The sequence below is a fragment of the Rhizobium esperanzae genome (assembly GCF_014197615.1).
In the GTDB taxonomy this organism is placed as follows: domain Bacteria; phylum Pseudomonadota; class Alphaproteobacteria; order Rhizobiales; family Rhizobiaceae; genus Rhizobium; species Rhizobium esperanzae_A.
Map to the genome: position 1 here is coordinate 1 of NZ_JACIFY010000006.1, position 54,042 is coordinate 54,042.

A 54,042-nucleotide genomic window follows, 5' to 3' on the forward strand; every position below is an offset into this window, starting at 1 on the left:
TCCACGCTGCCTCCCCACGATCGGTCGCCCTCTCGCAGTTGCGCTTCTCTTCGTTCGCCATGACCAGCTTACGGTGGGACTTCCACCCACAAGAGCGCGCCCATGCTGGGCGCACAATTAAAAAGCCCGGAAAGCCAAAGCTTTCCGGGCCAATTCGTAGGTCCGCCTCAAATTGTCAGAAGCAATCCTTGAAAAGCGCCTTGGTATTTTCGAGCGTCATCGCAACCGGATTGCCGCCAGCGCTCGGATCTTCGATCGCCATGGCCGACAATTCGTCGATGCGGTCGGGGGCGATTCCCATCGCCGTCAGCGTGTCCGGCACGCCGAGCTCGGAGCGAAGCTTCAGCACGTAGTCGTAGAAACCGTCGAAACCGCCCGAAATGCCGAGATAGGCGGCCGCCCGGCCGATCTTCTCCTCGATGACAGCGCGGTTGAAGCGCAGCACCGCCGGCATGACAACAGCATTGGTCATGCCGTGATGGGTATTGTAGACGGCGCCGATCGGGTGCGACAGCGCATGGATGGCGCCGAGCCCCTTCTGGAAGGCGACCGCGCCCATGGCGGCGGCCGACATCATGTTGGCGCGGGCTTCGAGATCGGTCCCTTCCCGATAGGCGCGCGGCAGGAATTCCTTGACGAGCCGCATTCCTTCGAGCGCGATGCCGGCCGACATCGGGTGATAGAAGGGCGAGGAATAGGCCTCCAGGCAATGGGCGAAGGCATCCATGCCGGTGCCGGCGGTGATGATCTTCGGCATGCCGACCGTCAGTTCCGGATCGGAGATGACGACACCCGGCAGGAACTTCGGATGGAAGATGATCTTCTTCACATGCGTGACGGAATTGGTGATGACGCTGGCGCGCCCGACTTCCGAACCGGTGCCTGCTGTCGTCGGCACGGCGACGATCGGCGCGATGCCTTCGAGGCTCGCGCGTGTCCACCAGTCGCCGATGTCCTCGAAGTCCCAGACCGGGCGCGTCTGGCCGGCCATGAAGGCCACGCATTTGCCAAGATCGAGGCCGGAGCCGCCACCGAAGGCGACGACACCGTCATGACCGCCATCCTTGAAAGCCTTGACGCCGGCCTCGAGGTTCTTCTCGTTCGGGTTCGGATCGACATCGGCGAAAATCGCCCGGCCAAGGCCGGCATCTTCGAGGATATCGAGCGCATTCTTGGTGATCGCCATCGAGGCGAGGCCGCGGTCGGTGACGAGCAGCGGCTTTTTGATGCCGAGGCTCTTGCAGGCGTCGGCTAGTTCCTTGATGCGGCCCCGGCCGAGCTTGACCGATGTCGGATAGCTCCAGTTTGCGGTGATGTTGCTGCTCATGCTGTGACTTTCTTCAGGTGGAAGGATTTCGGGCGAGTCAGATTCTGGAAACCGATGATCGAGAGCGAACCGCCGCGGCCGGTCTCCTTGACACCGGTCCAGCAGAGCGCCGGATCGAGATAGTCGGCGCGGTTCATGAAAACGGTGCCGGTTTCGATTTCGCGGCCAAGCTTTGCGGCCCGCTCGACATCCTTGGTCCAGAGCGAGGCCGTCAGCCCGTACTGGCTGTCGTTCATCAAGGCGAGTGCCTCCTCGTCGCTCTTCACCTTCATGATGCCGACCGCCGGGCCGAAGGTCTCCTCGCGCATGAAGGCCATGGAATGGTCGACATCGACGAGGACCTGCGGGGCGAGATAGGCGCCGCCGTCATCCTGGGGGAAAAGCTTGGGGTCGACAAGCGCCTTGGCGCCCTTCGCGACGGCATCGGCGATCTGCTCGCGCACCACCTTGGCAAAGCGCTTGTTCGCCATCGGTCCGAGCGAAGTCTCGGGATCGAGCGGATTGCCGAGCTTGTAGTTCGACACCCAGGCGACCGATTTCTCGACGAAGGCATCGTAGAGCGATTCATGCACATAGATGCGTTCGATGCCGCAGCAGCACTGGCCGGAATTGTAGGTCGCGCCGTCCATCAGCGTATCGACGGCCGCATCGAGATCGGCGTCTTCCATGACGTAGCCCGGATCCTTGCCGCCGAGTTCGAGGCCGAGGCCGGTAAAGGTGCCGGCGGCGGCCCGCTCCATCGAGCGCCCACCCTCGACCGATCCGGTGAAGTTGACGAAATTGAAGCTGCCGGCGGCAATCAGCGCCGAGGTCGTCTGGTGATCGAGGAAGACGTTCTGGAACACATCCTCGGGAACACCGGCTTCGATAAAGGCCTGCACCAGCCGTTCGCCGACGAGCAATGTCTGCGAGGCATGTTTCAGCACCACGGTATTGCCAGCCATCAGCGCCGGTGCGATCGTGTTGATCGCCGTCATATAGGGATAGTTCCAGGGTGCGACGACGAAGACGACGCCATGCGCTTCGCGTTCGATACGGCGCTCGAAACGCTCGCTCTCCTCGACGACAACAGGCGCCAGCGCATCCGCTGCGATCGAGGCGACATAGTTGGAACGTTCGTTGAAGCCCTTATATTCGCCGCCGTACTTGATCGGCCGGCCCATCTGCCAGGCAAGCTCCGGCACGACGACATCGGACATCTCGTTCAGCCGTGCAGCACCCTTCAGGACAAGCTGAACACGCTCTTCAAGCGGCCGTCTCGCCCAGGCCTTCTGCGCCTTGCGGGCGCGCGCCACCACGTCCTTGGCGGCATCGAGCGAAAGCGCTGCGCGCTCGGCGTAAACCGATCCGTCGATCGGTGAAATGCATTGGATCATTGCCATGATCGATTTCCTGTCCTCGTATCCATCAAAAATTTCGTCGAGGGCCTGGGCCCCTCATCCGCCTGCCGGCACCTTCTCCCCGCTTACGTGGCGAGGGGGGATGGCCGCAACCTCTTCGTTCCCAGCCGATCTCGCAGCGCAAGTCCCCTCTCCCCGCCAGAACGGGGAGAGGGTGAGGGCAGCAACCCACAAAACGCTATTAAGCTCTTTCGAATCCCCGCGCCACTTCCCAATCGGTAATGCGTCGGTCGTATTCTTCCTGCTCCCATTCGGCAGCACGGGTATAATGGTCGATCACATCATCGCCGAAGGCTTTGCGCAGCATCGCCGATTCCGTCATTTCGGTCGTTGCCGCACGCAGCGTGCGCGGGATTTCGCGCACACCCTTGCCGCCATAGGCGTCACCGACGAAGGGAGCTTCGAGCTCCATCTTGTTCTCGATCCCATCGATGCCGGCTGCCAGCAGCGCGGCAAAGGCGAGATAAGGATTGAGATCGGAGCCGCCGACGCGGCATTCGATGCGGATCCCCTTGGTCTCCTCGCCGCAGAGGCGATAGCCGGCAGTGCGGTTGTCCTTGCTCCAGATCGCCTTGGTCGGCGCAAAGGTGCCGGCCATGAAGCGTTTGTAGGAATTGATGTAGGGCGCCAGGAAATAGGTGATCTCGCTCGCATGGGCGAGAAGCCCGGCGATGTAATTGTGCATCAGCGGCGACATGCCGTATTTGCCGGTGTGATCGAAGAACAGCGGCTTTTCCTCGAGGCTCCAGAGCGACTGGTGGATATGAGAGGAACTGCCGGCGGCGTTGTAGTTCCACTTGGCGAGGAAGGTGATGGCCTTGCCCTTCGACCAGGCGATCTCCTTGCAGCCGTTCTTGATGATCGCATGCCGGTCGGCCATGGCGAGCGCGTCGGCATAACGCACGTTGATCTCCTCCTGGCCGGCGGAAGCCTCGCCTTTGGAGTTCTCGACCGGAATGCCGGCGCCCTGCAGCCCGGTGCGGATCGCCCGCATCACCTCTTCTTCCTTGGTGGTCTGGAAGATGTGGTAGTCCTCGTTATAGGCGCTGGCGAGCTTGAGGTTACGGTAGCCCGCGCTATGCGCAGCCTCGTAGCTCTGGTCGAACAGGAAGAATTCGAGTTCGGAGGCCATATAGGCCTTCATGCCCATGTCTTCGAGACGCTTCACCTGCTTCTTCAGGATCGCGCGCGGCGAATGGGCGACTTCCTCATGCGTATGATGGTCGAGCACGTCGCAGAGCACCAGCGCCGTGCCCTCGAGCCAGGGAATGCGGCGCAGCGTCGCAAGATCCGGCTTCATCGTATAGTCGCCGTATCCCTTCTCCCAGCTCGTCGCCTTGTAGCCTGAGACGGTCTCCATCTCCATGTCGGTGGCTTGCAGGTAGTTGCAGCTATGCGTTTCCTTCCAGGCGCTTTCGACGAAATATTCCGCCTGAAAGCGCTTGCCCATCAGCCGGCCCTGCATATCCACCTGGCAAGCCAGAACCGTGTCGATGCGCCCTTCGGCAACATCCTTCCTGAGATCGTCGATTGTGTAGCTGCTGCTCATGATTGATCCGCCTGACATTGGAATTGAGAAGATCGGGGCAACGAAATCGCATGCGCTCGGCCGGACGTCCGAGCCCCATGCCTTTTCGTTGAACCGGTGATGGGGCCGCAGGCTGCGGCCCCGTTTCCTTGCAATATGCCTAACTATTCGCCGGGACGGCGACGGTGCCGGTTTCGCCGACAGCAGCTTCCGCGGCGGCGATTTCGCCCCGTCGTTTGGCGATCATGTCGCCGATCGGTGGGCCCTGGAAGCGACGTTTTTCAACGGCGAACCAGATGACGATCGCCAGCACGATAAAGGCGACGGTTATGCCGAAGACCTTGTCGTTCGGCGGCTGGATCGCGATGTAGACGATGAGAACCATGCCGAGCGTCGCGAGAACGCCGATCACCTTGTAGAGGCCGCCGCCGAGATTCCACGGTCCGGGTGCCGGCCACTTCTTGGTACCGTAGGCGAAGATGCCGAGCACGATCGGGAAGAGGAAGGACAGGAAGAGGAAGATCAGCGTCGCGTTGACCACTGTGACATAGAGGCTTGCCTCGCCGACCGAGATAAACAGCGCGCCCCAGACGAACAGGCTTTCGAGAACCGCACCCGTCCAGATCGCCGCAACCGGTGTGCGGAATTTCGGGCTGACGCTCGCAAGCATCTTCGAGCCGACCGGAATGCCGCCGTCACGCGAGAAGGCGTAGATCATGCGCGAGCAGGACGTGACAGTCGCAAGACCGCACAGGAACTGCGAGATGAAGATCGCGATGTAAAGCAGCGTCACCAGCCAGGCCGGCATGATGGCGTTGATGGTCATGAAAAACACGCTCCAGCCCTGCTTTGCGCCGGCGGCCATATCGGGAATGGCGATGACGAAGGCCGAAAGCATGACCCAGCCGGCAAGCGACGACCAGATAACGGCGGACACCATCGAACGCGGCACCGACAGCGCTGCCTTCTTGGTTTCCTCGGAGGTGTGGGCGGAGGCGTCGTAGCCGGTGATTGTGTAGATCGGCAGAAGCAGGCCCAGGCCGAAAATATACCACATGCTGTCCGACTGCGGCCAAACCCCGCCGCCGGCATCGCCTGAATAATTGGTGAACGTCCATAGACGCGAGAAGTCGTGGGTCGGGGCGAAATAGAAGCAGGCGATCGTCAGCACGGCGGCCGTCACAAGGATCAGCGTCCCCGAAAAATCGGTGAGCTTTGCCGTCAGGCCGATACCGAAATGGTTGATGGCAGCCTGCACGATCGTGAAGAGCACGACCAGAACGACCTGCATGCCGGGCGAGACGACGCCGCTGGCGTCGGCGATGCCGAGCTGAGCGCCAAACGTGCCGCCGAGGAACAGGGCCGTGCCGATATTGATGGCGCCGAGAACGGTGATGAGGCCGAGCAGGTTCAGCCATGCGGTGAGCCAGCCGGTGAAGCGGGTGCCGAGAATGGAACTCCAGTGATAAAGACCACCGGCCGTCGGATAGGCCGACGAGATCTGCGCCATGCCAAGGGCAAAAAACAAGGAGATGATGCAGCCGACCGGCCAGCCGATGCCGATCGCGGCACCGCCGACGCCCGACGTCGCCTGTGCGAGCGAATTGATACCGCCCGAAAGGATGCAGATAATCGAAAACGAAATTGCAAAGTTTGAGAACGAACTCATACGCCGTTCGAGTTCCTGGGCGTAGCCCATCGAGTGCAGGACATGGACGTCCTGCGTCTTATCCTGATCGGTATAGTCAGACATGACTTCCCCCTGTTCACGACCGGCCGCGGGATTGCGGGCCGGTTCAGTGCCAATTGTCCGCGGCATTTTCGCCGTGCGGACGTTCGCAGTTAGACTGCTCCCTCGGGTCTTCTTTTTTGTCAGGCGTCCAGGCTTTGCTGGAGCAACCCTTTTAGATAGTCGGCCATGACCCCTTGGCCGACATCGTCTGTGATGAGGTCATTGCGGACCTCGATCATTACATTGCGCAAACCGTTCGAAAGCCCGTGCAGGATCAGCGTGTGGGTCACGCCGTCCTCGGGCCCGTAAGGCTGGTTGCGTTCCGTCCTGTAAAGCGGCGCTTCGGCCGCAGCCTCCAGCATGCGATCGGCAAGCCGGCTGTCCTCGTCGTGCAATATGCCGAGTTCGACGGCGCGTTCGCGGCCATGATAGACCGGCGTGAAGCTGTGTATGGTCACGATAACGCTGTCCTGCCCCCTCGCCCGGCGATCGCGGATCAGCCCGCGAATGGCGTCGTGGAAGGGCACGTAGAGCGCATCGGTGCGGGCAAGGCGCTCTTCGGCGGTCAGATCCTTGTTGCCGGGAATGGCGTAAATCTCGCTCGTCTCCGGCATGGCGCCGGGCGAACTGGGCGGCCGGTTGCAGTCGTAGATCAACCGTGAGAACCGCTGGTAGACGAGCGTCGCGTCGAGGCCATCCGATATGCCGCGCGCGACTGCGAGAGCCCCCGGATCCCAGGCGATATGGCTCGACAGCGCTTCGTCAGGCAAGCCAAGATCGCCGAAAGATGCGGGAAGCGTCTTCGAAGCGTGTTCGCAGACGATCAACACCGGGCTCCGGCCGTCGATGCGCTCGATCCCGACGCAATCGCCATCCGCTTCGCTGAGGATTTTCGGCCGGGCCAGCACCAAAGGCGCCACTCCTTATCCATTAATAAAATATTTATAGAAAAGAATTCTTCAGGTTTCGGTCGCTGTCAAGCGCCCTCTGAAAATTTCTTTTCATGACAGCAGTTGACATGGATTATGACAGCGTTGTTAACTTTGGTTGGGAAAGTGGCGCCAGACCATCCCGGGGAGCATTGAAGTGACAGTTGCGTCGAAGACGGTTTCGGACGTCATACACTCGCATTTCGGGGTCTTGACGCGCGCCGAGAAACAACTGGCCGAAAGCCTTCTCGACAACTATCCGGTTTCCGGTCTCGGCAGCATCACCACCATCGCCGAGAATGCCGGCGTCTCGACGCCGACCGTCGTGCGCATGGTGCAGAAGCTCGGTTTCAAGGGCTATCCGGACTTTCAGGCGCATCTGCATCTCGAGGTCGAGGCGACGATCTCGAACCCCATCGCCAAGCACGATCGCTGGGCGCAGAACGCCCCGGGCACCCACATCCTTAATCGTTTCGCCGATGCCATTATGGGCAATCTGCGCCAGACATTGACCGATCTCGACACCGCAACCTTCGACAGCGTCGCTTCGCTGCTGTCCGATCGCAAGCGCGGTCTCTATTTCGTCGGCGGCCGCATCACCGGTGCGCTTGCCGAATATTTCTTCACCCACATGCAGGTGATCCGGCCGGCAACGACGCTGCTGTCGTCGAACTCCAGCAGCTGGCCGCAATATGCTCTCAACATGAATGCCGGCGACATCCTGATCATCTTCGACATCCGCCGCTACGAGCAGGAAATGGTCAGCCTCGCCACTGCCGCCCGCAAGCGCGGCGCCGAGATCGTCGTCTTCACCGATCAATGGGGCTCGCCGGCCGCCAAACTCGCCCGGCATGCCTTCCGCGTTCGGATCGAGGCGCCATCGGCCTGGGATTCCTCCGTCGTCACCCTGTTCATCGTCGAAGCATTGATCGAGGCCGTTCAAAATTCGACGTGGGACGAGACGAAGGAGCGCATGAAGACACTGGAGGGCCTGTTCGAACAGAGCAAGCTTTTCCGTAAACCGGGCTAGGAGGACAAGACTAAAGGAGAGGAAAAAACAATGACGGATTTTTGCCGAAATACGTCACGCTGTCGCAAATGAAACATTTGACGCAAACGCCTGCTATTGATGCAAAACTACCGTCATCCAACTGTCACACAAGCTTCATGTAAGCTCATTAACAGCATCGCCAGACACTGAAAACCCGAAGGAGAACAACAGTGATCTCTAACCTTTCTCGACTGCTGTCGCTTTCTACTGCGATGATCGTGGCTTCGACCGCGATCGCCGCAGCTGAGCCGAGCGCTGAACTCATCGCCGCCGCCAAGAAGGAAGGCACCCTGACGACGATCGCTCTTCCGCACGACTGGTGCGGCTATGGCGACGTCATTGCCGGCTTCAAGGCCAAGTATGGCCTCGAAGTTAACGAACTGAACCCGGATGCCGGTTCGGGCGACGAAGTCGAAGCGATCAAGGCCAATAAGGGCAACACTGGCCCGCAGGCTCCCGACGTCATCGACGTCGGCCTCTCCTTCGGCCCTTCCGCCAAGAAGGACGGCCTGATCCAGCCTTACAAGGTCTCCACCTGGGATTCGATCCCGGACAGCGCCAAGGATGCCGAAGGCTACTGGTACGGCGACTATTACGGCGTTCTCTCGTTCCTCGTGAACAAGGACCTCGTCAAGGAATCGCCGGCCGATTGGGCTGATCTGAAGAAGAGCGACTACGCGAATACCGTCGCCCTGGCAGGCGATCCGCGTACCGCCAACCAGGCTGTCCAGGGCGTCTATGCCGCTGGTCTTTCCGCATCCGGCGGTGACGCCGCCAAGGCAGGCGAAGAAGGCCTGAAGTTCTTCGCCGAACTCAATAAGGCCGGCAACTTCGTGCCGGTTGTCGGCAAGGCTGCTCCCTTCGCACAGGGTTCCACGCCGATCATCGTCGCCTGGGACTACAACGCCCTCTCTTGGGGTGAAAGCCTGAAGGGCAATCCTCCGTTCGAAGTCGTCGTTCCGAAGACGGGTGTCGTTGCCGGTGTCTACGTCCAGGCGATTTCCGCCTTCGCTCCGCACCCGAACGCTGCCAAGCTGTGGATGGAATACCTCTATTCCGACGAAGGTCAGCTCGGCTGGCTGAAGGGCTATTGCCACCCGATCCGCTTCAACGATCTTGCCAAGAACAACAAGATCCCGAAGGACCTGCTCGACAAGCTGCCGCCGGCAGCAGCCTATGAAAAGGCTGTCTTCCCGACGCTCGAAGAACAGGCTGCCGGCAAGGAAGCCATCACCAAGAACTGGGATTCCGTCGTCGGCGCCGCCGTCAAGTAATCTCCGATCCGGCCTCCCCGCCCGAAAGGCGGGGAGGTTTTCTCACTCCGACGCCCCAGGATGAGCTTTTCCATGAGCACGGTTTCAACGCCAATGGTAAGCAGCGCCCCCTTGATCAACAGAGATCGCGTGATCGACTGGCTGGGCATTGCACCCTTCATTATTTTCTCTTTGCTGTTCCTGATCATCCCCACGCTTTATCTTGTGGCGGGCGCATTCCTGACGCCCGAGGGCGACCTCACGCTGAAGAATATCGGCGACCTCTTTACCCCATCCATTATGAGCGCTTACTGGATCAGTATTCGCGTCTCGGTCGCCTCCGCCCTCGGCGGTGCGCTGATCGGCTTCTTTCTCGCCTGGGCTGTCGTGCTCGGCGGCCTTCCCGCCTCGGTGCGCTCGACGCTTTTGACCTTTTCGGGCGTCGCCTCGAACTTTGCCGGCGTACCGCTTGCCTTCGCCTTTCTCGCAACGCTCGGCCGCACCGGTCTTGTGACGATGTTCCTGCGCGAGTGGTTCGGTTTCAATCTCTACGGCACCGGTTTCAACCTGCTGTCCTTCCTCGGCCTGACCATCACCTATATGTATTTCCAGATCCCGCTGATGGTGCTGATCCTGACGCCGGCTCTCGACGGCATGAAGAAGGAATGGCGCGAAGCCTCTGAGATTCTCGGCGCCACCAATCGCCAATACTGGACGATGGTAGCAATGCCGATCCTCTGGCCGAGCCTTCTCGGCACGACGCTGCTGCTGTTTGCCAATGCCTTCGGCGCCATTGCCACCGCCTTCGCGCTGACCGGCAGCTCGCTGAATATCGTACCGATCCTGCTCTATGCGCAGATCCGCGGCGACGTCCTGCACAATGCCAACCTCGGCTATGCCATCGCGCTCGGCATGATCGTCATCACAGGCGTCTCCAACATCCTGTATCTCATGCTGCGCATGCGCGCCGAACGGTGGCAGAAATGAAAGCTCAACGTCTTGGAGCCTGGATCGCCATCATTCTGGGCGCTTCCTATTTTGTCATTCCGCTGATCGGCACCATCGAATTTTCGTTGCGTATGCGCCGCGGCGAATACAGCTTCGATGCCTATCAATCGGTCTTCTCGGACGCCCAGTTCCGCGAGACCTTCGGCTATTCCATGCTGATGGCGTTGCTCACCATCGTCTTCGGCATGCTGCTCGTCGTGCCGACGGCCTATTGGGTGCGCCTGCGCCTGCCGCAGATGCGCCCCGTCGTCGAATTCATCACGCTGCTGCCGCTCGTCATTCCGGCGATCGTCATCGTCTTCGGTTACCTCAGAATGTATAATTCGTCGTCCTACCTGCCGCTGACGGGTTCGACGACCGGCACCAACATTCTGCTGGTGTTCTCCTATATCACCCTGTCCCTGCCCTATATGTACCGCGCCGTCGATACCGCCATGCGCGCCATCGACGTCCGCACGCTGACGGAGGCGGCCGAAAGCCTCGGCGCCCGCTGGACGACCATCATGTTCAAGTGCATTTTCCCCAACGTCATGAGCGGCGTGCTGTCAGGCGCCTTCATCACGCTTGCGATCGTCATGGGCGAATTCACTTTCGCCGCGCTGCTGAACCGTCCGGCCTTCGGCCCCTATCTGCAGCTTGTCGGCGCCAACAAGGCCTATGAGCCTTCGGCGCTCGCCGTCATCGCCTTCTCGATCACCTGGCTCAGCATGGGCCTGCTCAACCTCGTTTCCCGCTTCGGCAAAGCCCGCCCGGCAAAGGCTTAAGGTATCTGGCTCATGTCCTTTCTCACACTGAACAACATTCAGAAATCCTTCGGCCCGGTCCAGGTCGTCAAGAACTTCAACATGAACATCGAGAAGGGCGAGTTCGTCTCCTTCCTCGGGCCGTCGGGCTGCGGCAAGACGACTGTTCTGCGCATGATCGCCGGCTTTGAAACACCGACCGGCGGCACGTTGACCATCAACGGCAAGGACCAGAGCGCCCTGAAACCGAACCAGCGCAATATCGGCATGGTCTTCCAGGCTTATGCGCTGTTCCCGAACATGACGGTGCACGACAACGTCGCCTTCGGCCTCAAGGTCGCCGGCGCCGCCAAGCCTGAGATCAACGCCCGCGTCAAGGAAATGCTCGGCCTGATCAAGCTCGATCACCTGGCCGATCGCTTCCCCTACCAGATGTCGGGCGGGCAGCAGCAGCGTGTGGCGCTCGCCCGCGCGCTCGCCGTCAAGCCGCAGGTGCTGCTGCTCGACGAGCCGCTCTCCGCACTCGACGCCAAGATCCGCGTGTCTTTGCGCGAGGAAATCCGCCAGATCCAGCAGCAACTCGGCATCACCACCGTTTTCGTCACCCATGACCAGGAAGAGGCGCTGTCGATCTCCGACCGCATCGTCGTCATGAATGCCGGCAAGGCCGACCAGATCGGTTCGCCCTTCGAGATCTACAACACGCCGGCAACGCGCTTCGTCGCCTCCTTCGTCGGCACCCTGAACCTGATCGAGGCCAAGGTCGTCGATCCCGACACCAACCTCATCCAGATCGGCGATCAAAAGATCACGCTGAAGCAGTCGGTCGCAGCCCACAAGGCCGGCGAGACTATCTCGCTGGCGCTGCGCCCGGAAGCCGGCTCGCTCTCCGATACCGTCAGAAGCGATACCGCGCTGACCGGTCAGGTCGTCTCGGCGCACTTCCTCGGCTCGGTCATCCGCACCCGCATGAACGTCGGCGGCAACGTCATCTCCTTCGACATGTTCAACAGCCCCGGCGTCACCCCGCCCCAGGCCGGCGAAACCGTGACCCTGCGCTTCATGGCGGCCGACCTGCTCGTCATCCGCGACTGATATTTGCCGACCACTCACGCAAAAGGCGCCGTAAAACGGCGCCTTTTTGTTTTTGGGCGATGATGGAGGAGACAGCAGCATTGGGACGAAGGCATGGCCGCGAGTCTCTTCTCCCCGCCGGGGAGAAGAAAAGCTCCCCTCAGCGGATCGCCCGGTCATCCACATCGAAGCGATGCACGCGCGCCTGATCCGGCGTCGCATAAACCATCTCGTCGGGCTCATACTGGTGCTCGCCGAAGAGGCGCGCCGTCAGCAGACCGCACTGCTCGGATTCCAGATAGATGATCGTGTCGGCGCCGAGATGCTCGACATGCACGACTTTCGCGGCCCAGGTCCCCTGTTCGCGCGACAGCGTCATGTGTTCGGGACGCACGCCGATCGTCTTGGCGCTGTGGTCGCCGACCTTCTCGGCCGCGATGAAATTCATCTGCGGCGAGCCGATGAAGCCGGCGACGAAGACATTGGCCGGGCGATTGTAAAGCTCCATCGGCGAGCCGATCTGCTCGATCGCGCCGGCATTCAGCACGACGATCTTGTCGGCAAGCGTCATCGCCTCGACCTGGTCGTGGGTGACGTAGATCATCGTCGCCTTCAGGCTGCGGTGCAGCCGGGCGATTTCGAGCCGGGTCTGGACGCGCAACGCCGCATCGAGGTTCGACAGCGGCTCGTCGAACAGGAAGAGTTCCGGTTCGCGCACGATGGCGCGGCCGATCGCGACGCGCTGGCGCTGACCGCCTGATAGTTCGGCCGGCCGCCGTGCGAGATAAGGTTCCAGCGACAGCATGCCGGACGCCTTGCCGACGCGTTTGTCGATCTCGTCCTTGGCCGTACCGGCCTGTTTGAGGCCGAGGCCCATATTGTCCTTGACCGTCAGATGCGGATAGAGCGCATAGGACTGGAACACCATGGCGATGCCGCGCTTGGCCGGCGGCGTCAGCGTCTCGTCGCGGCCGTTGATGACGACGGCGCCCGAGGTGACGTCCTCGAGACCGGCAATGCTGCGCAAGAGCGTCGACTTCCCGCAGCCCGACGGCCCGACGAAGATGACGAATTCGCCATCCTTGACCTCGAGGTCGATGCCTTTCAGCACCTCATGCGTGCCATAGGTCTTGCGGATGGATTTGAGTTGAAGCGATCCCACTGTTTTTCCCTTACAATCTGACCGGCTGGCCGGTGCGCACGCTCTCGTCGGCGGCAAGGCAGATGCGCAGCGACGCCACCGCATCCGCCATATGGCGATCGAGGTTCAGATCCTCGCGGATCGCCCTCAGCATGAAGGCCTGTTCCAGGTCGCAAAGCGCCTGATGACCGGGCTCGCCCGTCATCTGCATGTCCTGGTCTGGCCGGATGAACTTGCCGTCCGGGCCGGTTTCGGCCGTATGCAGACGGATCACGGAGGTCTTGGTGTGCGTGTCGATGTCGTCGGACTTGGCGTTCGGATCCATGACGATCGACACCGCCCCCTTCGGCGACATCACATCCTTCACGAAGAAGGCCGTCTCCGAGATCATCGGCCCCCAGCCGGCTTCGTACCAGCCGACCGAACCGTCTTCGAACAGCACCTGCAGCTGTCCGTAATTATACATGTCGGCTGCGATCTCATCGGACAGGCGCAGCCCCATGCCGCGCACCTCGACGGCCCTGGCGTCCGTGATCTGGCACATGACGTCGACATAATGAACGCCGCAATCGACGATCGGCGAGGTCGTGCGCATCAGCGACTTGTGCGTCGCCCAGGTCGGACCGCTGGACTGCTGGTTGAGGTTCATGCGGAAGACGTAAGGCGGGCCGAGCTTGCGCGCCTCCTCGATCAGCTTCGTCCACGACGGATGATGCCGCAGGATATAGCCGATCACCAGCTTGCGCCCGGCCTTCTCAGCTGCCGCCACGACACGCTCGGCGTCGGCAACCGTGGTCGCCAGCGGCTTTTCGACGAACACATGGCAGCCAGCCTCGAAAGCGGCGACGGCATAATCGGCATGGCTGTCGGAATAGGTGTTGATCGAGCAGAGGTCCGGTTTCAGTTCGGCAAGCGCCGTGGCGAAGTCGGGGTGAATGGTATAGCCCTGCAGTTCGGGCTCCAGCGCCGGCGTCGAGCGGTTGACGAGACCGACGATCTCGAAACCGGGATCGTTGTGATAGGCGAGCGCATGGCTGCGGCCCATATTGCCGAGACCGGCGACGAGAACGCGGATCGGTTTTTCCTGGCTCATTTGACCGCTCCCGAGGTGATACCGCGGATCAGTTGGCGCGAGAAGATGACGTAGAGGATCAGGATCGGCAGGATCGCGAGCGAGAGTGCCGCCAGCACCGCGTTCCAGTTGGTGACGAACTGGCCGATGAAGATCTGTGAGCCGAGCGTTACGGTCTTGGTGCTTTCGGCCGGCGCCAGGATCAGCGGGAACCAGAGATCGTTCCAGATCGGGATCATCGTGAAGACGGCAACCGTTGCCATGGCCGGGCGCACCAGCGGCAGCACCAGGCGGAAGAAGATCGCATATTCCGAGAGCCCGTCGATGCGCCCCGCATTCTTCAGGTCGTCCGACACCGTGCGCATGAATTCCGACAGGATGAAGATCGCCAGCGGTATGCCCTGCGCGGTATAGACGAGGACGAGTGCCGTCAGCGTATTGACGAGGCCCGCCGCCACCATGCCCTGCAGGATCGCCACCGTGCCGAGGCGGATCGGGATCATGATGCCGATCGCCATATAGAGCCCGAGCAGCATATTGCCGCGGAAACGATATTCCGACAGTGCGAAGGCCGCCATGGCGCCGAAGAGCAGCACCAGCAGGATCGAGACGATCGTGACGATGAAGCTGTTCTGGAAATAGGTGGCGAAATCACCCTGCCCCAGCACCGTCTGGTAACCGACGAGGCTGAAGGTCGACGGCGTCGGGATCATCAGCGGCTCGCGGAAGATCGAGGCGCGATCCTTGAACGAGTTGACGATGGTCAGGAACACCGGAAACAGCGCGACCAGTGTGTAGGCGCCGAGCGCCAGGTGCACGAGGCCGGTGCGGACGGGAGATGTGCGTGCCTTGGACATGCGCGCTCCTCAGAACTGATAGCGACGCATGCGCCGCTGGATGACGAAGAGATAAAGCGAGACGCCGGCGAGGATGATGAGGAACATCACGGTGGCGATCGTCGCGCCCATCGAACGGTCGCCGAGTTGAAGCTGGAAACCGAAGAAGGTGCGGTAGAGCAGCGTGCCGAGAATGTCGGTCGACATATCAGGCCCGGCAAGCGCCCCCTGTACGGTATAGATCAGGTCGAAGGCATTGAAATTGCCGACGAAGGTCAGGATCGAGATGATGCCGATCGCCGGCAGGATGAGCGGCAGCTTGATCTTCCAGAACTGCGCCCAGCCGGTGATACCGTCGCATTCCGCCGCCTCGATCACCTCTTCGGGGATGCTGAGAAGCGCGGCATAGATCAGCATCATCGGAATGCCGATATATTGCCAGTTGGAGATCAGCGATACGGCAATCAGCGCCGAACCCGGCTTGCCGAGCCAGGGAGCGAACAGGAATTTCAAGCCGATGAGATCGAGCATCCAGGGCGCCACGCCCCAGATCGGCGACAGGATCAGCTTCCAGATGAAGCCGACGATGACGAAGGACAAAAGCGTCGGCAGGAACATCGCCGTGCGGTAGAAGGCGACACCCCTGAGCTTCGGCACCGAAAGCAGCGCGGCAAGCGCAATGCCGATCGGGTTCTGCACGCACATGTGGATGACGAAGAAGATCAGATTATTGACGAGCGCGTTCCAGAAATCATGCGCCCAGCGCGGATCGCCGAACAGTACCTTGAAATTCGCCAGGCCGACGAAGGCCGGCTGCCCATCGACCGTATTGTAAAGCGAAAGCCTCAGCGTTTCGATCAGCGGCAGCACCATGACGGCGGAATAGACGATCACGGCCGGCAGCATGAAGACGAAGATGTGCCAGCGCACCGGGCGCTTGAGCGGGACGATATCGGCCACGTTGTCGGTTTCGCTCATGGCTTTTGCCTTGTTGTTAGATAGATTTTGGAGCCGGGAAGTCAGACTTTTGTGCATCGTCAAGATGCCTCTTCGCTAAGGCGAGCCGCCATGCCTCGGCGTGACGAAACCCCCTCCTGGCCTGCCGGCCATCTTCCCCACAAGGGGGAAGAAGACTCGCGGAGCGATCTCCTCCCTGCCGGAACCGCGCATTTGCGGCCGGCTAAGCCCCTCCCCCTTGTGGGGAGGGGTTGGGGAGGAGTTTCACATCACTTGGCCGGCTTGTACCAGCTGTCGAGGCCCTTCTGCAGCTTCTCGGCGGCGACCTTCGGCGTATCCGTGCCGTTGATCACGTTGGCCGATTCCACCCAGGTCTCGTTTTCGAGGTTCGGCGTGCCGCGCGACAGGATCTGGTAGGTCGAGCGCACGGTCGACTTGTACGGGCCGCGCCAGGAGACGAATTCCTGGGCGAGCGGATCGGACATCTTGACCGGGTTGGAGTTCAGGCTGAAGAAGCCCGGCAGCGAGTTCGCGTAGATGTCGGCGAACTCGGGCGAAGCGACCCAGCTCAGGAACTTCTTGGCTTCCTCGGCATGCTTGCTCTTGGCATTCAGGGCGACGCCGATATCCGGATGGTCGGAGATGTAGCCCGTATCGCCAGCCTTCGGAACCGGCGGCGGGAACGCGCCCATCTTGAACTGCGCCTGCGTGTTGAAGAGCGCGATTTCCCAGGAACCGGCCGGATAAATGGCGGCGCGGCCGAGCGTGAAGAGGTTCTGGCTGTCCGAATAGGTCTGGGCTTCGAAACCGTCGCCGAGATAGGGCTTCCACTTGGCAAGCTCCTCATAGGGCTTGACCCAGTCAGCATCGGTCAGCTTCTGCTTGCCTGCGATCAGCGCTTCGCGGCCTTCCTCACCCTTCCAGTAGTTCGGGCCGATATTCTGGTAGCCCATGGTGGCGGCTTCCCAGAGGTCCTTCGTGCCCATGGCGAGCGGGATATAGGTGCCGTCGGCTTTGATCTTGTCGAGCGCCGCGTAGAACTCGTCCTGCGTCTTCGGCACGGAGATGCCAAGCTTGTCGAAGGCGTCCTTGTTGTAGATGAAGCCGTGGATGACCGAAGCCATCGGCACGCAGAAGGTCGACTTGCCGTCGTCGGTCGACCAGGCCGCCTTGGCGACCGGCGAGAAGTTCTCCATGCCGGGCAGGCTGGTGATGTCGACGAGCTGCTTCTTGTTGAAGAGTTCGAGCGAGGCGTCGAACGGACGGCAGGTGATGATGTCGCCTGCCGAGCCGGCATCGAGCTTGGCGTTCAGCGAAGCGTTGTATTCGGTCGGCGCGGTCGGCGAGAAGACGATCTTGATGCCCGGGTTCTTGGCTTCGAACGCCGGGATGATCTTCTCCTGCCAGATCTGCAGGTCGTCGTTACGCCAGCTTTCGACCGTCAGCGTGACGTCGGCGGCGTGGACCAGACCTGCCGACGTCAGCAGGCTGGAGGCAAGCAGGAAGCTTTTCAGAGCAGTGTTTTTCATTTCCCTCTCCTGTTTTCAGGCGCCGGAAGGCGCCGTTTTCGATCTGAAACAAGCAATTGGCGTGCATGAGAAACACCCAACGCCCCTTGGAGGACCGCCAGCGACTGCCGGCCCCGAAAGCTCGACGGACACGAAGGCGGATCGCCTGCGGCCGGACTGCGCGCTTTTCGGTGACCTGCACCGGACGCGCCGAAAATAATGGGAAAGCCAATGGATGCCTGAATTCCATCGCCGGCCCGACAGGGCCACTGGCATTCTGGCAATCATCCTCGAAGCGGTTCCGGCTTGGCTTTGCTGCCGGTTTTCGTGGGCTTCAAAACGCTGTTCCCTTTTGTCGAATTAAGGCCAAAAAAATACCAATTGTCCAGACGAATTTTAACTTTTAGGCGCACAAGGCTTCATTAAAAATTTTTATTGAGGAAAATCAAATGGATAAAAAGGTGTAATTTCTCGGCCATTCCCACTTGGTAAATGGTATTTTTTTGGTATTGTATGAAAAACAGATGGGAACGGTGTATTCGGAGGCCCGATGACGGAGCTTGCAATCGGCATAGATGGCGGCGGAACGAGCTGCCGGGCCGCGATCGCGGACAGAAACGGCACGATCATCGGCCGCGGCAAATCGGGGCCTGCCAATATCCTGTCCGATCTGGACAATTCCCTTCTCAACATCGTCGACTCCGCCCGGCAGGCTTTGCGTGATGCCGGGCTCGCCGCGGAAACCATCTCCTCCGTCGCAGCGGTCGTCGGCGTCGCCGGCGCCAATGTCACGGATTATGGCCAGCGAATCGAAAAGGCCCTGCCCTTTGCCGAAGGCCGCGTTGTTACCGATGCACTGATCGCGCTCCAGGGCGCGCTCGGCGATGCCGACGGCATCGTCGGCGCCTTCGGCACCGGCTCGGTCTATAACGCCCGGAAAGAGGGTCGGCTGAACGGCATCGGCGGCTGGGGCTTCGTCGTCGGCGACCAGGCAAGCGGCGCCCGCCTGGGCCGCGACCTCATGGAACGATCGCTGCTCGCCCATGACGGCGTGCGCCCGGCTTCCGCGATCACCGAAGCGGTCATGGCCGAATACGGCAATGATCCCGAGCGCATTGTCGAATTTGCGCATTCGGCAAGACCGACGGATTTTGCCCGTTACGCGCCTGTCGTCTTCGACTACGCAATGAGGGGCGATGCGGTCGCGGTCGGCATCGTCACGGACGCGGCAACGGCGATCGGCGAAAGCCTTGAAGCGCTGCTTTGGCCCGGATGCCCGTCAATTTGCCTGCTTGGCGGTCTTGCGGAAGCCTATGAGCCCTGGCTTCCCCAACGCTACAGGCCGCTGCTGGCCAAACCGAAGAACGATGCCCTTCACGGCGCGGTGGAACTTGCGGTCAAGCTCCTGAACGAGCGACAGAGAGGTGCGGCATGACCGATGATCTCGCCACAATCCTCTCCCTGGAACGCCTGCAGGCGGCCGGCACCGGCCCGCTCTACGTCAAGCTGCGCCGCACGCTCGAAGAGGCCGTGCGCGCCGGCACGCTTGGTCACGGCGACGCGCTGCCGCCGGAGCGCGACATCGCCGAACTTGCCGCCGTCAGCCGGGTCACCGTGCGCAAGGCGATCGACGAACTCGTCGCCGACGGCCTGCTGGTGCGCCGCCACGGTTCGGGCACCTTTGTCGCCAAGCCGGTTTCCAAGGTGGAGCAACGCCTGTCACAGCTCACCTCTTTCACCGAAGACATGGCACGCCGCGGCATGTCCTCCCGCTCGGAATGGCTGCATAAGGGCATCCATACCCCCTCACCCGACGAGATGATGATCCTTGGCCTCGCCGCGGGCGTGAAGGTTTCGCGCCTCTCGCGCCTGCGCATCGCCGACGACCAGCCGCTGGCAATCGAGAATGCCAGCGTCTCCGGCGAGTTCCTGCCCGATCCCTCCGCCGTCACCAATTCGCTCTACGCCGAACTCGAACGCCTCAACGTCCGTCCGGTCCGCGCCGTCCAGCGCATTTCGGCGACCAACATGAAGGAAGCCGACGCCCAGCTTCTCGGCGTCTCCGTGGGTGCGGCCGGCCTGTCGATCGAACGTATCTCCTATCTCGGCTCCGGCCGCGCCGTGGAGTTCACCCGCTCGCTCTATCGCGGCGATGCCTACGACTTCGTGGCCGAGCTGACGATCGGGGTGAACTGACGGCTTGAGCTTATCCAAATTATACGTATAGTCCGAGTATTGAAGTTTGGAATCCTATTATGGCTCGGACCACATCTCTGGAGTTTCAGCGAAAATTCGGTGAGTTTCAGCACCAGGCACAGCGCGAGCCCGTCGAGATCACCCGTCATGGCCGCCGCGAATTCGTGCTGATGTCGGCCGAGCACTATGATTGGCTGAGGGCTGCCGCACAACGCACGCACATCACCGCCGACGCCTTGTCCGTTGTCATCGAAGCAGTCGAAAGAGCGGAGATGGATGCGGCGCATGCCCCCCTCGATGAACTGCTGAAATAACGCCTCATGGCCCCAATTCCCGAACCTAAGCCCGGCCTCGTCGTGCACTATGATTACCTCTGGTCGCGCGAAGCATCGGCGGGCCGTACCCAGGGCAAGGACAGGCCCGCCTGCCTCGTCGCGGCAAGTGATAGCTTCGCCAATCCCCGCTACGTCGTTCTGCTGCCGATCACGCATACGCCGCCGTCTGGCGATACAATCGGAATAGAAATCCCGCCGAAGGTGAAGCAGGCGATCGGTCTGAACGACGCGCCGAGTTGGGTCATCGTCTCCGAACACAACATCGATGAATGGCCGAATGGCGGGCTTTCGCCCGTGCCGGGCAGCGAGGGAATATTCGCCTACGGCTTCATCCCGCCCGGTCTTTTCGCAACGATCAAAGGGAAATTTCTCGATCTTGCCAAAGCCAGGAAGAGCGATCCCGTCCGCCGCTGATGCCTATCGCCCAAGAGCGGCTTTCGAGGGACGACATTCGGCAAAATCAAACTGCAGCTTGATTTTCGCTTTCAATTTCAAAAGCATGAAGCCGGAAGGTGAATCACTGTCCGGCTCCATCGTCTCTTGATTCATCACATTAAGAACGTCGAGCGCGCCTCTACGCCGCGTCCTCAATCTCCTCGTCCGCCTTGCGCGGCACATAGTTCAGCACCGGTCCGAGCCAGCGCTCGACCTCGGAAACCTCCATGCCCTTGCGCTTGGCATAGTCCTCCACCTGATCGCGCTCCACCTTGGCGACGCCGAAATAATAGGAGTCGGGGTGGCCGATATAGAGGCCGGATACGGACGAGCCGGGCCACATCGCATAGCTCTCCGTCAGCTTCACGCCGGCGGTTTTTTCCGCATCGAGCAGCTTGAAGAGCGTCGCCTTTTCCGTGTGGTCGGGCTGGGCGGGATAACCGGGCGCCGGTCGGATGCCGGCATAGGCTTCGGTGATGAGGTCCTCATTGCTGAGTGTCTCGTCCTTGGCATAGCCCCAATATTCCCGCCGCACCTGCTCGTGCATACGCTCGGCAAAAGCTTCGGCGAAGCGGTCGGCCAGCGCCTTGACGAGGATCGAGGAATAATCGTCATTCGACCGCTCGAAACGTTCGGCGATGGCGATCTCCTCGATGCCGGCCGTCACCACGAAACCGCCGACATAATCCTGCACACCACTTGCGACAGGCGCGACGAAGTCCGACAGCGCCACGTTCGCACGCCCGTCCCGCTTCGAAAGCTGCTGGCGCAGCGTGTAGAAGGTGGCAAGCTCCTGGCTGCGGCTTTCGTCCGTGAAGAGGCGGATATCGTCGCCGACGGCGCCGGCCGGCCAGAAGCCGATGACGGCGCGCGGGCGGAACCACTTCTCGTCGATGATCTTGTTGAGCATGGCCTGGGCATCGGCCCAGAGCGCACGGGCCGCCTCGCCCTGCTTCTCATCTTCGAGAATGGCGGGGTAACGGCCGCGCAGTTCCCAGGTCTGGAAGAACGGCGTCCAGTCGATATATCGGGCAAGCTCGGCCAGATCGTAATCCTCGAACACCCGCGTGCCGAAGAACTCAGGCTTTGTCGGCTTGTAAGCCGACCAATCGACCTTATGCGCATTCTCGCGGGCTCGCGGCAAAGGCAGGCGCACCTTCTCCGCTTCGCTGCGGGCATGGGCAGCCGCCACCTTGGCATATTCGGCTCTGACATCGTCGACATAGCCCTGCCGCGTTTCCGACGAGAGCAGCGCCGAGACGACGCCGACGGCGCGGCTCGCATCGGTCACGTAGACCGCCTGCCCCTTGTTGTAGCCGGGATGGATCTTCACGGCGGTATGCACGCGGCTGGTCGTGGCACCACCGATCAGCAGCGGGATTTCGAAGCCCTGCCGCTCCATCTCGGCCGCGACGTGCACCATCTCGTCGAGCGACGGCGTGATCAGACCGGAAAGGCCGATGATATCGACCTTTTCGGCGATCGCCGTTTCGAGGATCTTCGTCGCCGGCACCATGACGCCGAGGTCGACGATCTCGTAATTGTTGCAGGCGAGCACAACGCCAACGATGTTCTTGCCGATATCGTGCACGTCGCCCTTGACCGTCGCCATCAGGATCTTGCCGGCCGATTGCCGTTCCTCGCCGCCGTTGAGGCGCTTTTCCTCTTCCATGTAGGGAAGAAGCACGGCAACCGCCTGCTTCATGACGCGGGCGGATTTCACGACCTGCGGCAGGAACATCTTGCCCGATCCGAAGAGATCGCCGACGACGTTCATGCCGGCCATCAGCGGCCCTTCAATAACGTGCAGCGGACGGGCGGCTTGCTGACGCGCCTCCTCCGTATCGGCTTCGATATATTCGGTGATGCCGTTGACGAGCGCATGTTCGAGACGCTTCTCGACACTCCATTCACGCCAGGAGAGATCCTGGACGCGGCCTTCCCTGGCGCCGGCGCCACGGAAACGCTCAGCCACCTCAAGCAGCCGCTCGGTGCTGTCGGGACGGCGGTTCAGCACCACGTCCTCGCAGGCCTCACGCAGCTCGGGATCGATGTTGTCGTAGACAGCGAGCTGGCCGGCATTGACGATGCCCATGTCCATACCCGCCTGGATGGCGTGGTAGAGGAACACGGCATGCATCGCCTCACGCACCGGCTCGTTGCCGCGGAACGAGAAGGACAGGTTGGAGACGCCGCCGGAAATATGCACGAGCGGCATACGCTGACGGATCGTCCGCGTCGCTTCGATGAAGTCGACGCCGTAATTATTGTGCTCTTCGATACCGGTCGCGACCGCGAAGATATTCGGGTCGAAGATGATGTCTTCGGGCGGGAAGCCGATCTTCTCGGTCAGCAGCGTGTAGGCGCGCGTGCAGATTTCCACCTTGCGCTCATAGCTGTCGGCCTGTCCCGTCTCGTCGAAGGCCATGACGACGACGGCAGCACCATAATTGTGCAGCAGCCGAGCCTGGGCGAGAAAGTTCTCCTCGCCTTCCTTCAGCGAGATCGAGTTGACGATCGGCTTGCCCTGCACGCGCTTCAGGCCGGATTCGATGATCGAGAATTTCGACGAGTCGATCATGACGGGCACGCGGGCGATGTCGGGCTCGGCGGCGATCAGGTTGAGGAACTCGACCATCGCCTTTTCGGAATCGATCAGGCCCTCGTCCATGTTGATGTCGATCACCTGCGCGCCGTTCTCGACCTGGTCGCGCGCGACATCGAGTGCTGCGGTGTAATCGGCATTGGTGATCAGCTTGCGGAACTTCGCCGAGCCGGTGACGTTGGTGCGCTCGCCGACGTTGACGAAAGGAATGTCCTTGGTCAGCTCGAAGGGTTCGAGACCCGACAGCGACATGAACGGGCGATGTTCCGGGATCGGGCGCGGCTTGTATTTCGCCGCGGTCTCGGCGATCGCCCTGATATGGTCCGGCGTCGAACCGCAGCAGCCGCCGACGATATTGACCAGGCCTTCACGGGCGAAGCTGTCGATCTGTGCGGCCATCAGCTCCGGCGTTTCGTCGTACTGGCCGAACTCGTTCGGCAGGCCGGCATTCGGATAGGCGCAGATGAAAGTGTCGGCAACGCCTGACAGTTCCTGCAGGTGCGGGCGCATCGCATTGGCCCCGAGCGCGCAGTTGAGGCCGATCGTGAAGGGATTGGCGTGGCGCACCGAGTTCCAGAAGGCCGACGGCGTCTGGCCGGAGAGCGTGCGGCCGGAAAGGTCGGTGATCGTGCCGGAGATCATCACCGGCAGGCGCACGCCCTTGGCCTCGAAGCGCTCTTCGCAGGCAAAGATCGCGGCTTTGGCGTTCAGCGTGTCGAAGATCGTCTCGATCAGGATGATGTCGGCGCCACCGTCGATCAGCCCGTCGATCTGCTCGCCATAGGCGGACCGCAGGTCGTCGAAGGTGACGGCGCGGAAACCGGGATTGTTGACGTCGGGCGAGATCGAGGCGGTGCGGTTGGTCGGGCCGATGGCGCCCGCCACGAAACGGCGGCGGCCGTCCTCGCGCTCGGCGCGGATTGCCGCGCGGCGCACGATCTCCGCACCTTCCTTGTTCAGCGCATAGACCTCGCCTTCCATCTGGTAATCGGCCTGGGCGATGCGGGTCGAGGAGAAGGTATTGGTCTCGAGGATATCGGCGCCGGCCTTGGCGTATTTGTAATGGATCTCTTCGATCGCATCCGGCTGGCTCAGGATCAGAAGGTCGTTATTGCCCTTCTGGTGGCAGGCGCAGCCGATGAAGCGCGTGCCGCGAAACTGGTCTTCATCATAGCCCAGCCCCTGGATCTGCGTGCCCATGGCGCCGTCGAGAACAAGGATGCGTTCGCTCGCGGCTTTCTTCAAAGCGGCGAAAACTTCACTGCCGTCACGCTTGCCCGTTTCCGGACCAAAGAGAGTATCAAACACGGGAGGGCTCCTTGACGTCGTAAGACCAGACTTCCAGATCACATAAAGATATCTTTATGTCAATATATGCCTATCGATTTCGTGCTTTGCAAGCTTGCCTCATGACAGACTCGCCCGACCTCTATATAGGCGTTTGCAACGCTTGTGCACGAAATCGGAGGAGCATCATGGCACCCGCAACCGGCAACACCGCGCTTGGAAACTGGACGACCCGCGCCTACCATCGCGGCTGGCTGCTCGCCCAGGCCAACGGCCTTTTCGATTTCTTCCAGCACAATTCAGTCAACCCGAAGGGCGGCTTCTACGATCTCGACGACCAAGGCAGGCCGCTCGACGCCGAGGGCCAGGTGCGCGGCATCCATATCGCGGCGCGCGCGGTCCATTGTTTCTCGATCGGCGCCCTGCTCGGCCGCCCGGGCGCTGGCGACCTCGTCGACCACGGCATGAACTATCTCTGGAACCACCATCGCGACCGCAGGAATGGCGGCTATTTCTGGTCGCTCGACAACAACGGTCCGGTCGATTCCAACAAGCAGGGTTACGGCCATGCTTTCGTGCTGCTCGCCGCCGCCTCCGCCAAGACGATCGGCCATCCGCTTGCCGACGGCATGCTCGACGATATCACCGGGATCCTGAACACTAGGTTCTGGGAGGCAAAACACGGCGCCATCGCCGAGGAATTCACCGCCGACTGGCAGCCGCTCGACGGCGGCGTCTATCGCGGCCAGAATTCCAACATGCACTTGACCGAGGCGCTGATGGCGGCCTTCGAAGCGACCGGCGACAGAGAGTATCTGACCAAGGCCGAAAGCATCGCCGACCTCGTCATCCGCCGCGCGGCCGGTTCGGTCGACTGGCGCGTCGCCGAGCATTTCGACGCCGAATGGAACCTCGACAAGTCTTACTATCATCCGAACGAAATGTTCCGCCCGGCCGGCACGACGCCGGGCCACTGGCTGGAATGGGCGCGCCTGATCCTGCAGCTCTGGGCGCTCGGCGGCAAGCGCATCGAATGGATGCCGGATGCGGCCAAGGCCCTCTTTGCCCAATCGATGGCGCTCGGCTGGGACAACGACAAGGGCGGCTTCTTCTATACGCTCGATTGGGACGACAAGCCCGCCAAGCGCAACAAGCTCTGGTGGCCGGCCTGCGAAGGTGCCGCTGCCGCCCATTTCCTCAACGAACATCTGCCGAGCGATTTCCACGAGGAAAGCTACCGCAAGATCTGGAACGTGATCGAGCGCGCCTTCATCGACCATAAGAATGGCGGCTGGCACGAGGAACTGACGGAAGACCTCGTCCCCTCGCATTCGCTCTTCCCCGGCAAGGGCGATATCTATCACGCCCTGCAGGCCTGCCTCATCCCGCTCTTTCCGGCAACCGGCAGCCTGACGAAAGGCATCACTGAGGCCGGCGGCAAGCTCTGAGGCATCGATCCGAAGTTCAGCATGCCCACGCGCGCCTCAAAAGGCGCGTGGGGCTGTAAAGCTCAGTAGCCCGGCGCCCGCAATTCGGCGGTGGGATTGCGCTGGAACCACTCGACATCCTCGTTTGCACGGTCGAGTTCGTCCTGCAGGTCGCGCTGGTCGCGGCGGATATCGTGCATGTCGTCTTCGAGATCCTCGATCCGCCGGCGCAGCTCCGATCTGTCGCCATCCTTGGCATCCTTCAGCCTGTCGGAAAGCTCGTCGATTTCAATCTCCTTGGAGCTGTAATCGTTCTGCATCGAATTGAGGCGCTCCTGCAGCCCATGCTGCTTGCTGCCGATGTTGAAGCCGCGCAGGAAGCCGGATGCGGTTTCGGGCGGGCAGATATTGGCGTAGCCGCTGCCCGCCTGGCCGCGCGCCAGCCCGCTGAGCGGCGTGCAATAACGTACAAGGCCGGACTGATATCCCTGGAACCAGATCGTCTGGTCGGGCACGATCTTCACCCGCTCGCAGGATTTGGCATGCGCAGCGAAACGCTGCTGCGGCTCATAGCCCGCAGCCCCGTCGCTCTCGCCGATCACCCGCCAGTCGGCGGCCACACATTCCTCCTTCGACAGCGTGTTGCAGGAGGCAAGGAAAAGACCGAAACCGATGGCGGCGGCAAGCGCGAAGAACAAGCGGATCATGGCGTCCCGGGAAGGTTAAGGAGGGCGATGCCGCACCTTAACCGCAGGACAAGGCCGCGTCACCGGAGCGGCGATGCGATTTTGCATTTTTCATGGCTTTTTTCTGTCGAAATTACGGCAGATCTCGCCTCAGAGCGGAGCGAGCCGCAGCGTATCCAGATCCTTCGCCAGCATCAGCGCCAAGGCCTCGACGGCGAGATTGTGGTCGTCGCGTTGCGGCAGGCCCGAAACGGTGACCGCGCCGATGCAGCCGGTTCCCTTGACGTTGATCGGAAAACTGCCGCCATGCGGCGCATAATCGGCGCCATCAAGCCCGTTGTCCTCGACGGTCTTGCCGTCCTTGCTGAGCTTTAGCCCGGACGCATAACTGCTGCGGAAATAACGCAGCACCATGTTGCGCTTGCGGCGCACCCAGTTGACGTTATCGGGTGTGACGCCCGGCAATGCCGCATAGAAGACCGGCATCGAATGCAGCGTCACATCGATCGCGATGCCGAGGCCGCGCTCGGTGGCGAGTTCCTGCAGAAGCTTGCCAAGCTGCCAGGCAGTGGTGAGATCGAAAGCGTCGAAGCTCAGCGCCTTTTCCTGCTCGGCGATCCGGCTGAGATCGTTCTCGATTGTCATGATAGGCGCTCCTCTCCTGCTATGATCCGATGCAGACCATTCTCACCAGAAGAGAAAAAGTAAAGCAAAACTTGGGGCTATCCCGGAGCAATTCCAGCAAAAGTGTACAGCGGTTTTGCGTCCGGAATTGCGTGAAAACAAAGAGATAGAGCGTTTCCATGACTCGAGAAAAACGGAAACGTTCGACGTCAGAGCTTCGGCGTCAGCATCTCGAAACGGTCGCGGATGGTGGCGCAGGTATCGCCGCCCAGTCTCGCAATGGCATCGACCGCGGCCGGATCGACATGCAGCCGTTCCGGATCGACGACGCCATCGCGGTAATGCGCATAGACGATTTCGCCGAGGATAATCTGCCGCGAGCGTCCAAGTTCCAGCGTCACATGCCGCCGGCATTCGAAGGCGGCCGGCGCCTCGGCGATGAAGGGGGAAGCGACCTTCTTGCCCGGCACCGCCGTCAACCCGGCTTCCTTCAGCTCGTCGACGCCGCGCGGATATTTGCTGCCGCAGACATGCATCGCCTCGGCGATGGCGAAAGAGACGATGTTGACGGTGAAGACCTCGGTCATGCGGATATTGTGGCCGGTATCTTTGAACGACATGTCGGCATTGTTCTCGACGCCGATCGCCAGGATCGGCGGATCGGCCGAGAGGCAGTTGAAGAAGCTGAAGGGCGCCGCGTTGATCCGGCCATGCTCGTCGACCGTCGTCACCAGCGCGATCGGCCGCGGAATGATCGTGCCGATCATCAGCTTGTAGCGTTCGCGCTCCCCGAGCGCTTTGAAATCGAAGGAGACGGCCATGGGCTCAGCCGATTTTCGCGGCCGGCGAAAAACCGCTCATCGCGCCCATAAAGGGTTTCGGCAGCGGCGAGGCGTAGGAGCCGCGCTTGCTGGTGGAAAGACCGAGCGACACCAGCGCCTCGGCCTGCTTGACGGCGGCCGCCACGCCGTCGACGACGGGCACGCCGTAGATATCCTGCAATTCCCGGGCAAGATCCGTCATGCCGGCACAGCCGAGCACGATCGCCTCCGCCCCGTCTTCGGCAAGAGCCCGCTCGATCTCGGCCCGGAGCTTGCCGATCGCGCCCGAGGCGGCATCTTCCAGCTCCAGCACCGGAATATCGGAGGCGCGCACCTTGGCGCGCTCCCCCATGCCGTAGCGGCGCACCAGATTGTCGATCAGTATCCGTGACCGCTCCAGCGTCGTCACCACGGTGAAGCGCTGCGCCAGGAAGCCCGCCGTCACCACGGCGGATTCGCAGAGACCGAGGATCGGCACATCGGCAAAACTCCGCGCCGCTTCGAGCCCGGTATCGTCGAAGCAGGCAATGACCGCCGCGTCATAACCCGCCGCCTGCCGCTCCTTAAGTTCCAGGAGCAGTCCGGGGATCGCCAGCGCCCCGTCATAATGCCCCTCGATGGAGACCGGCCCCATGGTGGATGTCGCGGCGATGATCTCGGTGCCGGATGCCGCCACGGCACGTGCGGCGGTCGCGGCCTTCTCGGTCATGGAAACAGTGGTGTTCGGATTGACGATGAGGATGCGCATATCAGTCTATCTTTGCCTGTCGCCGGCTGAGCATCGTCATGATGCCGAGCGCGATGAGAATGATGGTGAAGGAAAACAGCGTCGTCACCGTGCCGAGCGCATAGAGCACCGGCGTCGTGACGTTGGTCGTCATGCCGTAGATTTCGAGCGGCAAGGTATTGTAGCTGCCGGAGGTCATCAAGGTGCGGGCGAATTCGTCATAGGAGAGCGTGAAGCCGAACAGGCCGACGCCGATCAGGCTCGGCGCGATCATCGGCAGCACGACATGGCGGAAGGTCTGCCAGGAGGTCGCGCCAAGGTCGCGCGCCGCCTCTTCATAGGCAGGCGAAAAACGATTGAAGACGGCAAACATGATCAATACGCCGAACGGCAGTGTCCATGTCAGGTGCGCGCCGAAGGCCGAGGAATACCAGGCGGGCTTCAACCCGCCCTCCTGGAAGACGACGCCGATGCCGAGCGAGATGATGATCGACGGCACGACGAGGCTGGCGACGGTGGCGTAGAACAGCGCCGTCGAACCGCGGAAACGGCGGCGGAAGGCAAGGCCGGCCAGCAGCGAGACGACGACCGTCACCACCATCACCATCAGCCCGAGGGTGAAGGAGCGGCGGAACGAGGCGCCGAAATCGCCGACCGCCTGCTTTTCGAACAGGTTGAAGAACCAATGCGTGGAAACGCCGTTCATCGGGAAGGTCAGGCCGCCGTCCGGCCCCTGGAAGGAAAGGATCAGGATCGCCGAAAGCGGGCCGTAGAGGAAGAGCACGAAGATGATGAAAAAAATCGCCAGCAGATAGAATTCGAGACCGCGTTTTTCGTGGTTCATCTCAAAGCTCCTTGCGGATGTCGACGACACGCAGGATGGCGGCCACCATCAGCAGCACCACCGCAAGCAGCACCACGGCATTGGCGGCAGCGGCCGGATATTGCAGCAGCGACATCTGGTTCTTCATCATCAGCGCCACCGAAGCGCTCTGGCCGCCGGACATGACCTGCACGGTGGAGAAATCGGCCATCACGAGCGTGACGACAAAGATCGTGCCGATCGCCATGCCGGGCTTGGCAAGCGGAATGACGACGTTCCACAATACCTGCCAGCTCGACGCCCCGGCATCGCGCGCCGCCTCGAACAGCGACCGGTCGATGCGCATCAGCGTGTTGAAGATCGGCGTCACCATGAACAGCGTATAGAGATGCACCATGGCGAGCACGACGGCGAAATCGGAATAGAGCAGCCATTCGATCGGCTTGGGGATGACGCCCATTTCGATCAGCGCCGAATTGACGAGGCCGTTGCGCCCGAGCACAGGGATCCACGAGATCATGCGGATGATGTTCGAGGTCATGAACGGCACGGTGCAGACGAGGAAGAGGATCATCTGCGTCGAGGTCTTGCGGATGTGGAAGGCCAGGAAATAGGCAACCCAGAAACCGATGACGAGCGTCAGTGCCCAGACGATGGCGGTGAATTTCAGCGTATTGAGATAGGTCTTCCAGGTTACCCATGAACCGAGCGTGTCGGTGTAGTTCATGGTGAGGAAATCAGGATAGAGGCCGGCGAAGTCGTAATCCCAGAAGCTGACGACCGATATCATCGCGATCGGCAGCAGGAAGAAGAAGCCGAGAATGACGATCAGCGGCGTCGCCTGGAGATAGGAGATGGCGGTAGGGGAGAGCCTCAGCCCACGCCTGACGCGCGCGCCTTGGTCGTCCTCCTCCGTTTCCGCTGCGATGGTCGCCATATCCGGTTCTCCGTTCTGATTACATCAAGCGGAACGAAGGCGCGTGCCGCCCCCTCATCCGCCTGCCGGCACCTTTGCCTGGGTCGAGCCACCGGTCTCGACCCGTCCTTCGGACCCCCGCTGGGGAGAAGAGATTCGCGGCAGCGTCTGCGCCACCGCGAAACTTCTTTTTTTGCACGCTGCTGAACCGCGAACTCCCTCTTCTCCCCAACGGGGAGAAGATGCCCGAAGGGCAGATGAGGGGGCGGAGCGAAGCGACGTCTTGAGCGATAGCGAAAGACAGCTCGCCCCTCCCTCGTTGGGGAGGGGCGAGCGGCAAGCGCTTAGGCCGCGATGAACTCGTTCCAGCGGCGGACCATGTAGCGGTCCTCGTCCATGACAGAGTTCCAGCAGGCGACGGCGCCCATGCGGGCTTCGAAGGAACCGCCGTCGCGCACGGCGCCGGCCTTTTCCATGACCTTGCCTTCGGGCGAGAGGATATCGCCCTGCGCCGGCTTGCCTTCAATCCAGTAGCCCCATTCGTCGGCCGACATGAACTCTTTGGCGGTGTCCATGCAGGCGGAATAATAGCCCTGGCGATTGAGATAGCCGCCGACCCAGCCCGACGTGTACCAGTTGATGTATTCGTAAGCCGCATCGAGCTCGGCGCCCTTGAGGTGTGCGGCAAGGCCGAGGCCGCCGCCCCAGGCGCGGTAGCCTTCCTTGAGCGGCTGGAAGGTGCAGGCAATGCCCTTGGAGCGGACGGCGGCAACGGCCGGCGACCACATCGACTGGATGACGACTTCGCCCGATGCCATCAGGTTGACGCTTTCGTCGAACGACTTCCAGAAGGCGCGGAACTGGCCGTCGCCCTTGGTCTTGATCAGAAACTCGATCGTCTTGTCGATCTCTTCCTTGGTCATGTTGCCCTTGTCGGCATATTTGATCTTGCCGGCGGCTTCCATGATCATCGCCGCATCCATGATGCCGATCGACGGAATGTTGAGGATCGCGGTCTTGCCCTTGAAGGCCGGATCGAGAATATCGGCCCAGCTGGTGATCGGACGACCGGTCAAGTCGGGACGGATGCCGAGCGTGTCGGCATTGTAGATGGTGGGAACCATCGTCATCCACTGCGTCGGCTCCTTGGCGAATTTCTTGGAACCCTGCGCTTCGACGAAGCCGACCGTGTGCGGGGCCGTTCCCTGAGCGATGACGCTGTCCGCCTTGAGCTTGCCGTTGATGAACAGCGGCACGATCTTGTCGTAATATTTCAGCTTTTTGACGTCCATCGGCTGCAGCACGCCTGTCGGGAACACCTTCTTGGCGATCCAGTATTCGACGTCGGCGATGTCGTAGCTGTCGGGCTGGGTGACGGCGCGCTGGGCGGCGGCGTCGGAATCGGTTGCCGTCATCTCCAGCGTGATGCCGAGATCGGCTTTGCACTTCTCGGCGATGGCATTGATGTTGGAAACGCCGGTGCCGAACTGGCGAAGCGTGATGTTCGTCTTTGCCCAGATGGTCGGAAAGCCGGTGATGGCGCCCGAGCCGGCAATGGCGCCGACGGCAGCAGCGCCCGTCTTCAAGAGCGTGCGGCGGGAAAGACCTTTGCCCGCCTTCGATGTCGTTTCAGTCGTCATGTCAGTTCCCCTTTTTGTTGATGCGGAAGGATGGTTGTTGATGGTGATTGTTCATGCAGGAGATCGGCCGAGAAGCACGGCGTCCTCGAGCGCCCAGCTGAGCGAGACGGCATCGCCGACTGAAACCGGCCGGGCGAAATAGTCGCCGTCGTCCGAGATGACGGTGAAGTCGTCGCTGCCGGCGCCGAGAACGGTGATTTTCACGGAAGAGCCGCGATATTCGACATTGGAGACGATGCCGTTGAAGCCGAGCGTCCATTCGGTCGCCACCTGCAGGCGCACGCGATCGGTGCGGATACCGATATCGACAGCTTCGCCGACCTCCCTGCCCTCGCCCCGCACGGAAAAGCTCTGCCCCTCCGGCACGGTCATGACCAGCACGCCGTTTTCGCTCGATGTCACCCGGCCGGAAAGCACGTTGTGATCGCCCATGAAGCGGGCGACGAAGGCGGTGGCCGGCTTCTCGAAAACCTCGCGCGGGGCCGCCGCCTGCTCGATCCGGCCGTCATTCATGATGACCATGATATCGGCGAGCGCCATCGCCTCTTCCTGGCTGTGGGTGACGTGGACGAAGGTGATGCCGAGCGATTTCTGCAGTTTCTTCAGTTCGGCGCGCATGCGGATCTTCAGGAACGGATCGAGCGCCGACAGCGGCTCGTCGAGCAGCAACGCTTCGGGATCGGTGATCAAAGCACGCGCCAGCGCCACGCGTTGCTGCTGGCCGCCGGAAAGCTGGGCCGGCCGCCGGTTGGCATAGGGCTCCATCTGCATCAGCTTCAGCATTTCGAGCGCCTTGGCGCGGCGCTCCGCCTTGTCGACGCCCTTCATCTTTAGGCTGAAGGCGACATTGTCGATCAGGTCGAGATGCGGAAACAGCGCATAGGACTGGAACATCATCGCCGTGCCGCGCCTGGCCGGCGGAAAATCGGTGACGACTGTTCTGCCAAGCCGGATATCGCCCGACGAAATGCTCTCATGGCCGGCGATCATGCGCAGCGTCGAGGTCTTGCCGCAGCCGGACGGGCCGAGGAAGCAGCAATAGGAGCCGGCCGGAATCTTCAGGCTGATCGCCTGGACCGCGGTCGTCGCCCCATAGACCTTCGAAACGGATACTAAATCGATCTCTGCCGCTTTCGACATCATGCCTTCCCCTGTTCGGACAAGGCGATGCATCTCCCGTGCCAATTCGGCAGGCTAGTAATAACCCATTGTGAATAAAGGATTTTACCGGCGACGAATGCCAGCGGGCAAATTATGGGCACAGCGATGTCTGCACATGATTTAGGCTATTGTCTGCAATTAAAGCAGATGATCGTATACAATTCATTCGGCGCTTCGAGCACAAATTCCGTTTAACTTTTGCCTGGAAGCCGGATATGGTTTGCCGATCATCAGGAAATCGATTTTCATGAAATCCGCCGCCAAGGCCACGCAGGCCGAAGACTCCGCCGAAACCAGCACACAACTGATCCGTGATTCCATCCGCGAAGCAATCGTCGAGCGCAGACTTTCGCCCGGCACAAAGCTCTCGGAAAACGATGTCGGCAATCTCTTCAATGTCAGCCGCACGCTTGCCCGGGCGGCGCTGCAGGCGCTCTCTTATGAAGGCCTCGTCAGCGTCGCGAAAAACCGCGGCGCCTTCGTCGCCTATCCCTCGCCCGATGAGGCCCGCCAGATCTTTGCCGCCCGCCGCCTGGTCGAGCCCGGCATACTGCGCGAGGCGGCGGCGCGGATCACCGCCGATGACATCAGCCAATTGAAACAGCTTCTGCTGGAGGAAGGCCGCCTGATGAGCGAACGCGGCCAGACGGCGCGGCGCGCCGAGATCAAGGCATCCGGCGATTTCCATCTGAGGCTGGCGGAGATCTCCGGCAATGCGATCATGCAGCGCTTCATGGAAGAGCTCGTTGCCCGCTCGTCGCTGGTGATTGCGCTTTACGGCCAGTCGACCGTATCGAGCTGCGGCCACTCCGAACATGGCGACATCATTGCGGCGATCGAAGGCGACGACCTCGACCGCGCCTGCCGGCTGATGCTGCATCACATCGCGCATATCGAGGCCGATCTCGACCTGCGCGAACGCAAGAGCCTCGGCCTCAAGGAAGCCTTCGAGCTCTGAATACCTAAAAGACAGGCGCAGCTTTCCCCGCCCCACAGGACCGATTCAAGCGGAAACTGCGAGGATTACCAGGGCGTCTTCTTCGGCAGCATCTCGAAGGCCGCGAATATTTCCTCCGCGCCCATCGGCTCGCTGGAGCGCAGCTTCACCGTTCCGTCACGCCCGACCAGGATCAGCCCGAACTCGCCGGACGGCGGCCCCTGCAGCCGCTCTCTGATATCGTCGGCATCGAGGTCCCAGTCGTCGTCGAACAGCGCAAACGCGCCGCCACCGGCAATGCTGAACACCTCGACGTCTTCCTCGATGAGGCGCATATGCGCCTTGCGCAGCCATTCATCCTGAATGACGGCGCGGTCGTCCTGTGCGTCGGCGAAGATGATCAGGACCCGCTTCCTGTCGCGAAACTGCTCGAGCGATTGCGGGAGCTGAGGCTCGCGCCGGGGTGTGCCGATGAGTTCATGAACGATGGATTTCAGCATGGCATTCATTCCTCGCCCGTCACTGGCGGCGGGCTGTGCATGCCGGATTAAACGGCTGGGAATGAGCGAGGTTCCGCCGGGAAGCGGAAAAGGATCGCAGCCTTGGCCGCGATCCTTATCCCGTCAGTCGCGGTTCTGCTCTTCGGCCGCGTGGGCCGAAACGGCGACGAGATCGGCCGTGCCATTGGCAAGAAGGCGCTTGCGCACCAGCACGCGCATGACGCGCGCCGCCGTCGAGAAGGTCATCTGGTCGAGCGGGCCTTCGCCCTCCCACGGCTTGGTCAGCCTTTCGGTGACGGCGCCGACGATATTCATCGGCACGATGTCGGTGCATGTACGCATGGCTTCGAAAACGAAGCTGATGGGGATGACCCGTCCTTCGTGAGTGACGATCGGCTCGGTCAATTCGCTGTCCCATTCTTCGAAGGCATAGAGCGCTTCGCGAAACAGCTGCTGGAGGTTGAACGGCGCGTGGCCGTCATGAAGTGGCGGCAGGGCATTCATCATGTCTGTCTCCTCTTGATGGGTGGAAGCCAAAGTCCTCCGGTATCGGTCGCGCCTACGCGGGGAACGAGCGATTTGCTGCCCCTGCGAACCGATTAACACGATTGATTCTATAGAGTAACGCGCCGGGGTAAAGCCCATTTATCGGCCACCACGGAAGCGAATTCCATAACGCCCTGATATTTCAACGTGTTTTAGTTGAAATTTTCTCAGCGACCATCGTTCCGGAAAATCTATGCCGCCGGATACCGGTGGTGCGACCAGGCGAAAAAACGCTGAAAATTCACGGAACCTTTATCGCGGTAATCTGTTTTGTTCTCATAATCGCAAAACAGTCTGGGGTTACCACCAATGACGCAAATCCGAGAGCCGGAGCGCCGAAGCAGGATCCTGCGCGGCCGCCCCTATAGTCTTGATGAATTCGCCTCCAAATATGGCCTGGGCGGAGAACAGGCCGAGAGCCTCTTCACCCGGTTCGGGCCCTCTTCGATCGAGCTCGACCTGCTCATGGCGGCCAAGCGCCGTTCGCCGGTTTTGCAGAACAAAATTGCTGAAGAACGCCTTTGAAGAATGGAACGAATAGATGAGCAGCCGACGTCACGAATGGATCAGCAAAAGAGCTTATTCGATCTGGGAAGAACAGGGCCGCCCCCACGGCCGTGACGATGATCACTGGCGCCAGGCCGTTGCCGAGCGCGATGAGTTGGAGCGCACGCAGGCCTCTTCCGACGGGCGCGAGGTGCTGGTGAAATTTCGCCCGAAGCCGCAACGGCCCGAAATACCGCGCGACGGCTGGCTCAACCCTTCGACAAAGGTCGGCTGACCCGTCAGTGGCCAACCTCGTCCTTCGAGGCCCCTGCGGGGCACCTCATCAGGATGGGAGGCGGAGAGAGGGCGCGACTTCCCTCATCCGAGAGCGGAGATAGCGCGGGCCTGCCTGCCGCAAGAGAGCGAGAAAGCGGCCGCAATGGCACAGTGTAAACCGCCACCGCTCCCATTAGAAACGCTTGATCAAGCATATCGGCATAAATCCAGGGGATAAGCGCTTTCTGCTGCCCCTGCCCGCGACATTGCCGCTCGACACTCTCCTTGCAAAATCGGAAACGGATGAGACTGAAAAACGTGTTCGTTCGCGCGCACGGATTTCATCTCGCCGCCAGGCGCGCCGCAGCATCGATTCCGATGCCCCGGCCGATCCTGTTTACATTGGGGAAAAGCCTGAAACCCGCCGGGGCGGGCCGTGTCAGAAGACCTTGAGTTCAGTGCAAAGCGTCCGGTGGACCTCTGTCCAGAACAGTGCCAGCGGGCTGTCTCCGTTGCGTTCGGCAACGAGGGCGCGGATCAGCGCTTCGGAGCCCGCCATGTCCTGCCAACTGGATTTCAGGCCCTTGGCGGCCTGTTGGCATTCGGCAATCTCGAATGGTCTCTTGCTGTCCATATGAGGTCTCCTCGTGAAAGGCGCTAGCAGGCGGAGCCGGGATTGTCATTCCCCGCATATGTGGGGATGCCTTGTATTTGTGACGGTCCTCACGGTAGGATTGAGGGAACTGGGGCAGTGGAAATGATCGAGAATACCTATAGCGAAAAGTTCGAACCCGCATTCGAACAGATCAAGGCCGCGGCCAATGTGGATGGCGCCATCCGCATTCTGCAGGCGGAATATGGCCTCGATTTCGTCACCTACCACCTCGCCCAGACGATCGCGAGCAAGATCGATTCGCCCTTCGTGCGCACCACCTATCCGGATGCCTGGGTCTCGCGCTATCTCTTGAACAGCTATGTGAAGGTCGACCCGATCGTCAAGCAGGGTTTCGAACGCCAGCTGCCTTTCGACTGGAGCGAGGTCGAGCCGACGCCGGAGGCCTATGCCATGCTGGTCGACGCCCAGAAGCACGGCATTGGCGGCAATGGCTATTCCATTCCCGTCGCCGACAAGGCGCAGCGCCGCGCGCTTCTGTCGGTGAATGCCCGCATCCCGGTCGACGAATGGACCGAGCTCGTCCGCCGCTGCCGCAACGAATGGATCGAGATCGCCCATCTGATCCATCGCAAGGCCGTCTATGAGTTGCACGGCGAGAACGATCCGGTGCCCGCCCTGTCGCCGCGCGAAATCGAGTGTCTGCACTGGACCGCACTCGGCAAGGATTACAAGGATATCTCGGTCATCCTCGGCATATCCGAACACACGACGCGCGATTATCTGAAGACTGCCCGCTTCAAGCTCGGCTGCGCCACGATCTCGGCGGCCGCCTCGCGGGCCGTGCAGTTGCGCATCATCAATCCCTGAAGCTCTTCATTCCAACGCATGTGGTTATCCCGGAACGCTGCACACGTCCGGGGCGAGATGCGTCGATTCCCACCCCCTCATCTGAGGGGGCCTATCTGAGGGAATTTCCGATCCGGCCAGCCTGAACCATTCTGCCTTCCACGGACTTGCAAACGCTGGAGGGCAAAATGTTCGCTATCATTCAGGCACATGAGTATCAAAAATACGCTGCCGTACTCGACCAGATGTTTCGCCTGCGCAAGAAGGTTTTCGCCGATACGCTCGGCTGGGATGTTCCGGTCGTCGGTCCCTATGAACGCGACAGCTACGATGCGCTGGCGCCCGCCTATCTCGTCTGGTGCAACGACAGCCGCACCCGTCTTTACGGCGGCATGCGCCTGATGCCGACGACCGGCCCCACCCTTCTCTACGATGTCTTCCGCGAGACGTTCCCGGCCGCCGCCGATCTCATTGCGCCGGGCATCTGGGAAGGCACGCGCATGTGCATCGACGAGGAGGCGATCGCCCGGGATTTCCCCCATATCGATGCCGGCCGCGCCTTCTCGATGATGCTGCTTGCGCTGTGCGAATGCGCGCTGGACCACGGCATCCATACGATGATTTCCAACTACGAACCCTATCTCAAGCGCGTCTACAAACGCGCCGGCGCCGAAGTGGAAGAACTCGGCCGCGCAGACGGCTACGGCAAGTATCCCGTCTGCTGCGGCGCCTTCGAAGTATCGGACCGCGTGCTGCGCAAGATGCGCGACGCTCTCGGCCTGACCCTACCCCTTTATATCAGACACGTGCCGGCCCGTTCGGTCGTGACCCAATTCCTGGAGATGGCAGCATGAAACGCCTCGTTGAAACCGCAACACAGAAAGACATCGGCACGCTGGAGCGTCATGTGCTCGCATCCCGCGACATCGCCACTGAGATAGGGGACCCCTTCCTCTCCTATCTCCTCTCGATGGCCCTGTTCACGATCTACGAAAAGAAGGCTCATCACGAGAACGAGGCGCTGAAGAGCAGCTTCGGCTGAGGGCGCGACCCCCTCCGCTGCACCCGAAGACGAGCATGTCCCGGCGCCTCGCGCGCAGCCGCAAAACCAGTCCCCGTTTTGCGGCTGCGCGCCCCTGTCATGTCAGCAGGGCATCACCCTCACGTCATCAGCGAATTGATGGTCGAGATCAGCGCATCGTGCATATAGGGCTTCGGCAGGAAGGCAGTGTTGGCCGGCAGCGCCATCGGGTCGAGCTGCACCATGCCCGAGGTGATGATGATGCCGATATTCGGCCGCATCGCCCTCACCCGCTTGGCAAGCTGAATACCGTCCATGGAACCCGCCATGTTGACGTCGGTGAACAGGATATCGACATCCTGCCTGCCCTTCAGCACCACCAGCGCCTCATCGGCATTCGCCGCTTCCAGCGCCACATGGCCGACATCTTCCAGCACATCGAGGATATTGAACCGGATCACCGGCTCATCCTCGACGACCAGCACCACGGCACTGTTCAAACCCACCATCAGCAATCGCCTTCTTCATCGAATCCGATCTCTGTAATTGTCGCCCGCGCGGCAAGGTTCCAGTGCCCGCGCCGATGAAATATGCATCGTCCACAGATGCTTGCGCTCTGCGCTTGTGGCTCTCTGCAATTTGCGTTAGAGCGAACCGATGCTGCGGGAACCATTGCCCCGGCATCACGGTGCCGGTCTCCGGCACCAGGCGCCACACATCCGGCGCCGCGGGCCTGTAGCTCAATGGTTAGAGCCGGCGGCTCATAACCGCTTGGTTGGGGGTTCGAGTCCCTCCGGGCCCACCATTTTTTTCTATTTCGCCAACAATATGATTTTCGCCAATACGATTGCGCTGACGATCGTTGAATGCTCCGCACCGCACGCCCCGAATACAGCAACCCAAAACCGCTGGAGCGAATTCAAAACTGGACAACACTTGGGGGCAAGGTCACTGCGTTTTGCGGTTATCGGATTACCATATATCCAGCGATATATCCGAGAGGCAGCATTGCTGCTACAATGTAGACAGGTCGGTAGTTCGACGTCATAGCAATGACGCTGGTTACTAGCCCGGTCGCAATTCCAACCGCGAGGACAGCTGGAAAGGCATCCGCCGCAAATGCGCCTGGGCCATCCCCTGATCCTCTGGAAAACAAATAGACAACAATCATTGCGACAGTTGCCGCCATAAGCGTCCACCCCTGTCGCCAGAACGCGAGCGCGGCGAAACCGACAATATACGGCAAAACAAAAAGGATAAAGAACAACATCAGCATACCAACCACTCTTGGTACTTGGGAGAATAAGACCCTCGCGCTGGGGCGCAGGCAGAGAGTCGCGAAAAACCCTAGCACTATCGAGAGCCCGCCGACCAATCGATGGCATTCTGTGCTTCAACCTCGGAGGCTGGAGTGGCATTAAAGGCGGGCCTTTGCAATCTCGCTTCGATCAGTTGATCCATAGTCGGCCGAGATGCAGCCGCTCACAATACCGCCGATCCGGAATCGCCAGACCCTGAGTACTTCGTCCCGTTCACGGGTCCCTCCATCCGACCGCTCGTACTTACGTTTGTGGCGAGCTATATTTTTCCTGAAGCTTCGGGTTCGTGCAGCGTTGCAGATTGATACGCGCATCATCGACCCCGTCGAGTCACCTGCCTTTCGATCGAAGTTGTGGTACTGTCTGATGGATGTCGTTGTTCTCGGAAGGGGTAGCAATTCATGGTCGTGCACACGGATATGACGAGCGACGAATGGAAGTGGCTTGTGCGCCTTTGCCAACACGAAGCGGATAGAATACCAAAGGAAATCGAAGCGCGATTTACCGAACTTGGTCTATTCGGGCCGGATGGTCTTTCGGACGATGCCAGGAATCTGGTTCAAAATGAACTGCTGGCAGAGCGGCGGAACAGACTGCAAGGACTTCACTGAGTGACAGCTTTGAACGCCGAGCAGGAGTTGTTTATTGCGGCACGACCCACGCAGGAAATGAGACGCTCCATGAAGCAATTTTGACTGGCGTTCTGCCAGCGACATTGTTTGTAACCCTCGCTATCGGCGCCATCGAAGACCTGACCGCGGTGAAAGTTAACGCCGGATAGACAATTTCGAGGCGGTTTCGTCATCCCGTTGCGAGCGAGTTGGCTCTCGATGAGGGCGTTCAACGTTTTACTTAATCCCTAACTCCACACCTTTAGTTGCCTTAGGCCGGCCGATCGTGCCCTTAAGCCAGCATTCGGACTTTTTGGGAACATAGGAAAAAGCCTTACAAGCATTGTCGCCGATACACGCCATGAAACACTGCAGATAGTTGCTGCCCCGTAGCCGCTTGTAGTCGCCGCCGGGAAGATCGATGCCAGAATAGCTCGTGAAATCAGATACGATCACATCGGCTGCCTTTGATGATGCATAGGCAGCCACCGCGTCTGAATTCCGTATCAAGACAACAACGTTATCTTTCAGGAAGCAAACGCTATGCTTTGTGTTGTAGGTAATCGCCTTACACTGACTGTCGGCTTCGCAAATCTCGTGGCAACCTGAATACGTGACGTCCTTCACGGCCCGGTAGTCGAAGCCGATCGCGTCGTAGCCGCGAGCATCTATCAACGAAGCTGGCTGTGTGGGCAGATTAGTCGTAGCGCTTGGCATGTTGGTCGACACCTGTTCCTGCTTCTCGCCGTAGCAGAGAATCTGGAACACCGAAGGCGTGATTTTGTCGGCCAGGTCGGCTGTTGAGATTGGCTGCTGGTCTGCAGCCCTGTCGCCGGATTGACCGGTGACACTCTGAGACTGCAGGAAAAGTTCGGCTACCGAGGCACGGATAGCGAAATTTACATTCTGCGCCGTGATGCCGATCTCATCCGCGATGCCTTTCGACAGCGTTGCGCTGGTGATCCCCACAAGAAAACCATCCCGGTCAACGACCGGACCGCCGGAATTACCGGGCTGAATGGGTGTCGAAATCTGGATGTACCGGGTGTCGTTTCGAATCCCCGCCAGCGCATTGACGTTGCCAGTGGTGACCTTGACCGAATCCGACAGCAACGTCGCCAGCGGGAAGCCTATGGCTAGAATGTCCTCGCCGAGCCGTGTTGGTGCATGCCGGAACACAAGGGGTTTCAAAGCTTCGACAGCGTTGACCTTCACCAAAGCCAGATCGTTCGTGGCATCGATCCGCGGATCGACGGCGTCGCCCTTGCCTTTCACTTCGATCCGCATGCATCCCTGAACGACGTGCGCATTGGTCAACAGCCATCCATCGGTGGTTATTGCAAAGCCGGTACCCGATGACGTCGGACTATCCGCAAGACATGTGGAAGCAAAAACAACGGAAAAGAAAGCGCTCCAAAAGACGCGAAACAAAGTTGCCATCTGAATATCCCCAGCCAGCCAAAGATTAGAACTTCCGACGGGTATCTTTCAACCATCTCTTGTGGCCAGGCTTAATGGAGTTGCAGTTGAGTGATCCAAACTGCTGCGGAGGAAAGTTTGCCAACCCTGGTTTTGGTGACGCTGTACGAGATCATCAAAGTAGCGACAGGGTAAGCCAGTTGGAGAATGACGAGCGACGAAGTCCGTACCCTTGGCCTTGTTCGGCCCACGGTTGCTCCGGCGGTTTTGGCCATCAGAGCGGCTTCATTTAACCTTGCCGGCTAACCATTTTTGGTAGTTTCGACGCCATTGCTGCACCGCACGATTTACGCGAAATTTGCAACCTGATACCCCGGCTCTTGGGTTGAGGTACATGGGGGCGCGAAATGCAATCTCCGCAGACGATTGAAGAACTCCTTAGCGCGGTCGCCGCCAAGGGCGGAGAACTTGACGGTCTTGGGTTCGCCGACGATGAAATCGTCAAGCAAGCGCGCTCCCAAGGCCTTGTCGATGTCGATCCCGGCGATGCTTGGACATTGGTCGACACCGTAAGGCTCACTCCCACACAGCGGCTGGTGATGGGCTTGCCTCCCATCGTTCGAAAGCCTTCCGTCCTCGCACTGACGCTGCATGCCGTTGCTACGGCATTTGCCAGGATTTTTGGAAACCGCAGAGCTCACCCTTGATTTTCAGGGGGCGGGAACGCCGCTATCCACCAAACAGGCCTAATAGCTACAAGAACGGCCATCGCTCGGCCTGAATCCACCGCCGCAGGCGGGATTGAGCGGCTGGCTCTCGTAGTGGTAATAACCGCCGCCGATCGACGACGTCTGGTCGGGGCTTGTGGATGTGCAGGCCGAAGTGATCGTGGCAAGGCTGATCAGCGTTCCGGTCGCGATAAAGGCGAAAAATCGGTTCATCTGAGCGTCTCCTCGGAGGGGCGTGGCTTTGCCCCGGCCGAGCAATCTACCATGGCACAGCGAATGCAGGCATTGATTGACGGCAATCGACTGCCCGCGGCGGCCTCTCGTCACGCTAAAGTGATCGCCATTCAGCCCATCTTTTCAAGCCCATGCACTGTCACATAACTGTCATGCAAAATTGCCCATTGTTATGGCAGCCTGGGCAAAATATATGCCGCCGGCTAACAAAAAGAAGAATGAGTGAACTGCCATGAGTGCCATACAGAAACTTTTCAACCGCAACCTCCTGACCCGTTTCGTCACCGGTCTCGGTGCGGTTCCGCAGCGTTTTCGTGACGCACGCGAAGAGCGCAAGCCCGCGATCCATCCGTCTTTCATGGATGATTTCGGCGCGTAAAATACAGCAGGCCGCCGCTGACCAATCCGATCAAGCGGCGGACAATTCCTTTCTGAACCAGATCCTGTCGACGGGCCGGCCTAAGGAAACGGAGGCCGTTACCCCGCCGAGAAGCCGAGCCTTCTCCCGCCAGATGATGGCGAAGGCCCGCGCCTGATCTGCGCGCTGATACCCTCGGATATCGCGGTGGCAATTTCGGCCGGCGCGGGACCGAGCGTTTCGAACATCGTTTCCTCGTCGTCGGTGGGCGCTCTCAGTTCACCGCGGCCGCTGCCGGTTCGCCCCAGCTTGATATGGGCTGGCCGGCCTTGGTCGCCACCCTGGCATCGTAGAGCGCAAGCGACGCCTGCAGCTGGCGCATATCGTTGCAGCGGTTGACGATGCCGCCGATATATTGCACGCAGTCGCTGGCGCTGCCCTGCACGGAGCCCGTCGCCCAATCCTTGACGGTCCCGTCGGCGCCGACCAGGAAATAGGAAAGCCGGTTATTCTCGGAAACGGTGGAACTGCCGACCAGGCCGACGAAATTCGTGCCGGTCTCGGTTCTGGCCGCCGGCGCCATATGCCGGTAGATCGTCATGCCATTCTTCAACGATGTTGCGCCGATCATCGGTCCGAAGGTCGCGTCGGAGCCGGAAAGCCGCGCCATTGGCGACTGGCCGAGATTGGCGATCTCCGCATAGGGCTTGCCCAGCGCATAGCTGGTGAACGAGCGGTTGGCTGCATTCTCCGCCTTTTCCGCCACCTGAGTACAGCCCGCCAACCCGATGGCGAGACCAATCGAAAGAACTGCCATGAAACGCATGCTGCCCCCTTGCCGGGCACGAAGTGTCCGGAAGCCCCTGTTTCTTAACCCGCCTCATTGCTAGCAGCTTTGGGGGATTTGGGAAGGTGGCGGGTGGAACACGCAGGAATGGAGGCAGTGCCGTGACCGCCTCTCTCCCCTGCCTTCACGCGGCCAAAATCCACCCGCCATCACCGGCGTCTGATAAGAACGTCACCCTCAACCAATCTCCCCATGAGGGACCTAATGACCGGCCAAATCCCGCACCTTGCAGGGCGCCGTCGCGGCACCCTTTTCCATGGCTCGCTGTCGAGCCACATTCGAGTCCACCCGTGCCCCAACATTTTTCTCCCGATCCGCATCCACCCTTCCCTTCCGCCGCAATAGCTTCACAATCAACCGACAGAAAGTTCATCCGGGAAACGACAACTAGGGAATGAAACATGGCGCCGATTCTCTCCAAGACTCTTCTGATGACTGCCCTTCTGACCCTGCCGATCGCGGCCGCAGCGCCCGCCTTGGCGCAGGAGGCAAAGCCGCGCGAGGCGGTGATTTCGGTGACGGGCGATGGCGAAAAGGCCGTGGCTCCGGATATGGCGATCGTCACTCTCGCCGTCGTCAAGCAGGCGAAAACCGCCCGCGAAGCGCTCGACGAAAACAACAAGGCGATGAACGAGGTGCTGAAGGCGTTGAAGGACGGCGGCATCGCCGAGCGCGACCTGCAGACCTCCGGCTTTTCCATCCAGCCGCAATATAATTATCCGCAGCCGGTCGACGGCCAGCAGCAGCAGCCGCAGCTGATCGGCTACCAGACGATCAATTCGGTCACCGTCAGGCTGCGCGATCTGGCCAAGCTCGGCCAGGTGATCGACCAGTCGGTCACGCTCGGCATCAACCAGGGCGGCGACATCCAGTTCACCAACGACAAGCCGGAAGCGGCGATCGAAGAGGCGCGCAAGAACGCCGTCGCCGAGGCGGTGAAGAAGGCCAAGACGCTGAGCGAAGCCGCCGGCGTCAAGCTCGGCCGCATCATCGAGATCAACGAGAATGTGCCGCGCGCAATGCCGCAGCCCGCCTATCGCGCCACCATGATGAAGGAAGCGGATTCTGCCGTTCCGGTCCAGAGCGGCGAGAACAATTACAATGTCAGCGTCACCGTGACTTTTGCGATCGAGCAGTGAAAGGAGGCCGATGCGGTCCGGTACGGACCCTGCCGCATACCCCTCCCCAACCCCTCCCCACAAGGGGGAGGGGCTAGCTTGCCGCACCGCTTCACATAACCTTATCGTAGAATCCCGTGCAACGGGAACAGCCAGCAAGACTTTCGCTTTTGTCGCCGCCGGCGGCCACGGTTTAGCCCCTCTCCCTTGTGGGTAGGGGTTTCGGGTGAGTCAAACCGAACGCAAAGAACCCCACAAAAAGAAAACCGCCCTTGCCGATCCGGGGAGACGGGCAAAGGCGGTTCTGGCCGCCGCATCGGGGAGACGAGGCGGTATTTGATATCAGCGACGGATCGCCGGGCAGCCGCGGACGTTGGCGAAGCTCATTTCGCCGGGGCCGCGACGGGTCCAGCCCTGGACGATGACGCGGCGCGGGGTGATATCGACGACGCGGGCGCGGCGGAAGCCGTAATCGCGGGCCATATCTTCGGCGAGACGCGGATCGCAGCCGCGCGGCCGGCGGTCGTAGCCCGGACGCTCATAATCCGGAGGCGGACGGCGATAATCGCGCGGCGCACGGTCCTGATCGCCGATAATGATATTCAACTGGGCGGCGGCAGGCGCCACCGTGCCGGCAAGGGTGCCGGCGGTCAGCATGACGGCAAGACCCGCCTTTGCCAAAAACTGCATCATCGAAAAACCTTTCGTTCTATAGTCGCTGCGGCCGAGCCGCCCTCCTCCGCATCACGCCGAAGCGTTATTGGGAATCACTCATACGGATTAGAGAAAAGACGGCGGAAAGTGGCGCCGTCAAGGCAAAACGGCGGCAAGCGCTCCTCGGCGCCCGCCGCCTTGGTATTCTAGCGGCGGATCAGCGGGCACCCGCGGACATTGGCGAAGACCATTCTGTCCCAGCCGTGGCGGTCGCGGCCGGCAACGACGACGACGCGCGGCGACATGCGGGTAATATGGGCTCTGCGCAGGCCGAAATCACGCGCCTTGTTGACGGCATGGATCGGCGAGCAGCCGCGGATCGGCCGATAATATTGCGCCTCGACGATGAGATTCGTCTGCGGTCCTGCGGCGGCGGCCGTGGAGAAAGTGGCCGGAACGGCGCCGAGGGCGAGCACTGCGGCGAGGCAAGCCTTGGTGAGAAAATGCGTCATGGGATGTCTCCGTCGTTATCCAAGCTCTCCCTTCAGGGATTGTCTCGACAGTAGACCCCGCAAACTGAACGCTGTTCGAACCGGGCATTCACCCCCTATTCAGAAGGATTAATCCCTCAGGGGCTGAGATGCAGCACGATTTCGCGCCGGTGCGGGTGATCGCGATGTTCGAAGAGGTAGAGTCCCTGCCAGGTGCCGAGCATCAGCCGGCCGCGCGCAACGGGAATGCCGATCGAGACCTGCGTCAGCGCCGCCTTGATATGCGCCGGCATGTCATCCGGCCCCTCGGCACGATGCACGACCCAGCCCATCGACGGATCGGAGGCCGGCGGCACGAGGCGGCGGAAAAAGGAGAGAAGATCGGTGCGCACGTCGGGATCGGCATTTTCCTGGATCAGCAGCGAACAGGAGGTGTGGCGCACGAAGACGGTGAGTAACCCCTCCTCCTGACCCGACCTGTTGACGAAGGCTTCCGCCTGATCGGTGAATTCGTAAAGGCCCTGCCCGCGTGTGGACAGGGTGAGAATGGTCTGGGGCAAGGCGATCTCCCGTCTCGGAACGACACTTGCGAGGTGGCGCGCCGCCGGCCGCAAGTCAAGCTTGCCCGGGCAAAGCAAACTTGCCAGGGGCAAAGACGAGCTTGCCCGGCAAACGCAAGCTTGCCCGGGCGAGTCGAGCCTCAGAAAGAGGACAGGATGAAGCGCCGGTTGGCGGCAAGCACCGGGCGGGCATTCATCGGATAGAGCGTGGTGAAGGCGCGAATATCCTTTTCGTCGACCTCGATCGGCTGCCGCAGCACCATCCAATCGACAATTTCGCTGCAGGGCGGCGTCGTCAGCGATCCCTCATAGGACCAGTAGGTCAGCTCTTTCGGCAGCAGGCCGTTCGGGTCGACGTCGTCGACCGCGGCTTCGCCGCCCGACGTCTTTGGAAAGGCGGCAGCCAGCCGCGAGAAACCTGTATTGGCCGCCGCCGGCGTCAGGAACACGCCGAGCACGCCAAGCGTGCCGGTCTCCTTGCGCCTGTGGACGAAGTGCATCTCCATCGGGAAGCTGCGGCCGTCGACATGATGCTCGCTCGGCGCATGGAAATGATATTGCAGCAGGTCGTAGCGGTTGCCGCCGCGCGAAAGCGTGCTGCCCTCGGGCACGGTGACCTGGATCGTGTGGCCGTTGTTGACGATCTTGCCGCCAGCCTTCCAGTCGAGCGTCAGCGGCGCAAGTTCCGCCTTGACGGCCCCGGTCAGATCGAGCGGCGATTGCTGCGAACCAGCCGAACAGGCGGCGTTGTCAGGCGCCATCGCACCCCAGTGATCGGGACCGGACTGGCCCTCATAGCTCCAATGCGCGGCCTCGGCGGCAAAGCCGGCCTGGGCACAGGCCGGGCAGGCGCCAAGCACGATCAATCCCTTGATGAAATCACGTCGCTGCATGTCCGTTCCCCTCGTTGCCAGACGTCCGCTATGGCCTGGCCGAATTCGCGGCGACTATATCACAGGCAAGAACGCAGAGAAGCCATCGGGCGGCGGTGCGACCCGTTGCCCCGATGCCATCGGTCAGAGTTTGATCATGGTCTCGAAGCCGCCATAGATCATCCGCTTGCCGTCGAACGGCATCTGCCATTGGTCTTCCTTGAGCCTCGGATCGGCCATCACCTTGGCATTGATATCGTCGCGCTCCTGCCGGGAGCGGTAGATAATCCAGGCAAACACCACCACCTCATCCTCCCTTGCCTGCACGGCGCGGGGAAAGGAGGTCAATTCGCCATAGGGCACGTCGTCGCCGATGCATTCGACATATTCGAGCGCACCATATTCCTTCCAGATCGTGCCGGCCAAGGTCGAGAATTCCTTGTAGGCCTCGATATTTTCCTTGGGCACCGCCAGGATGAAACCGTCGACATAGGACATGACACATCTCCTTTGAGCATCTGCGCCTCATGCTGGTGGAGATAGGGACCCAGCCAGATAGGTCCAGGCGGGCATTCCGCCGATCGCACCCTTATAGAAATTTACTGATTTAGTATTCACTTATATAATAGATGCCTAAAATTTGACAGTATTGCTCCCCGAACTGGTGTTGCCTGACTGCACCCACCCACACGGCGTGTGCACACGTTCAGGCATCGGCATCAACACAGCTCGTGGAGGATGTATTCATGATCAAACTTACTTTTATCGGAACAGCCGTCGCCCTTGGTATCGGAGCATTCGCCTTCGCGCCCCACGCGAGTGCCATGACGATGCAGGAATGCAGCGCCAAATACAAATCCGCACAAGCGGCCAACAGCCTGAACGGAATGAAGTGGAATGATTTCCGCAAAGCGCAATGCGGAACCGATGCCGCGGCAGCACCTGCTGCGGGCGATGCCAAGGACGAAGAGCCGACTATGGCCAACACGGATAACGCATCCGAACCGCCAATGACCACGACCAAGGCCCCGAAGGGGGTGGTCTTCCCCACCAAGGTTTCAGCGAGATACGCAAGCGAGTCACCGGGCAAGGCGAGAATGCATACCTGTCTCGATCAATACAAAGCCGACAAGGCCAATGACAGTCTGAACGGCCTCACCTGGATCAAGAAGGGCGGCGGCTATTACAGCATCTGCAACAGCAAACTGAAGTCCTGATGTCATTTCGCTCCAAAATTATCGACGTCGCTGGAAAGCGGCGTCGATAACAATCCATATGGAGGATGCAATGAGTTTCTTTGACAATGTTGGCGGAATGCTGAGCAACGCGATCAGCAACCATCCGGGCGGCCTCGCCGGATGATGTCCGATGCCTTTTCCCAATTCGGTGGGCTGGACGGCGTGGTGACCAAACTGAACGAAGCCGGCCTTGGATCACGCGTCAATTCCTGGCTCGGACGCGGCGAAAACCAGCCGATCACGCCGGACGAAATCCGCTCTGCGCTTTCGAACGAGTATCTCGTCTCGCTTGCCCAGAAGCTTGGCGTGCCGACCGACCAGGTGGCGAATATCCTTGCGCAACACCTGCCGGCTGCGGTGGATCAGGCAAGTCCTGATGGGACGATACGGACTTCCTGAGTCCTAAAGCGCGTCGCGATCTTTCAGATTCACTCCTCGCGCTTTAGGTTTTTGTTTTACGCATGCCGTTATCGCAAAACCGCTGCACACTTTTGCGCGACATGCTCTAACATACCAGCACACCTCAGCCGATCACGGCCCGTTCACCAGCTTGAGGATGAGCTGCTGGATATTGCCGCCGTCACCCATTTCGATCTTGTCGAAGTCGCGGCCGAGTTGGCGCTGTCTTTGGGAGATCTCGCCGAGGCGGCGGGTCAGCTCGATCCTGATCTTCTTGCAATCGGGATCGTCGGCAACGGTGAGGCCGATGCTCATCGCCTCGATCTCCTTGACCATCTCCTTGATGGTGTCGCCATGCACCCGCTCATGCGCCGCAACGCCTGCGATGAAGCTCTCCCAGCTGATTTTGACGGCGGTCGGCAGCGCGGCAGAGGGTTTGGGCAGCGTATAGGTGATGATCAGCTTCGGCCGGTTGGTGGTGATCACGCAGGCGTTGCCCTGCGCTTCGTATTTGCGGGTCCAGGTCAGCTTGAACGTCGTATGCGCGATGACCCGGCTCGCGCCGACTTCGGGCCCGCGCGCGCCGATCGATTCATAGAGTTCGGCGCCCGTCCTGCCCGATATCGAATAGGGCCGTACTTCTTCCACCGCCTGCCATTCGGCGAGTGCGGCAGCCGGCGCCAAGGCGAAAACCGCTGCCATTGCATAAGTTGGAAAGCTTGTCGTCACGCACGGCCCCCGCCGAATAATGGCTCGCGCGGACCCTAGCGGGACCGCCCTCCACTTTCAACGCGCCAAGCATGGTTCAGCCCTGCAGCGTCTTGACCTTGGTGAGATCGGGGAAGAGCCGCATCCAGAGGAGCACGACGATAACAGTGCCGAGCCCACCGACGAGGCCGGTTGCGACCGGCCCGAGCACGGCTGCCATCATGCCGGATTCGAATTCGCCGAGCTGGTTGGAGGTGCCGATGAACAGCGAGTTGACGGCACTGACGCGGCCGCGCATCTCATCCGGTGTCAGCAGCTGCACCAGCGAGCTGCGCACGACGACGCTCACCGTATCGGAGGCGCCGACGACGAGCAGGGCGGTCACCGAAAGCACGATATTGGTGGAGAGCGAGAAGACGATGGTGGCGAGGCCGAAGACCGCGACGGCGACAAGCATCTTGCGCCCGACATTGCTTTCGAGCGGCCGGCGGGCAAGCACGATCGACATGGCGAGCGCGCCGATGGCCGGCGCTGCGCGCAGCAGGCCGAGCTCCCAGGGGCCGGCATGCAGGATATCGCGGGCAAACATCGGCAGCAGCGCGGTGGCGCCGCCGAGCAGCACGGCGAAGAGATCGAGCGAGATGGTGCCGAGCATGACTGGCCGGCTGCGGATGAAGGAGACGCCGGCAAAGACCGAGGCAAGCGTTACCGGCTCGCGCTTGCCAGGCGCCCACTGCATGCGGATCGAGATGACGTTGAAGCTCGCAACGGCAAAGAGCAGCGCGGCAGCGGCAAAGGGCGCCACCGGGTCCAGGCCGTAGAGCAGGCCGCCGAGCGACGGACCGATGATCAGCGCCGTCTGCATCATCGAGGTGGAGGTGGCGATCGCCTTCTGCAGCATCGAGGCCGGCACGATGTTCGGCAGCAGCGCCGCCATGGTCGGCCGCTCGAAGGCGACCACGGCGCCGAGCACGGTGACGGCGGCCAGGATGCCGGCCGGCGTCAGCCACTGCTGCCAGGTGGCAATCGCCAGCGCCAGCGCCGTCACCGCCTCGATCAGCTGGCAGATGAGGCCGATGCGCCGCCGGTCGAAGCGGTCGGCGACATGGCCGACGACGAAGGTCAGCACCGCCATCGGCAGGAACTGGCAGAGGCCGACGAGGCCGAGCGCAAGGGCGCTGTGCGTCTGGTCGTAGATCATCCAGCCCATGGCGATGCCGATGGATTGGAAGGACAGTGAGGAAAAGACGCGCGAGGCAGCGAAATTCAGATAGCCGGGGTGGCGCAGAACGCTCCGCGGGCCTTGGGATATGTCCATTGCGATGTCACCGGCCGACGATGGGAGGTTACGGTCTTCAGGAGGTTTTCTCGGATGTTGGAGCGGTGTTCTGCTCCGATGGGCGGTTTGTCAATTGCAATGCGCCGATGTGACTTGATTGTGTGCTGCGAAGCCGGCCGCCGTCAGAAGGCACCGGCTTCCGGGGAAGCCACTTCCTCGATGCCGTCGACGCGGTCGGGATAGAAGGCGAGATGGTCCTTGATACTGCTGACGGCGGCATTCGGCGCCTCGTAGGTCCAGGCAGCATTTTTCGAGCGCTCGCCGCCCGCAATGATGCTGTAATAGGAAGCATCGCCCTTATAGGGGCAATGGCTGCTGTGATCGGTGCGCTGCAGCAGCGACATATCCACATCCCGGCGCGGAATATACTGTACTGGCGGGTAGGAGGCTTCGCGCAGCGTCAGCGCGCTATGGCTATCGGCAATCGTCTTGCCACTGAGCGTGACGACGACGCGGGAGGGATTGTGTTCGACGGTGATCGGATGATCCGGCCCCGGAATCTTGATCGACTTGTCTGGCATGAGCTTCGTCTCCGGAAGATATCGATCCGAGGGAAATAGGGCGGTGATGGCGCCGGCCCAAGCCTTCAAGCCTGCCGGATGGCATCGGAATGGCAAAATCGCACGACCTATTCCTCCGCTGTCGTTTTCATCGCAGCGCGGCGCCCGGCCAGACCGAGCCCGAGCACGGCCGCCAGCACGCAGGCGATGCCGGCGATCTGGTTGAGTCCGACCGGCTCGCCAAGGATCAGAGCCGCCAGTATGACGGCGGACACCGGCGCAAGCGCAGTGAAGAGCGCGGCTTCCGTGCCGCTCACCCTTTCGGCCCCTGCATACCAGAGCAGAAAGCCGCCGACGGTCGGCACCAGCGCATAATAGACGACGGCAGCGACGGCGCTTGGCGAAACTGCGTGGGCAAGCGGCGTCTCGAAAACGGCCGGAACGAAGGCGACGATGAAACCGATGCCGGTCATCAGCGTCGACTGGGCAAGCGGCGGGATCTCAGTCTGCAGCCGCCTGTTCAAGAGGATGAACAAACCCTCGCAGATGACCGCCAGGAAAATCAACGCGTTGCCGGCAAACGAGCCGCCGGTCGCCTCCGGCGTGAAAGCGATCGAGAGCACGCCTGCCGTTGCGAGCACCACGGCCAGAAGCAGGGCACGCCCCGGCCGTTCGCCAAGGACGAGGATCGAAATCACCGCCGAAACCACCGGCAGCGTGCCGATGATGACGCCGGCATCGGCCGCCGACGTCAGGTGCAGGCCCGATATCAGCAGCATCGTATAGCCGACGCTGCCGGCGCCGGCCTGAACGAAGAGGATGAGGCGGTCATGCCTCGCAAGCTTCGGCAGCCGGGTGCCGGTCACCCGCATGAGCACGAGGAGGATGGGACATGCGAGAGCGAAGCGCAAGGCGGTGGCGCTGAACGGCGCCAAGCCCGATGCGATGAGCTTGCTGGCAATGACCGTGCTTCCGACCGTCAGCATGGCCAGCGCCAGATAGAGATACCCTTGAACCTGTCTCGACATAACGCGCTCCTGTTTGGCGCACCGAAGAAACAGCAGGAGCAGTCAGAGGTCTTGAACGAAATTGCAGGCGCGACGCTGGCGTTCAGGAAAAGGCACCGGCATAGAGCCGAGGCGACAGACCATATTTGCGCACGAAGACGCGTGTCATGTGGCTCTGATCGGCAAAGCCGCTGGCAAAGGCTGCTTCGGCGAGCGGCATGCCTTGGGCGATCAGCCGCCGGGCGATATGGATGCGGGCTTGGACGAGATAGGCATGCGGCGTCAATCCCGTCGCCTTGGCAAAACCGCGCAGCACCTGGAAGCGGCTGAGCCCGCTTGCCCTGGCAAGATCGGCAAGCGAGACGGCGGCAAGCGGGTCGTCGTCGATCAGGTCTCGCGCGGCGCGGATGGAAGCCGGCACCGGCGGCCGCTCATCGCGGTCACAGCGTTCCCGCATGACATCGGCGGCGAGGCGCAGCAGCAGTTGATCGCAGAGCAGCCCGTCGGCCGCTCCATTGCCGGTCGCAGCGCGAAACAGCATCTCGAAGCGGGCGGCAATCGCCCTATTACGAATGACCGGATGCGGGATCTCCGAGCGCCCTGCCCTACCCTCGCCGATCTCTCGCGACAGGCCGGTGACGATCTCGGGATCGAAATAGAGGATGCGCCAGGATCGGCTCTGACCGATCGGCGTGCCGTCATGCACCTCGTTCGGATTGACGGTGATGATGTCGCCCGCCGCGGCCTCCACCATGCCGCGCCCGCTCAGCGATTTCTGCGCCCCTGACGAGACGAGGCCGATGCCGAACTGCTCGTGCGTGTGCCTGGCGAAACTCAGATGCGTTTCCGCCACCACCGCTTCGACACCATCAAGCGCCGAGCGCAGCATCCTGAACTGGTTTTTCGCCATCGACTGTCCACAGGTCCGATCGCCGGTCACTCTGCCAGCGGGAGGGAGAGGACGCAACGCCTAGAAGAATTCGTCGAGCAGCTGGAAAAAATCGAGCTTTGCGGGATCCGGCGCCGGCAGCCCGTAACGATCGAGGAAGGGCTGCATCAGCGCCTCGCCGAAATTATCGGCGATGCTGCGGCAGGCGAGCGCGATATCCTGGTGGCGGTCGGCCACGCCCAGCCGGCTGCAATCGATATAGCCGGAAAACCCCTCTTCGG

General features: G+C 61.1%; 60 protein-coding genes and 1 tRNA gene (1 of these 61 only partly in view). 23 read left to right on the plus strand and 38 right to left on the minus strand.

Features of this window, described 5'->3' with window-relative positions:
* Window positions 1-175: 175 nt before the first annotated feature.
* The 5 genes from GGD57_RS09805 to GGD57_RS09825 form a co-directional block, all read right to left on the minus strand.
* The gene (locus GGD57_RS09805) at window positions 176-1,327 is read right to left on the minus strand and encodes an iron-containing alcohol dehydrogenase (RefSeq protein ID WP_184469178.1); all 1,152 of its coding nucleotides are present in this window, start codon (window positions 1,325-1,327) and stop codon (window positions 176-178) included.
* A complete protein-coding gene (locus GGD57_RS09810) occupies window positions 1,324-2,709 on the minus strand; it encodes an aldehyde dehydrogenase family protein (RefSeq protein WP_184469180.1) in 1,386 nt (461 codons plus the stop codon). Before GGD57_RS09810 ends, GGD57_RS09805 begins: the two co-directional genes overlap by 4 nt.
* A gap of 199 nt (window positions 2,710-2,908) precedes the next feature.
* On the minus strand, window positions 2,909-4,276 hold the full coding sequence (locus GGD57_RS09815) for a glutamine synthetase family protein (RefSeq protein WP_184469182.1): 1,368 nt from the start codon (window positions 4,274-4,276) through the stop codon (window positions 2,909-2,911).
* 139 nt (window positions 4,277-4,415) lie between these two features.
* Window positions 4,416-6,008 carry an amino acid permease gene (locus GGD57_RS09820; protein ID WP_184469184.1) on the minus strand — a complete coding sequence of 531 codons (1,593 nt, stop codon included), beginning with the start codon at window positions 6,006-6,008 and terminating at the stop codon, window positions 4,416-4,418.
* 119 nt (window positions 6,009-6,127) lie between these two features.
* Window positions 6,128-6,898, minus strand: coding sequence for an N-formylglutamate amidohydrolase (locus GGD57_RS09825; protein ID WP_184469654.1), 771 nt, complete (start codon window positions 6,896-6,898; stop codon window positions 6,128-6,130).
* Window positions 6,899-7,073: 175 nt separating this feature from the next.
* On the opposite strand from GGD57_RS09825, the gene GGD57_RS09830 reads away from it, so the two are divergent.
* The 5 genes from GGD57_RS09830 (at window position 7,074) to GGD57_RS09850 (ending at window position 12,066) form a co-directional block, all read left to right on the plus strand.
* Window positions 7,074-7,946: an SIS domain-containing protein gene (locus GGD57_RS09830; protein WP_184469186.1), complete on the plus strand. Its 873-nt coding sequence runs from the start codon at window positions 7,074-7,076 to the stop codon at window positions 7,944-7,946.
* A gap of 191 nt (window positions 7,947-8,137) precedes the next feature.
* Window positions 8,138-9,241, plus strand: coding sequence for an extracellular solute-binding protein (locus tag GGD57_RS09835; RefSeq protein ID WP_184469188.1), 1,104 nt, complete (start codon window positions 8,138-8,140; stop codon window positions 9,239-9,241).
* Window positions 9,242-9,313: 72 nt separating this feature from the next.
* Window positions 9,314-10,207 carry an ABC transporter permease gene (locus GGD57_RS09840; RefSeq protein WP_085738993.1) on the plus strand — a complete coding sequence of 298 codons (894 nt, stop codon included), beginning with the start codon at window positions 9,314-9,316 and terminating at the stop codon, window positions 10,205-10,207.
* A complete protein-coding gene (locus GGD57_RS09845) occupies window positions 10,204-10,992 on the plus strand; it encodes an ABC transporter permease (protein ID WP_085737828.1) in 789 nt (262 codons plus the stop codon). Before GGD57_RS09840 ends, GGD57_RS09845 begins: the two co-directional genes overlap by 4 nt.
* A gap of 12 nt (window positions 10,993-11,004) precedes the next feature.
* Window positions 11,005-12,066 carry an ABC transporter ATP-binding protein gene (locus GGD57_RS09850; RefSeq protein WP_184469190.1) on the plus strand — a complete coding sequence of 354 codons (1,062 nt, stop codon included), beginning with the start codon at window positions 11,005-11,007 and terminating at the stop codon, window positions 12,064-12,066.
* 139 nt (window positions 12,067-12,205) lie between these two features.
* On the opposite strand, the gene GGD57_RS09855 is transcribed toward GGD57_RS09850, so the two are convergent.
* The 5 genes from GGD57_RS09855 to GGD57_RS09875 all read right to left on the minus strand — a co-directional run bounded on the left by GGD57_RS09855 (window position 12,206) and on the right by GGD57_RS09875 (window position 17,580).
* Entirely contained in the window at window positions 12,206-13,207 is a 1,002-nt protein-coding gene (locus tag GGD57_RS09855) for an ATP-binding cassette domain-containing protein (protein WP_184469192.1), read from the minus strand.
* 10 nt (window positions 13,208-13,217) lie between these two features.
* Complete coding sequence (locus GGD57_RS09860) at window positions 13,218-14,279, minus strand: Gfo/Idh/MocA family protein (protein ID WP_184469194.1); 1,062 nt, start codon at window positions 14,277-14,279, stop codon at window positions 13,218-13,220.
* On the minus strand, window positions 14,276-15,115 hold the full coding sequence (locus GGD57_RS09865) for a carbohydrate ABC transporter permease (RefSeq protein WP_184469196.1): 840 nt from the start codon (window positions 15,113-15,115) through the stop codon (window positions 14,276-14,278). Before GGD57_RS09865 ends, GGD57_RS09860 begins: the two co-directional genes overlap by 4 nt.
* Window positions 15,116-15,124: 9 nt before the next feature.
* The gene (locus GGD57_RS09870) at window positions 15,125-16,072 is read right to left on the minus strand and encodes a carbohydrate ABC transporter permease (RefSeq protein ID WP_184469198.1); all 948 of its coding nucleotides are present in this window, start codon (window positions 16,070-16,072) and stop codon (window positions 15,125-15,127) included.
* A 248-nt stretch (window positions 16,073-16,320) separates the two neighbouring features.
* Window positions 16,321-17,580 carry an ABC transporter substrate-binding protein gene (locus GGD57_RS09875; protein ID WP_184469200.1) on the minus strand — a complete coding sequence of 420 codons (1,260 nt, stop codon included), beginning with the start codon at window positions 17,578-17,580 and terminating at the stop codon, window positions 16,321-16,323.
* A 529-nt stretch (window positions 17,581-18,109) separates the two neighbouring features.
* Here GGD57_RS09875 and GGD57_RS09880 point away from each other — a divergent pair.
* The 4 genes from GGD57_RS09880 to GGD57_RS09895 are packed head-to-tail and all read left to right on the plus strand — an operon-like array spanning window position 18,110 to window position 20,504.
* Complete coding sequence (locus tag GGD57_RS09880; protein ID WP_184469202.1) at window positions 18,110-18,994, plus strand: N-acetylglucosamine kinase; 885 nt, start codon at window positions 18,110-18,112, stop codon at window positions 18,992-18,994.
* The gene (locus GGD57_RS09885) at window positions 18,991-19,755 is read left to right on the plus strand and encodes a GntR family transcriptional regulator (RefSeq protein WP_184469204.1); all 765 of its coding nucleotides are present in this window, start codon (window positions 18,991-18,993) and stop codon (window positions 19,753-19,755) included. Before GGD57_RS09880 ends, GGD57_RS09885 begins: the two co-directional genes overlap by 4 nt.
* A gap of 59 nt (window positions 19,756-19,814) precedes the next feature.
* On the plus strand, window positions 19,815-20,069 hold the full coding sequence (locus GGD57_RS09890; RefSeq protein ID WP_184469206.1) for a type II toxin-antitoxin system prevent-host-death family antitoxin: 255 nt from the start codon (window positions 19,815-19,817) through the stop codon (window positions 20,067-20,069).
* Window positions 20,070-20,075: 6 nt separating this feature from the next.
* Window positions 20,076-20,504 carry a hypothetical protein gene (locus tag GGD57_RS09895; protein WP_184469208.1) on the plus strand — a complete coding sequence of 143 codons (429 nt, stop codon included), beginning with the start codon at window positions 20,076-20,078 and terminating at the stop codon, window positions 20,502-20,504.
* A 160-nt stretch (window positions 20,505-20,664) separates the two neighbouring features.
* Here the strand turns inward: GGD57_RS09895 and metH are convergent, their stop codons facing one another.
* Entirely contained in the window at window positions 20,665-24,438 is a 3,774-nt protein-coding gene (gene metH / locus GGD57_RS09900; RefSeq protein ID WP_184469210.1) for a methionine synthase, read from the minus strand.
* A gap of 167 nt (window positions 24,439-24,605) precedes the next feature.
* Here metH and GGD57_RS09905 point away from each other — a divergent pair, with 167 nt between their 5' ends.
* Window positions 24,606-25,865 (plus strand): AGE family epimerase/isomerase, encoded by a 1,260-nt coding sequence (locus tag GGD57_RS09905; protein ID WP_184469212.1) that lies wholly within the window; start codon window positions 24,606-24,608, stop codon window positions 25,863-25,865.
* 62 nt (window positions 25,866-25,927) lie between these two features.
* On the opposite strand, the gene GGD57_RS09910 is transcribed toward GGD57_RS09905, so the two are convergent.
* From GGD57_RS09910 to GGD57_RS09945, 8 genes are all read right to left on the minus strand, one after another.
* On the minus strand, window positions 25,928-26,551 hold the full coding sequence (locus tag GGD57_RS09910) for a DUF2799 domain-containing protein (RefSeq protein WP_184469214.1): 624 nt from the start codon (window positions 26,549-26,551) through the stop codon (window positions 25,928-25,930).
* A 129-nt stretch (window positions 26,552-26,680) separates the two neighbouring features.
* Window positions 26,681-27,175: a heme-degrading domain-containing protein gene (locus GGD57_RS09915; RefSeq protein WP_085737842.1), complete on the minus strand. Its 495-nt coding sequence runs from the start codon at window positions 27,173-27,175 to the stop codon at window positions 26,681-26,683.
* A gap of 188 nt (window positions 27,176-27,363) precedes the next feature.
* The gene (locus GGD57_RS09920) at window positions 27,364-27,975 is read right to left on the minus strand and encodes a flavin reductase family protein (RefSeq protein WP_184469216.1); all 612 of its coding nucleotides are present in this window, start codon (window positions 27,973-27,975) and stop codon (window positions 27,364-27,366) included.
* A 4-nt stretch (window positions 27,976-27,979) separates the two neighbouring features.
* On the minus strand, window positions 27,980-28,723 hold the full coding sequence (locus GGD57_RS09925; RefSeq protein WP_184469218.1) for an aspartate/glutamate racemase family protein: 744 nt from the start codon (window positions 28,721-28,723) through the stop codon (window positions 27,980-27,982).
* A gap of 1 nt (window position 28,724) precedes the next feature.
* Window positions 28,725-29,546, minus strand: coding sequence for an ABC transporter permease (locus GGD57_RS09930; RefSeq protein WP_184469220.1), 822 nt, complete (start codon window positions 29,544-29,546; stop codon window positions 28,725-28,727).
* 1 nt (window position 29,547) lies between these two features.
* The gene (locus GGD57_RS09935; RefSeq protein ID WP_184469223.1) at window positions 29,548-30,462 is read right to left on the minus strand and encodes an ABC transporter permease; all 915 of its coding nucleotides are present in this window, start codon (window positions 30,460-30,462) and stop codon (window positions 29,548-29,550) included.
* 323 nt (window positions 30,463-30,785) lie between these two features.
* Window positions 30,786-32,081 (minus strand): ABC transporter substrate-binding protein, encoded by a 1,296-nt coding sequence (locus GGD57_RS09940; protein WP_184469225.1) that lies wholly within the window; start codon window positions 32,079-32,081, stop codon window positions 30,786-30,788.
* A gap of 51 nt (window positions 32,082-32,132) precedes the next feature.
* Window positions 32,133-33,221: an ABC transporter ATP-binding protein gene (locus tag GGD57_RS09945; RefSeq protein WP_184469656.1), complete on the minus strand. Its 1,089-nt coding sequence runs from the start codon at window positions 33,219-33,221 to the stop codon at window positions 32,133-32,135.
* 268 nt (window positions 33,222-33,489) lie between these two features.
* Between GGD57_RS09945 and GGD57_RS09950 the strand changes: the two genes are divergently transcribed.
* Window positions 33,490-34,200: a GntR family transcriptional regulator gene (locus tag GGD57_RS09950; protein WP_085738995.1), complete on the plus strand. Its 711-nt coding sequence runs from the start codon at window positions 33,490-33,492 to the stop codon at window positions 34,198-34,200.
* A gap of 65 nt (window positions 34,201-34,265) precedes the next feature.
* Here the strand turns inward: GGD57_RS09950 and GGD57_RS09955 are convergent, their stop codons facing one another.
* Window positions 34,266-34,679 carry a DUF4174 domain-containing protein gene (locus tag GGD57_RS09955; RefSeq protein ID WP_184469227.1) on the minus strand — a complete coding sequence of 138 codons (414 nt, stop codon included), beginning with the start codon at window positions 34,677-34,679 and terminating at the stop codon, window positions 34,266-34,268.
* 123 nt (window positions 34,680-34,802) lie between these two features.
* Window positions 34,803-35,186 carry a hypothetical protein gene (locus GGD57_RS09960; RefSeq protein ID WP_010069603.1) on the minus strand — a complete coding sequence of 128 codons (384 nt, stop codon included), beginning with the start codon at window positions 35,184-35,186 and terminating at the stop codon, window positions 34,803-34,805.
* A 348-nt stretch (window positions 35,187-35,534) separates the two neighbouring features.
* Here GGD57_RS09960 and GGD57_RS09965 point away from each other — a divergent pair, with 348 nt between their 5' ends.
* Both GGD57_RS09965 and GGD57_RS09970 read left to right on the plus strand, forming a co-directional pair.
* Window positions 35,535-35,750 (plus strand): hypothetical protein, encoded by a 216-nt coding sequence (locus GGD57_RS09965; RefSeq protein WP_184469229.1) that lies wholly within the window; start codon window positions 35,535-35,537, stop codon window positions 35,748-35,750.
* 16 nt (window positions 35,751-35,766) lie between these two features.
* Window positions 35,767-36,006, plus strand: coding sequence for a DUF2934 domain-containing protein (locus GGD57_RS09970; RefSeq protein ID WP_184469231.1), 240 nt, complete (start codon window positions 35,767-35,769; stop codon window positions 36,004-36,006).
* Between the two features lie 420 nt (window positions 36,007-36,426).
* Here the strand turns inward: GGD57_RS09970 and GGD57_RS09975 are convergent, their stop codons facing one another.
* Window positions 36,427-36,621: a hypothetical protein gene (locus GGD57_RS09975; RefSeq protein ID WP_085737849.1), complete on the minus strand. Its 195-nt coding sequence runs from the start codon at window positions 36,619-36,621 to the stop codon at window positions 36,427-36,429.
* Between the two features lie 123 nt (window positions 36,622-36,744).
* On the opposite strand from GGD57_RS09975, the gene GGD57_RS09980 reads away from it, so the two are divergent.
* The 3 genes from GGD57_RS09980 (at window position 36,745) to GGD57_RS09990 (ending at window position 38,491) form a co-directional block, all read left to right on the plus strand.
* Window positions 36,745-37,470 carry a LuxR family transcriptional regulator gene (locus GGD57_RS09980; protein WP_085737850.1) on the plus strand — a complete coding sequence of 242 codons (726 nt, stop codon included), beginning with the start codon at window positions 36,745-36,747 and terminating at the stop codon, window positions 37,468-37,470.
* 167 nt (window positions 37,471-37,637) lie between these two features.
* Entirely contained in the window at window positions 37,638-38,303 is a 666-nt protein-coding gene (locus GGD57_RS09985) for an acyl-homoserine-lactone synthase (protein WP_184469233.1), read from the plus strand.
* Window positions 38,300-38,491, plus strand: a complete 192-nt coding sequence (locus tag GGD57_RS09990) for a hypothetical protein (RefSeq protein ID WP_184469235.1) — start codon at window positions 38,300-38,302, stop codon at window positions 38,489-38,491. Before GGD57_RS09985 ends, GGD57_RS09990 begins: the two co-directional genes overlap by 4 nt.
* A gap of 119 nt (window positions 38,492-38,610) precedes the next feature.
* On the opposite strand, the gene GGD57_RS09995 is transcribed toward GGD57_RS09990, so the two are convergent.
* On the minus strand, window positions 38,611-38,979 hold the full coding sequence (locus GGD57_RS09995) for a response regulator (RefSeq protein WP_184469237.1): 369 nt from the start codon (window positions 38,977-38,979) through the stop codon (window positions 38,611-38,613).
* Between the two features lie 220 nt (window positions 38,980-39,199).
* On the opposite strand from GGD57_RS09995, the gene GGD57_RS10000 reads away from it, so the two are divergent.
* A tRNA-Ile gene (locus GGD57_RS10000) sits at window positions 39,200-39,275 on the plus strand.
* A gap of 159 nt (window positions 39,276-39,434) precedes the next feature.
* Here GGD57_RS10000 and GGD57_RS10005 read toward each other — a convergent pair.
* Window positions 39,435-39,746 (minus strand): hypothetical protein, encoded by a 312-nt coding sequence (locus GGD57_RS10005; RefSeq protein ID WP_184469239.1) that lies wholly within the window; start codon window positions 39,744-39,746, stop codon window positions 39,435-39,437.
* A gap of 444 nt (window positions 39,747-40,190) precedes the next feature.
* Here GGD57_RS10005 and GGD57_RS29510 point away from each other — a divergent pair, with 444 nt between their 5' ends.
* Window positions 40,191-40,400 (plus strand): hypothetical protein, encoded by a 210-nt coding sequence (locus GGD57_RS29510; protein ID WP_432443339.1) that lies wholly within the window; start codon window positions 40,191-40,193, stop codon window positions 40,398-40,400.
* Between the two features lie 237 nt (window positions 40,401-40,637).
* Here the strand turns inward: GGD57_RS29510 and GGD57_RS10010 are convergent, their stop codons facing one another.
* Complete coding sequence (locus GGD57_RS10010) at window positions 40,638-41,840, minus strand: trypsin-like peptidase domain-containing protein (RefSeq protein WP_184469241.1); 1,203 nt, start codon at window positions 41,838-41,840, stop codon at window positions 40,638-40,640.
* Between the two features lie 386 nt (window positions 41,841-42,226).
* On the opposite strand from GGD57_RS10010, the gene GGD57_RS10015 reads away from it, so the two are divergent.
* The gene (locus tag GGD57_RS10015) at window positions 42,227-42,526 is read left to right on the plus strand and encodes a hypothetical protein (RefSeq protein ID WP_184469243.1); all 300 of its coding nucleotides are present in this window, start codon (window positions 42,227-42,229) and stop codon (window positions 42,524-42,526) included.
* A 39-nt stretch (window positions 42,527-42,565) separates the two neighbouring features.
* Here GGD57_RS10015 and GGD57_RS10020 read toward each other — a convergent pair whose 3' ends face one another.
* Entirely contained in the window at window positions 42,566-42,760 is a 195-nt protein-coding gene (locus tag GGD57_RS10020; RefSeq protein WP_003565328.1) for a hypothetical protein, read from the minus strand.
* A 253-nt stretch (window positions 42,761-43,013) separates the two neighbouring features.
* On the opposite strand from GGD57_RS10020, the gene GGD57_RS10025 reads away from it, so the two are divergent.
* Window positions 43,014-43,160, plus strand: a complete 147-nt coding sequence (locus GGD57_RS10025) for a hypothetical protein (protein ID WP_010068834.1) — start codon at window positions 43,014-43,016, stop codon at window positions 43,158-43,160.
* 253 nt (window positions 43,161-43,413) lie between these two features.
* Here GGD57_RS10025 and GGD57_RS10030 read toward each other — a convergent pair whose 3' ends face one another.
* Window positions 43,414-43,965, minus strand: a complete 552-nt coding sequence (locus tag GGD57_RS10030; RefSeq protein ID WP_184469246.1) for a hypothetical protein — start codon at window positions 43,963-43,965, stop codon at window positions 43,414-43,416.
* Window positions 43,966-44,387: 422 nt separating this feature from the next.
* On the opposite strand from GGD57_RS10030, the gene GGD57_RS10035 reads away from it, so the two are divergent.
* Window positions 44,388-45,125 (plus strand): SIMPL domain-containing protein, encoded by a 738-nt coding sequence (locus GGD57_RS10035; RefSeq protein WP_184469248.1) that lies wholly within the window; start codon window positions 44,388-44,390, stop codon window positions 45,123-45,125.
* 321 nt (window positions 45,126-45,446) lie between these two features.
* Here the strand turns inward: GGD57_RS10035 and GGD57_RS10040 are convergent, their stop codons facing one another.
* From GGD57_RS10040 to GGD57_RS10060, 5 genes are all read right to left on the minus strand, one after another.
* Complete coding sequence (locus tag GGD57_RS10040; protein ID WP_184469250.1) at window positions 45,447-45,797, minus strand: hypothetical protein; 351 nt, start codon at window positions 45,795-45,797, stop codon at window positions 45,447-45,449.
* A gap of 167 nt (window positions 45,798-45,964) precedes the next feature.
* Window positions 45,965-46,270 (minus strand): hypothetical protein, encoded by a 306-nt coding sequence (locus GGD57_RS10045; protein ID WP_184469252.1) that lies wholly within the window; start codon window positions 46,268-46,270, stop codon window positions 45,965-45,967.
* 116 nt (window positions 46,271-46,386) lie between these two features.
* Window positions 46,387-46,809 (minus strand): secondary thiamine-phosphate synthase enzyme YjbQ, encoded by a 423-nt coding sequence (locus tag GGD57_RS10050; RefSeq protein WP_184469254.1) that lies wholly within the window; start codon window positions 46,807-46,809, stop codon window positions 46,387-46,389.
* Between the two features lie 140 nt (window positions 46,810-46,949).
* Window positions 46,950-47,702: a carbonic anhydrase gene (locus tag GGD57_RS10055; RefSeq protein ID WP_184469256.1), complete on the minus strand. Its 753-nt coding sequence runs from the start codon at window positions 47,700-47,702 to the stop codon at window positions 46,950-46,952.
* A 123-nt stretch (window positions 47,703-47,825) separates the two neighbouring features.
* A complete protein-coding gene (locus tag GGD57_RS10060) occupies window positions 47,826-48,179 on the minus strand; it encodes a DUF1428 domain-containing protein (protein ID WP_184469258.1) in 354 nt (117 codons plus the stop codon).
* A 248-nt stretch (window positions 48,180-48,427) separates the two neighbouring features.
* Between GGD57_RS10060 and GGD57_RS10065 the strand changes: the two genes are divergently transcribed.
* Together GGD57_RS10065 and GGD57_RS29125 are read left to right on the plus strand one after the other, a co-directional pair.
* Window positions 48,428-48,898: a hypothetical protein gene (locus GGD57_RS10065; protein ID WP_184469275.1), complete on the plus strand. Its 471-nt coding sequence runs from the start codon at window positions 48,428-48,430 to the stop codon at window positions 48,896-48,898.
* Window positions 48,899-49,084: 186 nt separating this feature from the next.
* Window positions 49,085-49,318, plus strand: a complete 234-nt coding sequence (locus GGD57_RS29125; protein ID WP_348645962.1) for a YidB family protein — start codon at window positions 49,085-49,087, stop codon at window positions 49,316-49,318.
* A gap of 132 nt (window positions 49,319-49,450) precedes the next feature.
* Here GGD57_RS29125 and GGD57_RS10075 read toward each other — a convergent pair whose 3' ends face one another.
* The 6 genes from GGD57_RS10075 to GGD57_RS10100 form a co-directional block, all read right to left on the minus strand.
* Window positions 49,451-50,020, minus strand: a complete 570-nt coding sequence (locus tag GGD57_RS10075) for a DUF922 domain-containing Zn-dependent protease (RefSeq protein WP_184469658.1) — start codon at window positions 50,018-50,020, stop codon at window positions 49,451-49,453.
* Between the two features lie 103 nt (window positions 50,021-50,123).
* Entirely contained in the window at window positions 50,124-51,344 is a 1,221-nt protein-coding gene (locus GGD57_RS10080) for an MFS transporter (RefSeq protein ID WP_184469277.1), read from the minus strand.
* Between the two features lie 143 nt (window positions 51,345-51,487).
* Window positions 51,488-51,886, minus strand: coding sequence for a DUF427 domain-containing protein (locus tag GGD57_RS10085; RefSeq protein WP_184469279.1), 399 nt, complete (start codon window positions 51,884-51,886; stop codon window positions 51,488-51,490).
* A gap of 107 nt (window positions 51,887-51,993) precedes the next feature.
* Window positions 51,994-52,893: a DMT family transporter gene (locus GGD57_RS10090; protein WP_184469281.1), complete on the minus strand. Its 900-nt coding sequence runs from the start codon at window positions 52,891-52,893 to the stop codon at window positions 51,994-51,996.
* 82 nt (window positions 52,894-52,975) lie between these two features.
* The gene (locus tag GGD57_RS10095) at window positions 52,976-53,782 is read right to left on the minus strand and encodes a helix-turn-helix transcriptional regulator (RefSeq protein WP_184469283.1); all 807 of its coding nucleotides are present in this window, start codon (window positions 53,780-53,782) and stop codon (window positions 52,976-52,978) included.
* Between the two features lie 60 nt (window positions 53,783-53,842).
* A protein-coding gene (locus tag GGD57_RS10100) for an APH(3') family aminoglycoside O-phosphotransferase (protein WP_184469285.1) crosses the window boundary here: on the minus strand, window positions 53,843-54,042 show its final stretch. Its footprint extends 589 nt past the window's final position; 200 of the gene's 789 nt are visible here — the last part of the coding sequence; its start codon lies off the right edge, out of view; its stop codon occupies window positions 53,843-53,845.

What these genes read in the sequence shown, in the direction of transcription:
- GGD57_RS09910 (WP_184469214.1), bottom strand. Translation starts at nt 26,551, where the DNA reads ATGATCCGCTTGTTCTTCGCGCTTGCCGCCGCCATCGGTTTCGGTCTT.
- GGD57_RS10055 (WP_184469256.1), bottom strand. Translation starts at nt 47,702, where the DNA reads ATGCAGCGACGTGATTTCATCAAGGGATTGATCGTGCTTGGCGCCTGC.
- GGD57_RS10045 (WP_184469252.1), bottom strand. Translation starts at nt 46,270, where the DNA reads ATGACGCATTTTCTCACCAAGGCTTGCCTCGCCGCAGTGCTCGCCCTC.
- GGD57_RS09845 (WP_085737828.1), top strand. Translation starts at nt 10,204, where the DNA reads ATGAAAGCTCAACGTCTTGGAGCCTGGATCGCCATCATTCTGGGCGCT.
- GGD57_RS09915 (WP_085737842.1), bottom strand. Translation starts at nt 27,175, where the DNA reads ATGACAATCGAGAACGATCTCAGCCGGATCGCCGAGCAGGAAAAGGCG.
- GGD57_RS09990 (WP_184469235.1), top strand. Translation starts at nt 38,300, where the DNA reads ATGAAACGCCTCGTTGAAACCGCAACACAGAAAGACATCGGCACGCTG.
- GGD57_RS09945 (WP_184469656.1), bottom strand. Translation starts at nt 33,221, where the DNA reads ATGTCGAAAGCGGCAGAGATCGATTTAGTATCCGTTTCGAAGGTCTAT.
- GGD57_RS09955 (WP_184469227.1), bottom strand. Translation starts at nt 34,679, where the DNA reads ATGCTGAAATCCATCGTTCATGAACTCATCGGCACACCCCGGCGCGAG.
- GGD57_RS09970 (WP_184469231.1), top strand. Translation starts at nt 35,767, where the DNA reads ATGAGCAGCCGACGTCACGAATGGATCAGCAAAAGAGCTTATTCGATC.
- GGD57_RS09960 (WP_010069603.1), bottom strand. Translation starts at nt 35,186, where the DNA reads ATGATGAATGCCCTGCCGCCACTTCATGACGGCCACGCGCCGTTCAAC.
- GGD57_RS10040 (WP_184469250.1), bottom strand. Translation starts at nt 45,797, where the DNA reads ATGATGCAGTTTTTGGCAAAGGCGGGTCTTGCCGTCATGCTGACCGCC.
- GGD57_RS09935 (WP_184469223.1), bottom strand. Translation starts at nt 30,462, where the DNA reads ATGGCGACCATCGCAGCGGAAACGGAGGAGGACGACCAAGGCGCGCGC.
- GGD57_RS09850 (WP_184469190.1), top strand. Translation starts at nt 11,005, where the DNA reads ATGTCCTTTCTCACACTGAACAACATTCAGAAATCCTTCGGCCCGGTC.
- GGD57_RS09815 (WP_184469182.1), bottom strand. Translation starts at nt 4,276, where the DNA reads ATGAGCAGCAGCTACACAATCGACGATCTCAGGAAGGATGTTGCCGAA.
- GGD57_RS09950 (WP_085738995.1), top strand. Translation starts at nt 33,490, where the DNA reads ATGAAATCCGCCGCCAAGGCCACGCAGGCCGAAGACTCCGCCGAAACC.
- GGD57_RS09920 (WP_184469216.1), bottom strand. Translation starts at nt 27,975, where the DNA reads ATGGCCGTCTCCTTCGATTTCAAAGCGCTCGGGGAGCGCGAACGCTAC.
- GGD57_RS09995 (WP_184469237.1), bottom strand. Translation starts at nt 38,979, where the DNA reads ATGGTGGGTTTGAACAGTGCCGTGGTGCTGGTCGTCGAGGATGAGCCG.
- GGD57_RS10015 (WP_184469243.1), top strand. Translation starts at nt 42,227, where the DNA reads ATGCAATCTCCGCAGACGATTGAAGAACTCCTTAGCGCGGTCGCCGCC.
- GGD57_RS10005 (WP_184469239.1), bottom strand. Translation starts at nt 39,746, where the DNA reads ATGCTGATGTTGTTCTTTATCCTTTTTGTTTTGCCGTATATTGTCGGT.
- GGD57_RS09940 (WP_184469225.1), bottom strand. Translation starts at nt 32,081, where the DNA reads ATGACGACTGAAACGACATCGAAGGCGGGCAAAGGTCTTTCCCGCCGC.
- GGD57_RS10085 (WP_184469279.1), bottom strand. Translation starts at nt 51,886, where the DNA reads ATGCCAGACAAGTCGATCAAGATTCCGGGGCCGGATCATCCGATCACC.
- GGD57_RS29510 (WP_432443339.1), top strand. Translation starts at nt 40,191, where the DNA reads ATGGTCGTGCACACGGATATGACGAGCGACGAATGGAAGTGGCTTGTG.
- GGD57_RS10030 (WP_184469246.1), bottom strand. Translation starts at nt 43,965, where the DNA reads ATGCGTTTCATGGCAGTTCTTTCGATTGGTCTCGCCATCGGGTTGGCG.
- GGD57_RS10065 (WP_184469275.1), top strand. Translation starts at nt 48,428, where the DNA reads ATGATCAAACTTACTTTTATCGGAACAGCCGTCGCCCTTGGTATCGGA.
- GGD57_RS09975 (WP_085737849.1), bottom strand. Translation starts at nt 36,621, where the DNA reads ATGGACAGCAAGAGACCATTCGAGATTGCCGAATGCCAACAGGCCGCC.
- GGD57_RS09865 (WP_184469196.1), bottom strand. Translation starts at nt 15,115, where the DNA reads ATGTCCAAGGCACGCACATCTCCCGTCCGCACCGGCCTCGTGCACCTG.
- GGD57_RS09840 (WP_085738993.1), top strand. Translation starts at nt 9,314, where the DNA reads ATGAGCACGGTTTCAACGCCAATGGTAAGCAGCGCCCCCTTGATCAAC.
- GGD57_RS09810 (WP_184469180.1), bottom strand. Translation starts at nt 2,709, where the DNA reads ATGGCAATGATCCAATGCATTTCACCGATCGACGGATCGGTTTACGCC.
- GGD57_RS09965 (WP_184469229.1), top strand. Translation starts at nt 35,535, where the DNA reads ATGACGCAAATCCGAGAGCCGGAGCGCCGAAGCAGGATCCTGCGCGGC.
- GGD57_RS09880 (WP_184469202.1), top strand. Translation starts at nt 18,110, where the DNA reads ATGACGGAGCTTGCAATCGGCATAGATGGCGGCGGAACGAGCTGCCGG.
- GGD57_RS09860 (WP_184469194.1), bottom strand. Translation starts at nt 14,279, where the DNA reads ATGAGCCAGGAAAAACCGATCCGCGTTCTCGTCGCCGGTCTCGGCAAT.
- GGD57_RS09980 (WP_085737850.1), top strand. Translation starts at nt 36,745, where the DNA reads ATGATCGAGAATACCTATAGCGAAAAGTTCGAACCCGCATTCGAACAG.
- GGD57_RS09870 (WP_184469198.1), bottom strand. Translation starts at nt 16,072, where the DNA reads ATGAGCGAAACCGACAACGTGGCCGATATCGTCCCGCTCAAGCGCCCG.
- GGD57_RS09805 (WP_184469178.1), bottom strand. Translation starts at nt 1,327, where the DNA reads ATGAGCAGCAACATCACCGCAAACTGGAGCTATCCGACATCGGTCAAG.
- GGD57_RS10080 (WP_184469277.1), bottom strand. Translation starts at nt 51,344, where the DNA reads ATGGACATATCCCAAGGCCCGCGGAGCGTTCTGCGCCACCCCGGCTAT.
- GGD57_RS09930 (WP_184469220.1), bottom strand. Translation starts at nt 29,546, where the DNA reads ATGAACCACGAAAAACGCGGTCTCGAATTCTATCTGCTGGCGATTTTT.
- GGD57_RS09875 (WP_184469200.1), bottom strand. Translation starts at nt 17,580, where the DNA reads ATGAAAAACACTGCTCTGAAAAGCTTCCTGCTTGCCTCCAGCCTGCTG.
- GGD57_RS10025 (WP_010068834.1), top strand. Translation starts at nt 43,014, where the DNA reads ATGAGTGCCATACAGAAACTTTTCAACCGCAACCTCCTGACCCGTTTC.
- GGD57_RS09925 (WP_184469218.1), bottom strand. Translation starts at nt 28,723, where the DNA reads ATGCGCATCCTCATCGTCAATCCGAACACCACTGTTTCCATGACCGAG.
- GGD57_RS10060 (WP_184469258.1), bottom strand. Translation starts at nt 48,179, where the DNA reads ATGTCCTATGTCGACGGTTTCATCCTGGCGGTGCCCAAGGAAAATATC.
- GGD57_RS10095 (WP_184469283.1), bottom strand. Translation starts at nt 53,782, where the DNA reads ATGGCGAAAAACCAGTTCAGGATGCTGCGCTCGGCGCTTGATGGTGTC.
- GGD57_RS09820 (WP_184469184.1), bottom strand. Translation starts at nt 6,008, where the DNA reads ATGTCTGACTATACCGATCAGGATAAGACGCAGGACGTCCATGTCCTG.
- GGD57_RS09890 (WP_184469206.1), top strand. Translation starts at nt 19,815, where the DNA reads ATGGCTCGGACCACATCTCTGGAGTTTCAGCGAAAATTCGGTGAGTTT.
- GGD57_RS10075 (WP_184469658.1), bottom strand. Translation starts at nt 50,020, where the DNA reads ATGGCAGCGGTTTTCGCCTTGGCGCCGGCTGCCGCACTCGCCGAATGG.
- GGD57_RS09985 (WP_184469233.1), top strand. Translation starts at nt 37,638, where the DNA reads ATGTTCGCTATCATTCAGGCACATGAGTATCAAAAATACGCTGCCGTA.
- GGD57_RS09905 (WP_184469212.1), top strand. Translation starts at nt 24,606, where the DNA reads ATGGCACCCGCAACCGGCAACACCGCGCTTGGAAACTGGACGACCCGC.
- GGD57_RS09895 (WP_184469208.1), top strand. Translation starts at nt 20,076, where the DNA reads ATGGCCCCAATTCCCGAACCTAAGCCCGGCCTCGTCGTGCACTATGAT.
- GGD57_RS10035 (WP_184469248.1), top strand. Translation starts at nt 44,388, where the DNA reads ATGGCGCCGATTCTCTCCAAGACTCTTCTGATGACTGCCCTTCTGACC.
- GGD57_RS10090 (WP_184469281.1), bottom strand. Translation starts at nt 52,893, where the DNA reads ATGTCGAGACAGGTTCAAGGGTATCTCTATCTGGCGCTGGCCATGCTG.
- GGD57_RS10020 (WP_003565328.1), bottom strand. Translation starts at nt 42,760, where the DNA reads ATGAACCGATTTTTCGCCTTTATCGCGACCGGAACGCTGATCAGCCTT.
- GGD57_RS09885 (WP_184469204.1), top strand. Translation starts at nt 18,991, where the DNA reads ATGACCGATGATCTCGCCACAATCCTCTCCCTGGAACGCCTGCAGGCG.
- GGD57_RS10010 (WP_184469241.1), bottom strand. Translation starts at nt 41,840, where the DNA reads ATGGCAACTTTGTTTCGCGTCTTTTGGAGCGCTTTCTTTTCCGTTGTT.